At 70.8% G+C, this 55,001-nt stretch carries 66 protein-coding genes, 1 tRNA gene and 1 riboswitch (1 of these 68 cut by a window edge); of the genes, 3 read left to right on the top strand and 64 right to left on the bottom strand.

Annotation, left to right across the window (positions count from 1 at the left end; all coding sequences use genetic code 11):
* Positions 1-2,012, top strand: the 3' portion of a protein-coding gene (locus FB454_RS14680; protein ID WP_145823066.1) for a hypothetical protein. It extends 628 nt beyond the left edge of the window; 2,012 of the gene's 2,640 nt are visible here — the last part of the coding sequence; its start codon lies beyond the left edge, outside the window; the stop codon is at positions 2,010-2,012.
* 44 nt (positions 2,013-2,056) lie between these two features.
* Here the strand turns inward: FB454_RS14680 and thiC are convergent, their stop codons facing one another.
* From thiC to thiE, 7 genes are all read right to left on the bottom strand, one after another.
* The gene (gene thiC, locus FB454_RS14675; protein ID WP_145823081.1) at positions 2,057-3,649 is read right to left on the bottom strand and encodes a phosphomethylpyrimidine synthase ThiC; all 1,593 of its coding nucleotides are present in this window, start codon (positions 3,647-3,649) and stop codon (positions 2,057-2,059) included.
* Between the two features lie 17 nt (positions 3,650-3,666).
* On the bottom strand, positions 3,667-4,455 hold the full coding sequence (gene thiD / locus FB454_RS14670) for a bifunctional hydroxymethylpyrimidine kinase/phosphomethylpyrimidine kinase (RefSeq protein ID WP_013288598.1): 789 nt from the start codon (positions 4,453-4,455) through the stop codon (positions 3,667-3,669).
* The gene (locus tag FB454_RS14665; RefSeq protein WP_145823065.1) at positions 4,452-5,255 is read right to left on the bottom strand and encodes a thiamine phosphate synthase; all 804 of its coding nucleotides are present in this window, start codon (positions 5,253-5,255) and stop codon (positions 4,452-4,454) included. The genes thiD and FB454_RS14665 overlap by 4 nt, the downstream gene beginning before the upstream one ends.
* 38 nt (positions 5,256-5,293) lie before the next feature.
* Positions 5,294-6,067 carry a thiazole synthase gene (locus FB454_RS14660; RefSeq protein WP_091330790.1) on the bottom strand — a complete coding sequence of 258 codons (774 nt, stop codon included), beginning with the start codon at positions 6,065-6,067 and terminating at the stop codon, positions 5,294-5,296.
* 4 nt (positions 6,068-6,071) lie between these two features.
* Positions 6,072-6,272: a sulfur carrier protein ThiS gene (thiS, locus tag FB454_RS14655; protein WP_091330789.1), complete on the bottom strand. Its 201-nt coding sequence runs from the start codon at positions 6,270-6,272 to the stop codon at positions 6,072-6,074.
* A complete protein-coding gene (thiO, locus tag FB454_RS14650) occupies positions 6,263-7,393 on the bottom strand; it encodes a glycine oxidase ThiO (RefSeq protein WP_186461600.1) in 1,131 nt (376 codons plus the stop codon). The genes thiS and thiO overlap by 10 nt, the downstream gene beginning before the upstream one ends.
* Complete coding sequence (thiE, locus tag FB454_RS14645) at positions 7,387-8,013, bottom strand: thiamine phosphate synthase (protein ID WP_030269352.1); 627 nt, start codon at positions 8,011-8,013, stop codon at positions 7,387-7,389. The genes thiO and thiE overlap by 7 nt, the downstream gene beginning before the upstream one ends.
* A riboswitch (TPP riboswitch) is annotated at positions 8,008-8,119 on the bottom strand. (Overlaps the previous gene by 6 nt.)
* A 118-nt stretch (positions 8,120-8,237) precedes the next feature.
* Between thiE and FB454_RS14640 the strand changes: the two genes are divergently transcribed.
* Positions 8,238-9,149, top strand: a complete 912-nt coding sequence (locus FB454_RS14640) for a DUF559 domain-containing protein (protein WP_145823064.1) — start codon at positions 8,238-8,240, stop codon at positions 9,147-9,149.
* 447 nt (positions 9,150-9,596) lie between these two features.
* Here FB454_RS14640 and FB454_RS14635 read toward each other — a convergent pair whose 3' ends face one another.
* The 4 genes from FB454_RS14635 to FB454_RS14620 are packed head-to-tail and all read right to left on the bottom strand — an operon-like array spanning position 9,597 to position 13,710.
* On the bottom strand, positions 9,597-10,559 hold the full coding sequence (locus FB454_RS14635) for an aldo/keto reductase (RefSeq protein ID WP_186461599.1): 963 nt from the start codon (positions 10,557-10,559) through the stop codon (positions 9,597-9,599).
* A gap of 21 nt (positions 10,560-10,580) precedes the next feature.
* Positions 10,581-11,387 carry a nucleotidyltransferase domain-containing protein gene (locus FB454_RS14630; protein WP_145823063.1) on the bottom strand — a complete coding sequence of 269 codons (807 nt, stop codon included), beginning with the start codon at positions 11,385-11,387 and terminating at the stop codon, positions 10,581-10,583.
* Complete coding sequence (locus FB454_RS14625) at positions 11,384-13,063, bottom strand: ATP-binding cassette domain-containing protein (protein WP_145823062.1); 1,680 nt, start codon at positions 13,061-13,063, stop codon at positions 11,384-11,386. Before FB454_RS14625 ends, FB454_RS14630 begins: the two co-directional genes overlap by 4 nt.
* A 41-nt stretch (positions 13,064-13,104) precedes the next feature.
* Positions 13,105-13,710 (bottom strand): methyltransferase, encoded by a 606-nt coding sequence (locus FB454_RS14620; protein WP_145823061.1) that lies wholly within the window; start codon positions 13,708-13,710, stop codon positions 13,105-13,107.
* A gap of 125 nt (positions 13,711-13,835) precedes the next feature.
* Here FB454_RS14620 and FB454_RS14610 point away from each other — a divergent pair, with 125 nt between their 5' ends.
* Positions 13,836-15,041 carry a hypothetical protein gene (locus FB454_RS14610; RefSeq protein ID WP_486485418.1) on the top strand — a complete coding sequence of 402 codons (1,206 nt, stop codon included), beginning with the start codon at positions 13,836-13,838 and terminating at the stop codon, positions 15,039-15,041.
* A gap of 7 nt (positions 15,042-15,048) precedes the next feature.
* Here FB454_RS14610 and truA read toward each other — a convergent pair whose 3' ends face one another.
* The 53 genes from truA to rpmG form a co-directional block, all read right to left on the bottom strand.
* Positions 15,049-15,882, bottom strand: coding sequence for a tRNA pseudouridine(38-40) synthase TruA (gene truA, locus FB454_RS14605; RefSeq protein ID WP_145823059.1), 834 nt, complete (start codon positions 15,880-15,882; stop codon positions 15,049-15,051).
* A gap of 70 nt (positions 15,883-15,952) precedes the next feature.
* Positions 15,953-16,513, bottom strand: a complete 561-nt coding sequence (gene rplQ, locus FB454_RS14600) for a 50S ribosomal protein L17 (RefSeq protein WP_013288611.1) — start codon at positions 16,511-16,513, stop codon at positions 15,953-15,955.
* A 34-nt stretch (positions 16,514-16,547) separates the two neighbouring features.
* Positions 16,548-17,570, bottom strand: coding sequence for a DNA-directed RNA polymerase subunit alpha (locus FB454_RS14595; protein ID WP_007073009.1), 1,023 nt, complete (start codon positions 17,568-17,570; stop codon positions 16,548-16,550).
* 95 nt (positions 17,571-17,665) lie between these two features.
* Positions 17,666-18,292: a 30S ribosomal protein S4 gene (gene rpsD / locus FB454_RS14590; protein ID WP_013288612.1), complete on the bottom strand. Its 627-nt coding sequence runs from the start codon at positions 18,290-18,292 to the stop codon at positions 17,666-17,668.
* A gap of 14 nt (positions 18,293-18,306) precedes the next feature.
* Complete coding sequence (gene rpsK, locus FB454_RS14585; RefSeq protein ID WP_013288613.1) at positions 18,307-18,714, bottom strand: 30S ribosomal protein S11; 408 nt, start codon at positions 18,712-18,714, stop codon at positions 18,307-18,309.
* Positions 18,715-18,732: 18 nt separating this feature from the next.
* Positions 18,733-19,113, bottom strand: coding sequence for a 30S ribosomal protein S13 (rpsM, locus tag FB454_RS14580; RefSeq protein ID WP_013473691.1), 381 nt, complete (start codon positions 19,111-19,113; stop codon positions 18,733-18,735).
* 211 nt (positions 19,114-19,324) lie between these two features.
* Positions 19,325-19,438 (bottom strand): 50S ribosomal protein L36, encoded by a 114-nt coding sequence (gene rpmJ, locus FB454_RS14575; RefSeq protein WP_012184307.1) that lies wholly within the window; start codon positions 19,436-19,438, stop codon positions 19,325-19,327.
* A 92-nt stretch (positions 19,439-19,530) separates the two neighbouring features.
* Positions 19,531-19,752 carry a translation initiation factor IF-1 gene (gene infA, locus FB454_RS14570; protein ID WP_007073013.1) on the bottom strand — a complete coding sequence of 74 codons (222 nt, stop codon included), beginning with the start codon at positions 19,750-19,752 and terminating at the stop codon, positions 19,531-19,533.
* 232 nt (positions 19,753-19,984) lie between these two features.
* Positions 19,985-20,530, bottom strand: a complete 546-nt coding sequence (locus FB454_RS14565) for a DUF1707 SHOCT-like domain-containing protein (protein WP_030269335.1) — start codon at positions 20,528-20,530, stop codon at positions 19,985-19,987.
* 72 nt (positions 20,531-20,602) lie between these two features.
* Positions 20,603-21,454 carry a type I methionyl aminopeptidase gene (map, locus tag FB454_RS14560; RefSeq protein WP_013288617.1) on the bottom strand — a complete coding sequence of 284 codons (852 nt, stop codon included), beginning with the start codon at positions 21,452-21,454 and terminating at the stop codon, positions 20,603-20,605.
* A 97-nt stretch (positions 21,455-21,551) separates the two neighbouring features.
* A complete protein-coding gene (locus FB454_RS14555) occupies positions 21,552-22,205 on the bottom strand; it encodes an adenylate kinase (RefSeq protein WP_013288618.1) in 654 nt (217 codons plus the stop codon).
* The gene (secY, locus tag FB454_RS14550) at positions 22,206-23,534 is read right to left on the bottom strand and encodes a preprotein translocase subunit SecY (RefSeq protein WP_013288619.1); all 1,329 of its coding nucleotides are present in this window, start codon (positions 23,532-23,534) and stop codon (positions 22,206-22,208) included. It abuts the gene before it with no gap.
* 238 nt (positions 23,535-23,772) lie between these two features.
* Positions 23,773-24,216 carry a 50S ribosomal protein L15 gene (gene rplO, locus FB454_RS14545; RefSeq protein ID WP_013288620.1) on the bottom strand — a complete coding sequence of 148 codons (444 nt, stop codon included), beginning with the start codon at positions 24,214-24,216 and terminating at the stop codon, positions 23,773-23,775.
* Positions 24,216-24,398, bottom strand: a complete 183-nt coding sequence (gene rpmD, locus FB454_RS14540) for a 50S ribosomal protein L30 (RefSeq protein WP_013473693.1) — start codon at positions 24,396-24,398, stop codon at positions 24,216-24,218. Before rpmD ends, rplO begins: the two co-directional genes overlap by 1 nt.
* Complete coding sequence (rpsE, locus tag FB454_RS14535) at positions 24,398-25,012, bottom strand: 30S ribosomal protein S5 (RefSeq protein WP_013288621.1); 615 nt, start codon at positions 25,010-25,012, stop codon at positions 24,398-24,400. Before rpsE ends, rpmD begins: the two co-directional genes overlap by 1 nt.
* 33 nt (positions 25,013-25,045) lie before the next feature.
* Positions 25,046-25,435: a 50S ribosomal protein L18 gene (gene rplR / locus FB454_RS14530; protein ID WP_013288622.1), complete on the bottom strand. Its 390-nt coding sequence runs from the start codon at positions 25,433-25,435 to the stop codon at positions 25,046-25,048.
* On the bottom strand, positions 25,432-25,974 hold the full coding sequence (gene rplF, locus FB454_RS14525) for a 50S ribosomal protein L6 (RefSeq protein WP_013288623.1): 543 nt from the start codon (positions 25,972-25,974) through the stop codon (positions 25,432-25,434). The genes rplR and rplF overlap by 4 nt, the downstream gene beginning before the upstream one ends.
* A 16-nt stretch (positions 25,975-25,990) precedes the next feature.
* The gene (gene rpsH / locus FB454_RS14520; RefSeq protein ID WP_013288624.1) at positions 25,991-26,398 is read right to left on the bottom strand and encodes a 30S ribosomal protein S8; all 408 of its coding nucleotides are present in this window, start codon (positions 26,396-26,398) and stop codon (positions 25,991-25,993) included.
* Between the two features lie 98 nt (positions 26,399-26,496).
* Positions 26,497-26,682, bottom strand: coding sequence for a type Z 30S ribosomal protein S14 (locus FB454_RS14515; protein ID WP_007073023.1), 186 nt, complete (start codon positions 26,680-26,682; stop codon positions 26,497-26,499).
* 1 nt (position 26,683) lies between these two features.
* On the bottom strand, positions 26,684-27,253 hold the full coding sequence (gene rplE, locus FB454_RS14510; protein WP_013288625.1) for a 50S ribosomal protein L5: 570 nt from the start codon (positions 27,251-27,253) through the stop codon (positions 26,684-26,686).
* Positions 27,253-27,573, bottom strand: a complete 321-nt coding sequence (gene rplX, locus FB454_RS14505) for a 50S ribosomal protein L24 (RefSeq protein ID WP_013288626.1) — start codon at positions 27,571-27,573, stop codon at positions 27,253-27,255. The genes rplE and rplX overlap by 1 nt, the downstream gene beginning before the upstream one ends.
* A complete protein-coding gene (rplN, locus tag FB454_RS14500) occupies positions 27,570-27,938 on the bottom strand; it encodes a 50S ribosomal protein L14 (protein ID WP_007073026.1) in 369 nt (122 codons plus the stop codon). Before rplN ends, rplX begins: the two co-directional genes overlap by 4 nt.
* A gap of 98 nt (positions 27,939-28,036) precedes the next feature.
* Entirely contained in the window at positions 28,037-28,312 is a 276-nt protein-coding gene (gene rpsQ / locus FB454_RS14495; protein WP_013288627.1) for a 30S ribosomal protein S17, read from the bottom strand.
* The gene (gene rpmC, locus FB454_RS14490; protein WP_013288628.1) at positions 28,309-28,545 is read right to left on the bottom strand and encodes a 50S ribosomal protein L29; all 237 of its coding nucleotides are present in this window, start codon (positions 28,543-28,545) and stop codon (positions 28,309-28,311) included. The genes rpsQ and rpmC overlap by 4 nt, the downstream gene beginning before the upstream one ends.
* On the bottom strand, positions 28,545-28,970 hold the full coding sequence (gene rplP / locus FB454_RS14485) for a 50S ribosomal protein L16 (RefSeq protein WP_007465292.1): 426 nt from the start codon (positions 28,968-28,970) through the stop codon (positions 28,545-28,547). Before rplP ends, rpmC begins: the two co-directional genes overlap by 1 nt.
* A 3-nt stretch (positions 28,971-28,973) precedes the next feature.
* A complete protein-coding gene (gene rpsC, locus FB454_RS14480; RefSeq protein WP_047891645.1) occupies positions 28,974-29,846 on the bottom strand; it encodes a 30S ribosomal protein S3 in 873 nt (290 codons plus the stop codon).
* The gene (rplV, locus tag FB454_RS14475; RefSeq protein ID WP_013288630.1) at positions 29,846-30,295 is read right to left on the bottom strand and encodes a 50S ribosomal protein L22; all 450 of its coding nucleotides are present in this window, start codon (positions 30,293-30,295) and stop codon (positions 29,846-29,848) included. The genes rpsC and rplV overlap by 1 nt, the downstream gene beginning before the upstream one ends.
* Before the next feature lie 40 nt (positions 30,296-30,335).
* Positions 30,336-30,617 (bottom strand): 30S ribosomal protein S19, encoded by a 282-nt coding sequence (rpsS, locus tag FB454_RS14470; protein WP_007073032.1) that lies wholly within the window; start codon positions 30,615-30,617, stop codon positions 30,336-30,338.
* Between the two features lie 12 nt (positions 30,618-30,629).
* On the bottom strand, positions 30,630-31,469 hold the full coding sequence (gene rplB, locus FB454_RS14465) for a 50S ribosomal protein L2 (RefSeq protein ID WP_013288631.1): 840 nt from the start codon (positions 31,467-31,469) through the stop codon (positions 30,630-30,632).
* Between the two features lie 12 nt (positions 31,470-31,481).
* A complete protein-coding gene (gene rplW, locus FB454_RS14460) occupies positions 31,482-31,784 on the bottom strand; it encodes a 50S ribosomal protein L23 (protein WP_013288632.1) in 303 nt (100 codons plus the stop codon).
* Positions 31,781-32,446, bottom strand: coding sequence for a 50S ribosomal protein L4 (gene rplD, locus FB454_RS14455; RefSeq protein WP_013288633.1), 666 nt, complete (start codon positions 32,444-32,446; stop codon positions 31,781-31,783). The genes rplW and rplD overlap by 4 nt, the downstream gene beginning before the upstream one ends.
* Positions 32,443-33,108 (bottom strand): 50S ribosomal protein L3, encoded by a 666-nt coding sequence (rplC, locus tag FB454_RS14450; RefSeq protein ID WP_013288634.1) that lies wholly within the window; start codon positions 33,106-33,108, stop codon positions 32,443-32,445. Before rplC ends, rplD begins: the two co-directional genes overlap by 4 nt.
* Before the next feature lie 11 nt (positions 33,109-33,119).
* A complete protein-coding gene (rpsJ, locus tag FB454_RS14445) occupies positions 33,120-33,428 on the bottom strand; it encodes a 30S ribosomal protein S10 (protein WP_007073037.1) in 309 nt (102 codons plus the stop codon).
* 355 nt (positions 33,429-33,783) lie between these two features.
* Positions 33,784-34,977 carry an elongation factor Tu gene (gene tuf / locus FB454_RS14440; protein WP_013288635.1) on the bottom strand — a complete coding sequence of 398 codons (1,194 nt, stop codon included), beginning with the start codon at positions 34,975-34,977 and terminating at the stop codon, positions 33,784-33,786.
* A 223-nt stretch (positions 34,978-35,200) separates the two neighbouring features.
* On the bottom strand, positions 35,201-37,297 hold the full coding sequence (fusA, locus tag FB454_RS14435; RefSeq protein ID WP_013288636.1) for an elongation factor G: 2,097 nt from the start codon (positions 37,295-37,297) through the stop codon (positions 35,201-35,203).
* 75 nt (positions 37,298-37,372) lie between these two features.
* A complete protein-coding gene (gene rpsG / locus FB454_RS14430; RefSeq protein ID WP_013288637.1) occupies positions 37,373-37,843 on the bottom strand; it encodes a 30S ribosomal protein S7 in 471 nt (156 codons plus the stop codon).
* Between the two features lies 1 nt (position 37,844).
* Positions 37,845-38,219 carry a 30S ribosomal protein S12 gene (gene rpsL, locus FB454_RS14425; RefSeq protein ID WP_007465318.1) on the bottom strand — a complete coding sequence of 125 codons (375 nt, stop codon included), beginning with the start codon at positions 38,217-38,219 and terminating at the stop codon, positions 37,845-37,847.
* A gap of 500 nt (positions 38,220-38,719) precedes the next feature.
* A complete protein-coding gene (locus FB454_RS34870) occupies positions 38,720-39,091 on the bottom strand; it encodes a hypothetical protein (protein ID WP_176739877.1) in 372 nt (123 codons plus the stop codon).
* Positions 39,092-39,441: 350 nt separating this feature from the next.
* Entirely contained in the window at positions 39,442-39,810 is a 369-nt protein-coding gene (locus tag FB454_RS14415) for a hypothetical protein (RefSeq protein WP_041784065.1), read from the bottom strand.
* A 114-nt stretch (positions 39,811-39,924) separates the two neighbouring features.
* Positions 39,925-43,812 carry a DNA-directed RNA polymerase subunit beta' gene (locus tag FB454_RS14410; protein WP_013288640.1) on the bottom strand — a complete coding sequence of 1,296 codons (3,888 nt, stop codon included), beginning with the start codon at positions 43,810-43,812 and terminating at the stop codon, positions 39,925-39,927.
* An 80-nt stretch (positions 43,813-43,892) separates the two neighbouring features.
* On the bottom strand, positions 43,893-47,324 hold the full coding sequence (gene rpoB / locus FB454_RS14405) for a DNA-directed RNA polymerase subunit beta (protein WP_145823058.1): 3,432 nt from the start codon (positions 47,322-47,324) through the stop codon (positions 43,893-43,895).
* 573 nt (positions 47,325-47,897) lie between these two features.
* Positions 47,898-48,284 carry a 50S ribosomal protein L7/L12 gene (gene rplL / locus FB454_RS14400; protein WP_013288642.1) on the bottom strand — a complete coding sequence of 129 codons (387 nt, stop codon included), beginning with the start codon at positions 48,282-48,284 and terminating at the stop codon, positions 47,898-47,900.
* A 54-nt stretch (positions 48,285-48,338) separates the two neighbouring features.
* On the bottom strand, positions 48,339-48,887 hold the full coding sequence (rplJ, locus tag FB454_RS14395; RefSeq protein WP_013288643.1) for a 50S ribosomal protein L10: 549 nt from the start codon (positions 48,885-48,887) through the stop codon (positions 48,339-48,341).
* A 316-nt stretch (positions 48,888-49,203) separates the two neighbouring features.
* Positions 49,204-49,893, bottom strand: coding sequence for a hypothetical protein (locus FB454_RS14390; protein ID WP_145823057.1), 690 nt, complete (start codon positions 49,891-49,893; stop codon positions 49,204-49,206).
* Entirely contained in the window at positions 49,890-50,777 is an 888-nt protein-coding gene (locus tag FB454_RS14385; protein WP_145823056.1) for an ATP-binding cassette domain-containing protein, read from the bottom strand. The genes FB454_RS14390 and FB454_RS14385 overlap by 4 nt, the downstream gene beginning before the upstream one ends.
* An 82-nt stretch (positions 50,778-50,859) precedes the next feature.
* Complete coding sequence (rplA, locus tag FB454_RS14380) at positions 50,860-51,576, bottom strand: 50S ribosomal protein L1 (protein WP_013288646.1); 717 nt, start codon at positions 51,574-51,576, stop codon at positions 50,860-50,862.
* Positions 51,577-51,664: 88 nt separating this feature from the next.
* Positions 51,665-52,096 (bottom strand): 50S ribosomal protein L11, encoded by a 432-nt coding sequence (gene rplK, locus FB454_RS14375; RefSeq protein ID WP_013288647.1) that lies wholly within the window; start codon positions 52,094-52,096, stop codon positions 51,665-51,667.
* A 186-nt stretch (positions 52,097-52,282) separates the two neighbouring features.
* The gene (gene nusG / locus FB454_RS14370) at positions 52,283-53,005 is read right to left on the bottom strand and encodes a transcription termination/antitermination protein NusG (protein ID WP_013288648.1); all 723 of its coding nucleotides are present in this window, start codon (positions 53,003-53,005) and stop codon (positions 52,283-52,285) included.
* A gap of 35 nt (positions 53,006-53,040) precedes the next feature.
* Positions 53,041-53,433 carry a preprotein translocase subunit SecE gene (gene secE / locus FB454_RS14365; protein WP_013288649.1) on the bottom strand — a complete coding sequence of 131 codons (393 nt, stop codon included), beginning with the start codon at positions 53,431-53,433 and terminating at the stop codon, positions 53,041-53,043.
* 213 nt (positions 53,434-53,646) lie between these two features.
* A tRNA-Trp gene (locus FB454_RS14360) sits at positions 53,647-53,719 on the bottom strand.
* A 127-nt stretch (positions 53,720-53,846) separates the two neighbouring features.
* The gene (locus tag FB454_RS14355; RefSeq protein ID WP_030269317.1) at positions 53,847-54,239 is read right to left on the bottom strand and encodes a MaoC family dehydratase; all 393 of its coding nucleotides are present in this window, start codon (positions 54,237-54,239) and stop codon (positions 53,847-53,849) included.
* A 4-nt stretch (positions 54,240-54,243) separates the two neighbouring features.
* Positions 54,244-54,690: an FAS1-like dehydratase domain-containing protein gene (locus tag FB454_RS14350; RefSeq protein WP_145823055.1), complete on the bottom strand. Its 447-nt coding sequence runs from the start codon at positions 54,688-54,690 to the stop codon at positions 54,244-54,246.
* Positions 54,691-54,811: 121 nt separating this feature from the next.
* On the bottom strand, positions 54,812-54,979 hold the full coding sequence (gene rpmG, locus FB454_RS14345) for a 50S ribosomal protein L33 (protein WP_013288652.1): 168 nt from the start codon (positions 54,977-54,979) through the stop codon (positions 54,812-54,814).
* Between the last annotated feature and the right edge of the window lie 22 nt (positions 54,980-55,001).

The raw sequence follows: 55,001 nt of genomic DNA, 5'->3' as shown, positions 1-55,001 counted from the left end.
GCGGGGCGGTCGGCGTGCTCGCCCGCCGGGCCGGATGGCCGCCGCTGGTGGGCGGCGCGGCCGGGGCGGCCGGCCCGGTGCTCGTCGCGTTCGCCTACCTGACCGCCGGTCCCGGCTCGGCGACCGACCGCTACCAGGTCGCGCCCTACTACGGCGCGCTGATCGCCGTGATCGCCGGTGCGCTCGGCTCGACCGCCACCACAGTGCTGCCCCGGCCGGTCACCGCCACCGGTGACCCCGACGCCGTCGAGGCCACCGACATCCTCGCGCCGCTGCCGCACTCGTCCACTCCGGGCGCCCCGGCCGCCCCGCCCGCGCCTCCGGTGACGAGCGGCGCCGCCGCGCCGGCGCACTGGAACTGGCCGGAGCCCGGCGGCTCGGCCACGGCGACGGCTCCGGCCGGTACCGATCTTCCCGCCACCGGCCGGCCGGCCCTCGCGGATCTTCCCGCCGTCGATCAGCCGGCCGTTGCGGAACGGCCGGCGGGTGAGCGCCCGGCCGTCGCCGACACGGGCCACGGCCAGCCCATGCCGGGTCTGCTGCCCCCGGGGCGCCGGACCTCGGCCATCGACGTCCTCGCCGCGGGCCGCCCCGACCCGGTCCCGGTCCCGGGTCCGGGCACGGACATGGGCACCGCCCACGCGGGCGGCACCGGCGAGGCGGTCATCACGGACCGCGCAGGAACCGCCGACCGGGCCGTTGCCGGTTCCGAACCTGCCGAAGCAACGTCCGGGCAGGCGACCGGCGTCCCGGACAGCGAGGCCGCCTCGGGCACCGGCTCGGCAGCCGGCACGGACGATGCCGCACCGGAACCGCCCCAGCAAGCGGCGGCGACCACGCCACGGGTGACCCGGCCGCGCCGTACCCGCGCCAGCCGGTCCAGCGGCACCACCGACGGATCGACGGCACCCGCCGACGCCACAGCACCCCGCCCAGCGGATGCCGCCTCCCCGAGCGCCGGTGCGGGCACCACCTCGGAAGCCACGTCATCGGCCACCGGCGGCACCGCCGAGGGCCACGTCCCCGGCCCGCGTACTGACAGCGGCGCGCTCGCCGGACCGGTCACGGCCGACGCGGACAGCGACACCCCCGCCGCGCCACCGGCCGAGGCCACCGGAGACACCGGCGCCACGGGCCGCTCCACCCGCTCCCGGCGCCCCCGCGCCCCGAAGGCCGGACCGCGTGCCACCGGCCCGGCCTCCCCCGGCTCCGGCCCGGCCGACGTCGCGCCGACGACGCCGATCGAGCAGGCCGACGCCAGGTCGACGATGCCGAGCAGCCCGGCCGACGCCCCGCTGACGACGTCGAGCAGCCCGGCTCCCCGCACCGATGCCCCCACGGCGGATGTCGCACCGACCGGGCGTCCCGGACGCAATTTCTTCTTCGACGACCCGGCGCCGACCCCGTCGTCCCGGCCCAGGTTCCCGATGTTCGAGGACGTCACCGGAGCGCCCGGCGAGGTACGCCCGGCCTGGCCGATCACCCCGGCGGCCCGCCCGCACCGCGCCACCACCGAACCGGACGCACCGGCCCGGGACGACGCGGAGGCGTCCGCCCCGGCCGAGCCGGCGCCGCGCCCCCGCCACCGTGGCCTGCCCGAGCCGGGCGCGAGCACCGGATGGGACGCGCTCGCCACGAACGCCCGCCCGGCGGGGCCGCTCGCCCGGCCGGAGGCGGGGAGACCTGTCGCCCGGCCCGAGGCGGCGACCGCCGCACCGGGCGAGGCGGGTGCCGCGCTGCCCGAGGCCGCCGCCGCGGAGACGGAGGCGGACTCCCGGCGCGGGCGGCACGCCGGACCGGACGACGCCGACGCGTCCGGCGGGAAGCCGAAGACCCGGCGCGGCCTGTTCCGGCGCAACCGGGCCAAGGGCGACCCGGAGCCGGCCGACCGGACGGCCGAGCCAGGTGCCGAGGCCGACGACGAGTACGTGGACTGGGTCGCCGGTCTCGCCTCGGACGACAACGCCGACGACGCCCGCTCGCTGCGTACCGGGCGGCACCACCGCGAGTGAACGGCGGCCCGGGGCGGGCCGGAAGCGACCCGCCCCGGCCTCGCTCACGCCAGCGGCAGGTAGACCCGTGACCCGGAGGCGACGAACTCCTCCGACTTGCCGCGCATGCCCCGCGCCGCGTAGTCCTTCAACTCCTGGGTGATCTTCATGGAGCAGAACTTCGGCCCGCACATCGAGCAGAAGTGCGCGGTCTTCGCCGGCTCGGCGGGCAGAGTCGCGTCGTGGTACGCCCGCGCGGTCTCCGGGTCCAGCGCCAGGTTGAACTGGTCCTCCCAGCGGAACTCGAACCGGGCCTTGGACAGCGCGTCGTCCCACGCCTGCGCGCCGGGGTGCCCCTTGGCCAGGTCGGCCGCGTGCGCGGCGATCTTGTACGCGATCACGCCCGCCTTCACGTCGTCGCGGTCGGGCAGCCCGAGGTGCTCCTTCGGGGTGACGTAGCAGAGCATCGCGGTGCCGAACATGCCGATCATCGCCGCGCCGATCGCGGAGGTGATGTGGTCGTACGCGGGCGCGACGTCGGTGGTCAGCGGGCCGAGCGTGTAGAACGGCGCCTCGTGGCACCACTCCTGCTGGAGGTCCACGTTCTCCTTGATCTTGTGCATCGGCACGTGCCCGGGGCCTTCGATCATCACCTGGACGTCGTACTCCCAGGCGACCTTCGTCAGCTCACCGAGCGTGCGCAGCTCGGCGAACTGCGCCTCGTCGTTGGCGTCCGCGATGGAACCGGGGCGCAGGCCGTCACCGAGGGAGAACGTGACGTCGTACTTCGCGAGCAGCGAACACAGCTCCCGGAAGTTCGTGTAGAGGAAGTTCTCCTCGTGGTGCGCCAGGCACCAGGCCGCCATGATCGAGCCGCCCCGGGACACGATCCCGGTGATCCGGTCCACCGCCAGCGGCACGTACGGCAGCAGTACCCCGGCGTGCACGGTCATGTAGTCGACGCCCTGCTCCGCCTGCTCGATGACGGTCTCGCGGAACACCTCCCAGCTCAGCTTCACCGGGTCGCCGCCGACCTTCTCCAGCGCCTGGTAGATCGGCACCGTGCCGATCGGCACCGGCGCGTTCCGCACGATCGCCTCGCGGGTCTCGTGGATGCGCTTGCCGGTGGACAGGTCCATCACGGTGTCCGCGCCCCACCGGGTGGCCCAGGTCAGCTTCTCCACCTCCTCGGCCACCGACGAGGTGACAGCCGAGGTGCCGATGTTGGCGTTGACCTTCACCAGGAACGCCTTGCCGATGATGGCCGGCTCGCACTCGGGGTGGTTGACGTTGAGCGGCAGCACGGCCCGCCCGGCCGCGATCTCGTCCCGGACGAACTCCGGCGCCACCGACTCCCGGACCGCCACGAACTCCATCTCCGGAGTGACGATCCCGGCCCGGGCGTACGCGAGCTGCGTCGGCCGCTTCCCCTCCACACCCGCCAGCGGCGTGCCGGCGCCGCGTACCGGGGCCACGTCGCCGCGCTCGGCGATCCACGTTCCGCGCAGCGCGGGCAGCCCCACCTCCGGGTCGGAGCCGGGACCGGAGGTGTCGTAGAGCCGTACCGGAGGGTTGTCTCCGGCCAGCGTCACCTCGGTGAACGGCACCCGGACGTCCGGGCGTGACCCTTCCACGTACACCTTGCGACGTGCCTGCATGACAGCCTCCCTGTCGCTCATGCGGACCAGCCGAAGTGGTCCAGCGGGCCGCGTCCCGCGCCCAGCTCCCAGGTCCGCGCGCCGGTCAGCGCGCGGGTGACGTACTCCTTGGCGGCCGCCACCGCGACCGGCACCGCGTCGCCCGCGGCGAGCCGGACCGCGACGGCGGCCGAGAACGAACAGCCGGTGCCGTGGTTGTGCCGGGTGTCCACCCGGGGCGCGCGCAGCAGGCGGGTCGTCCCGCCGCCGGCGAGCACGTCCACCGACTCGCCGTCGGCGTCCACGTCGCCGCCGGTCACCACCACGAACGCCGGGCCGCGCGCCGCCAGCGCCTCCGCCGCCGCGACCATCTCCTCGACGGTGCCCACCGGGCCTCCGGTGAGGGCCGCGGCCTCCGCGCAGTTCGGTGTCGCCACTTCCGCGTACGGCAGCAGCCGCTCGACCGCCTCCACCACGCCGAGCCGGTGCCCGCTCGTGGCGACCAGTACCGGGTCGACGACCAGGTGCGGCAGCCGCCCGGCCCGGGCCGCCTCGGCCACCGCGTCGGCGACCGCGGGGGTGCCGAGCATGCCGGTCTTCACGGCGCGCACGTCGAAGTCGCCGAGGACGCTGTCCATCTGGTCGCGCACTGTCTGCGGCGGCAGGGGCAGGACGGCGTCCACGCCCCGGGTGCTCTGCGCGGTGACGGCGGTGAGCACTGTGGTGCCGTACGCCCCGAGCGCGGCGAACGTCTTGAGGTCGGCCTGGATGCCCGCTCCTGCTCCGGAGTCGGAGCCGGCGATGCTGAGAACTGTTTTCGGCGTCACTGGTTCTCTTCTCCGGTGGTTGCTGTGACGGCTGCGGCCGACAGTGGTTGCGGTCGGGGCTGCAGCCGACCGTGCCCACTCCGGGCGGTCAGGCTTGATCCCTCCGTGGGCACGGTCGGCCGCAGCCCTGTCGCGTGCGGGCCTTGGTCGGATCGCGCGGGGTGGGTGCGCGCCACACGGGTGGCCGCCTCCTCGAAAGCTCTGCCCAGCGTGGTGGCGGTTTCTCGCGGCTCCTGGGCGCGCATGATGGCTCCCAGGACTGCTACTCCTGTTGCGCCTGCCTCTACGCATGCGGTGACCTGGGCTGTGGTTTCGATGCCGCCCAGTGCCAGCACGGGCACCTTGCTTGCCGCGATCAGCTCGCGCAACCCGGTCGGCCGTAACGCCGGGCCGTAGCCGGGTTTGGTTCTTGTCTCGTAGACCGGGGACAGCGTGGCGTAGTGCTCGGTGGTGAGCCGGGCCATCTCGGCGGTGTCGTGACAGGACCGGCCGACCAGTCCGACTGCGGGCGGCGGGTACGGGCCGGCGGCGGGCAGGTGCACCGCGTCCCCGTCGAGCGGATCGGGTCCGGCCACGACGAGCGTGCCGCCTGCCTCGGCGAGGATCGCGCGCAGCTCGACGGCGAGCGCGAGGCGTTCGGCGCGGGGCAGGTCCTTCTCCCGCAGCACCACCCAGCGCACTCCCCCGCCGACGGCCCCCGCGACCACGTCGACGAGAGCCCTCTTGGCGACCCGCCGATCGGTGAGCAGCACGACCCCGGTCGGGCCGGTGTAGATCCTGGTACGCGGCCGCCCCTCCACGGGCGCCTCCGTACCAGGATCCGCAACGCGTAGAGCGGTCACAGGTCGGGCCGTCCCTCGTCGGGGGTGGACGGCAAGGCGTGGAAGCGGCGGGTGATGCGGCCCGCGCCGTACGCCAGGCGGCCGGCCTCGACCGCGTACCGCATGGCCGTGGCCATCGCCACCGGGTCGGCGGCCCGGGTCACGGCACTGGCCAGCAGCACCGCGTCGCAGCCCAGCTCCATCGCCAGGGCCGCGTCGGAGGCGGTGCCGATGCCCGCGTCGAGCACCACCGGCACGTCCACAGCCGCCCGGATCAGCCGGATGTGGTGCGGGTTGCCGATGCCCAGCCCGGAACCGATCGGCGACCCGGCCGGCATCACCGCCGCGCAGCCCACGTCGGCCAGCCGCCGGGCCAGCACGGGATCGTCCGAGGTGTACGGCAGCACTGTGAACCCGTCGGCCACCAGTTCCTCGGCGGCGCGCAGCAGCTCCACCCCGTCGGGCAGGAGCGTGCGCTCGTCGCCGATCACCTCCAGCTTCACCCAGTCCGTGTCGAACGCCTCCCGGGCCAGGTGCGCCGTCTTCACCGCCTCCACGGCGGTGCGGCAGCCGGCCGTGTTCGGCAGCAGCCGTACGCCGCAGCGCTCCACCAGGTCGAGCAGGCCGCCCGACCCGCCGGGCGTGGTGTCCACCCGGCGCAGCGCCAACGTCACCAGCTCGGTGCCGGAGGCGCGGATCGCCTGCTCCAGCACGTGCAGGTTGGCCGCGCCGCCGGTGCCGAGGATGAGCCGGGAGCCGAACGCGACCCCGCCGATCTCCAGTGTGGACATCCGCTCACCCGCCCTGGGTGGCGCTGAGTACCTCGACCCGGTCGCCGTCGCGCAGCACGCTCGCCGACCAGCCGCCGCGTGGCACCACCTCGCCGTTGACCGCTACGGCGAGCCCGCGCTTCCGGTCGGTGACGGTGCGGACCACCTCGGCGACGGTGACGCCCTCGGGCAACGTCCGGCCGGTGCCGTTGACGATCAGTTCCACGTGCGCTCCTTCCCGAAGCGGTCCGGGGTGAAGGGGGCGAGCGCGGGATCCGGCTCGCCGGTGACGATCAGCTCGGTGACCAGGTCGGCGGTGACCGGGGTGAGCACGATGCCGTGCCTGTGGTGCCCGGTCGCCGCGAGCACGCCCGGCTGCCCGGGGAGCGGCCCGATGATCGGCGCGTTGTCGGGCGTACCGGGGCGCAGCCCGGCAACGGCTTCCACCAGCTCGTACTCGACGAGTTCCGGCACCAGCTCCGCGGCGGCGCGCAGCAGTGTCAGCACGCCACCGGCGGTGACCTCGGTGTCCGCGCGTTCCTCCACAGTCGCCCCGACCACGACCTCACCGCTGTCCCGGGGCACCAGGTAGACCGGCTCGCTGTCCGCGTACCCCCGGATCACGTGCCGGAAGCCCGGCGGACCGCCACCCGGCGCGCGCAGCCGCAGCACCTGGCCCTTGACCGGCCGGACCGGCAGGCCGGTCAGGCTCGCCGCGCCGCAGCCGGCCGCGACCACAGTGACCCGGGCGTCCACCTCGGACAGCGCGCCGACGCGGGCCGGGCGCAGCTCCACGCCGACGCGTTCCGCAGCAGTGCGCAACGCGGCGACCAGCCGTCGCGGATCCACTTGGTGGTCGCCGGGGGCCACCGCGCCGCCGCGCACGCGCGGTGCCAGCGCCGGCTCGCGGTCGCGCAGCTCCGAGGGCCGCAGCGGCGTGATCGGCAGTCCCAGACCCCGTTGGTACGACCACAGCCGCCCCGCCTCGGCCAGGTCGTCGGCGGTGAGCCCGACGACGAGCGTGCCCTCGGTGCGGTACCCGAGGTCGACGCCGCTCGCCCCGGCCAGTTCGGCCGCGAAACCGGGCCAGCGGGCGGCGGACCCGACGAGAAGCGCTGTGAGTTCGTGCTCACCGAAGTACGCCTCCGCGACCGGCGACAGCATCCCGGCGGCCACCGACGAGGCGCCCGACCCGGGCCGGTCGTCGTGCACCACCACGCGCAGTCCGCGCTGCGCGCACCGCCACGCGATCGCGAGTCCCACCGGCCCGGCGCCCACCACCGCCACGTCGGTAAGGAAGGGCCCCCTGTTAACGCCTCCGGTAGAGGAAGGGCCCCCTCTTAACACGTCAGCGCCCGCAGCAGCTCGGCGGTGGCGTGCGCCGGATCGGCAGCCAGGCTGAGCGCGCCGACCACCGCCACCCCGTACGCCCCGGCGGCCCGCAGCGCCGGCACGCTCGCGGCCGTCACCCCACCGATCGCGATCACCGGGACGCTGACCGCCTCGGCGACCGCGCGTATCCCCTCGGGGCCGATCGGGTCCGGCAGGCCGGACTTGGTGGTGGTGACGTGGCACGGGCCCACGCCCAGGTAGCTCGCGCCCGCATCCACGGCCGTACGGGCGCTCACCGGCTCCCGGGCGGTCGCGCCGAGCACCGCGTCCGGGCCGAGCACGCAGCGCGCGGCTGCGACCGGCAGATCGTCCGCGCCGACGTGGCCCCCGGCGGCGTCCACCGCGAGCGCCACGTGCAGCCGGTCGTTGACCAGGCACTGTGCCCCGTACGGCCGGCACGCCTCGGTCACCCGGCACGCCAGCTCGTACGCCTCCCGGTCGGTGGCGTCGTCCTCCACGCGCACCTGCACGACGAGTTCGGCGCCCGCCACGGGCAGGGCGGCACGCAGCACGGCGAGCGGGTCACGCCCCGGCCGGGTGTCGGTGATGAGATGCAGTCGTCCCAGGGACAGCACGGCAACGCTCCTCCCTGCGCCGGCATTACCCGGATCAGGTTCGACGGTCGGGGGCTCCCAGCCCCCCTCTCAGCCCGGTCCGCACCGGGCTCCCGTGGGTCACTTGCGGCCTACCGTACGACGCCTCCCGCCCGTACGGAACCCCGGGTGAGGTTTTTCCCAGGAACCGTTCACATGCCGTACCGGGGCAACAGGTGATCGTCTCGTCACGACACGCTGCCGGGATGTCCGTTCCCGCCCGTGTCCCGCGCCGCCTGGCGATCCTGCCGTTCCGGGGCAGCCATGCCGTCTCCGAAGGACTGCTCACCTGGACGATGCTGCGCGGGCCGACCTGGATCCGCCTGCTGCCGGACGTGTACGTGCACCGGGACGGACACCGCGCCGACGACCACCGGATGTGGTGCGAGGCGGTGGCGTTGCGCCTGCCGCCGGGTGCCGCACTGGCGGGACGCAGCGCCGCCTGGCTGTTCGGCACGGACGTGCTCAGCCGCGACGCGCCGGTCACCGTGCTGCTGCCGAGCCCGGCCCGCATGCGTCCTCATCCACGGCTGCTGGTGACCCGGTCGCCCCTGCCCGAGTCGGACCGCACCCGGTTCGCGGGGCTGCCGGTCACGACCCCGCTGCGTACCGCGTTCGACCTGGGCCGGCAGGGCTCACTCGCCGAGGCGCTGGTCGCCGTCGACGCGCTGCTGCGTCGCCGGGTCGTGAAGCTGCCCGTCCTGCGGGCCTACGCCGCCGACCGGCCGGGTTGGCCGGGCGCTCCGCTGCTGCGCGAGGTACTGACGATGGCCGAGCCGTTGAGCGAGTCCCCGATGGAGACGCGGCTGCGGCTGCTCCTCCTCGACGCCGGTCTCGGCCCGCTGACCGCCCAGCACGAGGTGCGCGCCGGCGGACGCTTCGTGGCCCGGGTGGACCTGGCCTGGCCGGCTCTCCGCCTCGCGGTCGAGTACGACGGCGACCACCACCGGGAACGGGCTCACTTCCGGCGGGACGTGGCGCGCCTGAACGCGCTCCGCGCGGCCGGGTGGGTCGTGCTCCGGTTCACCGTCGACGACGTGCTACGCCGGCCCGACGCCACTGTCGCCCTGGTGCGCCAGGCCCTGGCAGAACGTCGCGCCGCCGCGGCAAACCACTGATCCGCACCCGCAGCCCCCCGCACCCCGGCTCGCAGCCCGCAGCCCCACAGCCCCACAGCCCCACAGCCCCACAGCCCCACAGCCCCGAGTCTCGCCCCGCCGCGCCCCCGGCCGCCACCCGCCACCTGGCCGGGCCGGGCCGGGACGCCCAAGACACCACGGGCGTCAGGAGGCCGCCCACAGACACTTATGGCGTTCCACTCGCGACTGAATCTGGCGACGAGTGGAACGCCGTGGGTGTCTGTGGGCCCTCTTGACACCCATACCGTTCCACTCATCGTGAGCGCTGCCCCTGAGTGGAACGCCACGGGTGCCTCCGCGCGCGGGCGGGCGGGCGGGCGGGCCACGGTGGGCGCACGCCGCGCGGGGCAAGCCCCGACGCTCGCACGCCGACGAGCGAGCGCACCCCCGACGCGCGAGCGGGCGCGTATGTACCGGCAGGGACGGTCAGAGGATGGCGTCCAAGGCGGTCAGGTCCTCGTCGGACGGCTGCCACGTCCCGGCTTCGGCATTGGCCTTCACCTGGTCGGGAGTGGTGGCGCCGGCGATCACCGACGTCACGGCGGGACGGGCCGCCAGGCCGCCGATCGCCACCTGGAGCATGCTGATGCCGCGCTCGGCCGCGTACGCCTCGATCGCCTCGATGACGTCCCAGCGCGCGGCGGCCAGCCGCTCGGCGTACCGGCCGCCACCGGCCAGGCGGCTGCCCGCCGGGGGCGCCTCGCCGCGCTTGTACTTGCCGGTGAGCAGCCCGTTGGCGAGCGGGAAGAACGGCAGCATGCCGAGGCCGAACCGCTCGCAGGCGGGGATCACCTCGTCCTCCACCCCGCGCTCCACCAGCGAGTAGTGGTTCTGCGCGGAGATGAACCGGGTACGCCCCTGCGACGACGCGGTCCAGTCGGCGTCGGCGATCTGCCAGCCGGCGAAGTTGGAGTTGCCCAGGTAGCGCACCTTGCCGGCGGTCACCAGGTCGTCCAGCGCGGCGAGCGTCTCGTCGATCGGGGTGCCCGGGTCGGGCTCGTGCATCTGGTACAGGTCGATGTGGTCGGTGCCGAGCCGGCGCAGCGACGCCTCGACCGCGCGGGCGATGTAGCGGCGGCCGCCCCGGGCGCCGTGGTCCGGCCCGTTCGCGCCGTGCATGTCCATGCCGAACTTGGTGGCCACCACCACGTCGTCGCGGCGGCCCTTGAGCGCCTGGCCGAGCAGTTCCTCGGAGGCGCCCTGCGGCTCGCCGTAGATGTCGGCGGTGTCGAAGAAGTTGATCCCGGCGTCGAGCGCGGCGTCCACCACCGCCCGGGTGCCGTCGCTGTCGAGTTTGCGGCCGAAGTTGTTGCAGCCGATACCGACCACTGACACCACGAGCCCGGAGTCGCCCAGCCGGCGATAGGTCATCTCACTCACGAGATCCACCCTATGCCCGCTGCCCGGGTGTCATCCGGGCAGCGGCAGCACCTGGTCGGCCAGCATCCGGGCGGCACCGATCGTCGCCGCCAGTTCCTCAGGGGTACGCCCCACCGCGCCCAGCAGTGCCTGCGCCCGCTCGGCGAAGTCCGGCGGCGCACCGGGCAGGCGCCCGGCGGACGCGATCATGCCCTTCTCGTTGACGAGCCACCGTCCGGCCCGGCCGTGCAGCGCGTGGACCAGCACGCCGACCACCCGGAACAGGCAGCCGGCCACGTAGCCGGCGTCGCCCCCTGCCGCGCCCTTCGCCGCGCCGTCGAGCAGCAGCCCGGTCTCCCAGCCGCCGGCGACCAGCGCGGCGCCGAGCGCGGGCGGGTAGTCGACGGTCTCGACTCGCAGCGCGGTCAGTTCGCCGGTCGGGTCGCCGAGCACCCGCCCGAGCGCCACCTCCCCGGCGTACGCGTGCGAGTAGAAGCCGAGCGGATGCCCGGCCTGCGCCTCGACCGTGTAGCGGCCGGCCCGGCAGTCCGCCCAGACCCGGTGCACCCGGTCCAGGTCGCGATAGATCCAGTCCACCGCGACCCCGCCGACGCGCAGCCAGCCGCCCCCGTCGACCCACGGTCCCCAGCCGCCCGGTGCGGTGAGGTCCACCGGCCCGTCGGCGATGGAGGCGGCCACCGCGCGCAGCCCGGCCAGGTCGGGCGTACCCCGGTAGTAGAGGCCCAGGTCCCAGTCGGAGTCGGGCCGGTGGTCGCCGCGGGCGCGGCTGCCGCCGAGCGCCACCGCGAGCACCCCGTCGACCGCGCACAGCCGGTCGACCACGTCCTGGTCGATCACCCCACGTCCCAGACCGGCTCGGGCGTCTCCACCACGTCGCCGTCGCCGCGGAACAGCACGAACCGGTCGAAGGTACGGGTGAACCACCTGTCGTGGGTGACAGCGACCACAGTCCCCTCGAACGCGGTCAGTCCGGCCTCCAGCGCCTCGGCCGAGGCCAGGTCGAGGTTGTCGGTGGGCTCGTCGAGCAGCAGCAGCGTGGCCCCGGACAGCTCCAGCAGCAGCACCAGGAACCGGGCCTGCTGCCCGCCGGAGAGCGTGCCGAACCGCTGGTCGCCCTGGCCGGCGAGCTCGTACCGGGACAGCGCCGCCATGGCCGCGTGCCGGTCCATGCCGGCGCGGTGGTCGTCGCCGCGCCACAGCACCTCGACGAGCGTCTTCGCCATCAATTCCGGCCGGTCGTGGGTCTGCGAGAAGTGCCCGGGCCGCACCCGCGCGCCGAGCCGCACCACGCCGCCGTGGGCGACGGGTGCGAGCGCGCCGGCGCCGTCGACGGGGGTGTTGCCCGGCTCGGGGTCGGTGCCGCCGCGGGCCAGCAGGCGCAGGAAGTGCGACTTGCCGGTGCCGTTCGCGCCGAGCACCGCGACCCGGTCGCCGTACCAGAGTTCCAGGTCGAACGGGTACGTCAGGCCGTCCAGCTCCAACTGCTCGGCGATCACCGCGCGCTTGCCGGTCCGCCCGCCGGTCAGGCGCATCCGGATGTCCTGGTCCTTCGGGGGTACGGGCGGCGGCCCGGCCTCCTCGAACTTGCGCAACCGGGTCTGCGCGGCCTGGTAGCGGGACGCCATCCCGTCGTTGTACGCGGCCTTCTGCTTGTACATCAGCATCAGCTCGCGCAGCTTCTGGTGTTCCTCGTCCCAGCGCTTGCGCAGCTCGTCGAGGCGGGCGTGCCGGGCCACCCGCGCGGAGTGCCAGCTCGCGAAGCCGCCCGGGTGCACCCAGGCGCTGCCGCCCTCCACCGCGACGACCCGGTCGGCGGTCTGCGCCAGCAGTTCCCGGTCGTGCGAGACGTAGAGCACGGATTTGCCCGACTCGCGCAGCCGCGCCTCCAGCCAGCGTTTGCCGGGTACGTCGAGGAAGTTGTCCGGCTCGTCGAGCAGCAGCACCTCGTCGGGGCCGCGCAGCAGCAGTTCCAGCGCGAAGCGTTTCTGCTGGCCGCCGGAGAGCGTGCGGACCGGCCGGTCCCGGGCGCTGTCCCAGGACAGGTCCAGCACGATGGTGGCGACGGTGTCGAAGAGGACCTCCGCGTCGTACCCGCCGGTCTCGCCCCAGGCGGCGAGCGCCTCGGCGTACGCGAGCTGGGTCTTGGCGGCGGCGGAGCTGTACTTGCCGCGGACCTCGGCCGCCCGCATGGCCGCCTCGGTCTCGGCGAGCCGCCGCCCGGCGTCGCGCAGCGCCGGCGGCGCCAGCGACAAGGCGAGGTCGGCGAGCGTGGACTCGTCGCCGATCATGCCGATGAACTGCCGCATCACGCCCAGCCCACCGGAGCGGGCGATCGCGCCGGTCTTCACCGGCAGGTCACCGGCGACCATCCGCAGCAGCGTGGTCTTGCCGGCGCCGTTCGGGCCGACCAGCGCCACCTTGGCACCCTCACCGACCCGGAACGACACGTCGCTGAACAGCTCACGCCCGTCCGGGAGGATGTGCCCCGCTCCTGCCACGTCCACGTATCCCACGCGGGCATCCTGCCCGAGCCGGGTCGGTGGACGACACCGGATTACCGGGTGACCCGCAGCACCCGGTAGCCCTTCTGGCTGGCGTGCCGCTCGACGGGCCAGCCCTGCTCGACCAGCCAGCGGTGCAGCGAGTCGCCGCCGAGGTGCCGGGCGACGACCAGCCAGGCCACGCCGTCCGGGGCGAGGCGGGGCAGCCAGCGCAGCAGCAGGCCGTGCAGTTCCGGTTTGCCGATGTGGATCGGCGGGTTGGACCAGATCTGGGCGAACGTGACGTCGTCCGGCAGTTCGTCGGGCGCGACGGCGCGTACCCGGTCGGCGGCGCCGACCCTTGCCGCGTTGTCGGTGGTCAGGGCGCGGGCGCGCTCGTTGACGTCCACGGCCCAGACGGTGGCGTTCGGCGCGACAGTGGCGAGGACGCAGGTGATCGGGCCGAAGCCGCAGCCGATGTCGAGCAGCGCGCCGGTGACGTCGGCGGCCGGCAGGTCGGCCTTGCGCAGCAGGACGGCGGTGCCCGGGTCGAGCCGGGCGGCGGAGAAGACGCCGCCGGCCGAGGCGAGCGTGTAGTCGCGCCCGGCGACTGTGAACTCGACCTCGCGGGGGCGGGCCGGGGTCGAGGGCTCAGCTGTGAAGTAGTGGTCGCCGGTCACGCCCGCATTCTCGCACCGGGCCGCAGGGGTTCCGGCGACGGTGTCACGGGCGGGGTCGCACGCCACTCCGCCAGAATTTCCCGATATTACCCCTGAAAGGGACAATCAGTCCTACTCTATGCCACATGGTGTACCGGTACGAGTCCGATGAGGACGCCTTCCTGGAGTACCCGAAGCCCGGGTCGGCCCCGAACGGGCCCGCAGCCACGCCTCCGCCCGCGGGTCCGTCACGCTCCCGCTTCCCCACGCCGTCGCTGCCCCCGCCGCCGCGCCCGCAACCGGCGCTGCCGGCGGCCGGCGCGGCCGAGCAGGCCGACCCCGACGGGCAGGCGGTGGCGGACGACGCCCGCGCACCCGTTCCGGCACCACCGGCCCCGGCGCCGACACCCGGACGGCCCGCGCCACCACGGGAACCCTCCCCGGTGCCGCAGCCCGCGCCGCCCATGCCCGCACCCGTACCGGCGGCGGTGAACCGGCCGACAGTGCCGATCCCGGCCAGCCCCACCGCCCGCGCCGCCGACGTCTCCGAGCTGCCCCGGACCCGGCGCGCCGAGCGCCGCGGCGGCGGCCGGTTCTGGCAGACGCTCGTCGGCGGTGCCGCCGTCCTGCTGCTGCTCTCGCTCACCGGGCTGGCAGTCGCGGCCCTGCTCGACGAACGCACCGCCACGCCCCCGGCCGGCCGGCCGACCCCGCAGCCGACCGAGTCCAGCACCCCGTCCGGTGCCACCGACCTGGACTCCCGGGACACCGACCAGGCGTCGCTCACCGCCAAGGAGGTCTTCCCGACGAAGGATCTGGTGGTCACCGACGGGAAGCCCGCGTACCGGGTGCTGAAGACCCAGGCCAGCACGAAGTGCCAGGTCGCGGCCACCGGCGAGATCGCCGACCTGCTGGTCCGGCTCGGCTGCAACCAGGTCGTGCGGGGCACGCTCCGCTCCGCCGACGGCGACCACCTGATCACCGCCGGTCTGTTCAACCTCACCGACGTGGCCACCGCCCAGCGCGTACGCGACCGCATCCGGCCGCTGCTCGACGCGCGCCAGGGACGGTTCCGCGGCATGGCGGCCGGCGACGACACCGAGGCGGTGGAACGGGCCGCGGCCCGGGTCGCCTGGCAGGTACGCGGACACTACGTCGCCTACTGCCTGGTCACCCGCGCCGACGGGGAACGTATTGGGAGCGACGACGCGACCGCCCGCGAGATCATGTACGACATGGTCGAGCTGCACCTCAACCGGGGTGTGCTGGACCGTCGCGCGGCGGCCGGAACGGCCGGGCAGCCCGACGCCGAATCGGCCGGGGACAGCGCCGGTCAGCTGGGCACGGACTGAGCCGCGCTCAGCCCTCGGCCACCGGCACCCGCAACCGGCGGGTCTCCTCGGCGCGGCGGGCGTACTCGGCCGGGTCGGCCGGGTAGCCCACAGCGACCAGGGCGAGCCCGTGCGCCGGCGCCACTGTCACCTCGCTGGAGCGCTCACGCCGGGTCAGCAGACCGGCCGGCCACTGCACCGGCCGCCGCCCGTCACCGGCCACCAGCATCGCCCCGACCAGGCTGCGCACCATGTTCTGGCAGAACGCGTCGGCCTGCACGGTGGCGACCAGGATCCCGTCCGGGTCGCGCCGCCAGTCCAGCCGGGTCACCTCGCGCAGCGTGGTGGCGTTCTCCTTGCGCCGGCAGTACGCGGCGAAGTCGTGCTCGCCCACCAGCCCGGCGGCGGCGGCGTTCAGGGCCGCCAGGTCCAGCGGCTTCGGCCAGGCCAGGGTGTCCCCGCGGCGCAGCGGCTCGGCGCCCCACGGGGCGTCGGTGACCCGGTACTCGTAGCGCCGGAACGTGGCCGAGAACCGGGCGTCGAAGTCGGCGGGCACCTCGGTCATCGCGCGTACCCGGGCGTCAGGCGGCAGGAGCCGGGCCAGCCGGCGCAGCAGCCGCCCCTCGTGCTCCCGCCACACGGGAGTCGGCAGGTCGAGGTGGCAGACCTGCCCGGTGGCGTGCACCCCGGCGTCGGTACGCCCGGCCACCGTCAGGCCGGTGACCGTGCCCGCGCCGAGCACCAGGTCCAGCGTCTGCATGAGCACACCCGCGACGGTGCGCCGGGTCGGCTGGGGCGCCCAGCCGGAGAAGTCGGTGCCGTCGTACGAGACGTCCAGCCGCAGCCGGGTCCGCTCGTCCACCTCGTACCTCCTGTCGACGGCGACGGGCCCGGCACCCCCGAGGGGATGCCGGGCCCGGTCGAGCCTGATGTCAGGCCTTGTCGTTCTCGGTGGCCTCGTCGCTGTCCTCACGGGCGGCGGCGGTGTCACCCGACGCGGAGACCGGCGCCTCGGCGTCCTGGTCACCGGCGCTGGAGCGCGGGGTCTCCTCGGCCGGGGCCAGGGCCTCGACCTTGTCCTGCTGGGCGGCCTTGCGGGCGGCGGTCTTCTTGTTCGCCTTCGGCTCGGCGACCTGAAGCTCCTCCACCAGCTCGATGATCGCCATCGGAGCGGCGTCACCCTTGCGCGGACCGGTCTTCACGATCCGGGTGTAGCCACCGTTGCGGTTGGCGTACCGGGGCGCGATCTGGTCGAACAGGGCGTAGACCACGTCCTTGTCCTTGACGACGCCCAGCACGCGGCGGCGCGAGGCGAGGTCGCCGCGCTTGGCCTTGGTGATGAGCTGCTCGGCCAGCGGACGCAGCCGCCGGGCCTTCGTCTCGGTGGTCTGGATCTTGCCGTGCTGGAACAGCGCGGTGGCCAGGTTGGCCAGCATCAGCCGCTCGTGCGCGGGGCTGCCGCCGAGGCGGGGGCCCTTGGTGGGCGTGGGCATGCTTGGTGCTCCTCAGGTGTGGCGGCAGCGCGGACTAGAGCTGCTCGGTCTCGCGGTAGTCGTCGGTGTCGTAGTCCGCCTCGCCGAAGGCGTCCACGACGTGCGCCGGGTCGAAGTTCGGAGCCGAGTCCTTCAGCCCCAGGCCCATCCCGGCGAGCTTCATCTTGACCTCGTCGATCGACTTCTGACCGAAGTTGCGGATGTCGAGGAGGTCGGCCTCGGTACGCCCGATGAGCTCACCAACGGAGTTGATGCCCTCGCGCTTGAGGCAGTTGTAGGAGCGGACGGTGAGGTCCAGCTCCTCGATCGGCAGGGCCAGGTCCGCCGCCAGCTGGGCGTCCTGCGGGGACGGCCCGATGTCGATGCCCTCGGCGGTCTCGTCCAGCTCCCGGGCCAGCCCGAACAGCTCCACCAGCGTCGAACCGGCCGAGGCCAGCGCGGTACGCGGGCCCATCGACGGCTTGGTCTCGACGTCGATGATGAGCCGGTCGAAGTCGGTCCGCTGCTCGACACGGGTCGCCTCGACCCGGTACGTCACCTTGAGCACCGGCGAGTAGATCGAGTCGACCGGGATCCGGCCGATCTCGGCGCCCGCCTGCTTGTTCTGCGCCGCGGTGACGTAGCCGCGACCCCGCTCGACGGTCAGCTCCATGTCGAGCCGGCCCTTGCCGTTGAGGGTGGCGAGCTTCAGGTCCGGGTTGTGCACCGAGACACCGGCCGGGGGCTGGATGTCACCGGCGGTCACGTCGCCCGGGCCCTGCTTGCGCAGGTACATGCTGACCGGCTCGTCGTGCTCGGAGCTGACGCACAGCTCCTTGATGTTCATGACGAGCTCGACCACGTCCTCCTTGACGCCGGGGATCGTGGTGAACTCGTGCAGCACACCGTCGATCTTGATCGAGGTGACCGCCGCACCCGGGATCGAGGACAGCAGCGTACGCCGCAGCGAGTTGCCCAGCGTGTAGCCGAAGCCGGGCTCCAGCGGCTCGATGGTGAACCGGGAGCGGGTCTCGTTGATCGACTCTTCGGAGAGAGACGGTCGCTGGCTGATGAGCATCTTTTCTCTTCTCTTCCGGGGCGCCCGCTATTTGACGCCCACGACACAACTGTTCCGGTGGCCCGCCCCGGAGGACGGGCCACCGCAACGAGCCCTTACTTGGAGTAGAGCTCGACGATCAGCTGCTCCTGGACCTGGGTGTCGATCACCTGGCGGGCCGGGAGCGAGTGCACGAGGATCTTCATCTGGCTCGGGATCGCCTCCAGCCACGCCGGAACGGTCCGCGAGCCGGCCTCACCCTGCGCCACGAGGAACGGGGTAAGCTCCTTGCTCTTGGCACGCACCTCGATGATGTCGTGCTCCTTGACGCGGTACGACGGGATGTCGACCTTCTTGCCGTTCACCGTGAAGTGGCCGTGCTTGACCAGCTGACGGGCCATGTCCCGGGACTTGGCGTAGCCGGCCCGGTAGACCACGTTGTCCAGCCGCGACTCAAGGATCTGCAGCAGGACCTCGCCGGTCTTGGCCTCCTTGCTCACGGCCTCTTCGTAGTAGCCGCGGAACTGCTTCTCCAGCACGCCGTAGACACGACGGGCCTTCTGCTTCTCACGGAGCTGGAGCAGGTACTCCGTCTCCTTCGTGCGGCCGCGGCCGTGCTGCCCGGGCGGGAACGGCCGGGACTCGAACGGGCACTTCGGACCATCGCACTTGCTGCCCTTGAGGAACAGCTTCATCTTCTCCCGCCGGCAACGGCGGCAGTCAGCACCGGTGTAACGAGCCATCTCTCTCTAACCTCTCAGACCCGGCGACGCTTCGGCGGACGGCACCCGTTGTGCGGCTGCGGCGTGACGTCGGAGATCTGCCCGACCTCGAGGCCGACTGCCTGCAGCGAACGGATGGCGGTCTCCCGGCCGGAGCCGGGGCCCTTGACGAACACGTCGACCTTGCGCATGCCGTGCTCCATCGCGCGACGCGCGGCGGCCTCGGCGGCGAGCTGCGCGGCGAACGGAGTCGACTTGCGGGAGCCCTTGAAGCCCACCTGGCCGGAGGAGGCCCAGGAGATGACCGCACCGGTCGGGTCCGTGATGGACACGATGGTGTTGTTGAAGGTGCTCTTGATGTGCGCCTGCCCGTGGGCGACGTTCTTGCGTTCCTTGCGCCGGACCTTCTTGACGGCGGCTCCGGCACGAGCCTTCGGTGGCATAAGTCTGTGCGCTCCTAGTTACTTCTTGCCGGGCTTCTTCTTGCCGGCCACGGTCCGCTTCGGGCCCTTCCGGGTCCGCGCGTTGGTCCTGGTGCGCTGGCCACGCACGGGCAGACCGCGGCGGTGCCGGATACCGGCGTAGCAGCCGATCTCGACCTTGCGGCGGATGTCAGCGGCGACCTCGCGGCGCAGGTCGCCTTCAACCTTGTAGTTGCCCTCGATGTGGTTCCGGAGCTCGACGAGCTCCTCGTCCGTGAGGTCCCGAACGCGCTTGTCCGGCGAGATGCCGGTCGCGGCGAGCGTCTCCAGGGCGCGGGTGCGACCGACCCCGAAGATGTAGGTGAGCGCGATCTCCATCCGCTTCTCGCGGGGGAGATCCACGCCGACTAGACGTGCCATGTGCGGGCGTACTCCTCGTGATGTTGTGGCGGAGGTGTGGACCCGTCCCACCCCGCTACCGGCCGTCCCTGTCCTTCCGGCGTCAAGAACGCCGGCGACCGGGATCGGTCGCTGCCCGAGCGGGCCCCGGCCTCCGACCGGGGGTCAACCACGAGGGGGTACGCGCTGCGCACCCGACCGCGGCTGAGACGAGCTGGTGATGTGTGGGGCGTCAGCCCTGGCGCTGCTTGTGGCGCGGGTCGGTGCAGATGACCATGACCCGGCCGTGCCGGCGGATCACCCGGCACTTGTTGCAGATCCTCTTGACGCTCGGCTTGACCTTCACGGTTGCCTTACTTCCCATCTGGCCCGGACCCACGACACAGCGCGACCCGGACGTCGAAGACGGACACGGAAACGTCCCGGCCGCCGTCAGGCTTACTTGTAGCGGTAGACGATGCGCCCGCGGGTCAGGTCGTACGGCGAGAGTTCGACGACGACCCGGTCCTCCGGCAGGATGCGGATGTAGTGCTGCCGCATCTTGCCGCTGATGTGAGCCAGCACCTTGTGACCGTTCGCGAGCTCCACCCGGAACATGGCGTTCGGCAGGGGCTCGATGACCCGACCCTCGATCTCGATGGCTCCGTCTTTTTTCGGCATGTCCTCCGCTGTCCTGACGTCGGTTACTCCGGACGGCCCACAACGTCTTACACGGGTGAACTGACCAAGATCAGGAAACCCGCGCCAGCCGCGGCTCCGACTCCCACCGAAGCGCAGGGTGGGCATGGCGGAGTGGACGCTGTGCGCCGATCAGAAAGTGTACGCCGACCCGTACGTGCTCGCCAAACCGACCGGCGCGACAGTCACCCGGACGGCTCGGATATGACGCAGGTCACGTCTCCGGAAGCTCGCGCTTCGCCCGCCGGCGGGCTTCCCGCTCGACCTGCTTGCGCCGCCGGCGTTCGGCGTCCTTCTCCGGCGCTCCGGTGGCCAGCCCCTGCGCGGTCTGGTAGAGCAACACGGCGCCCCACGGGCCGAGCACCCAGAGCGGCCAGTAGTCGTCGAACTCGAACTCGCCCTCAGCCAGCTGGGAGACGAACCAGATCGCGGTGAGGATCAGGGCCACCTTGAGCCACGGCCCCCAGACCCCCAGCAGCCAGGCGCTGCGCGCCCCGCTCACGGCCTCCGTGCCCGGGACCGCGACCCCGCCCTCCCCGGCCGCACGAGGCGCCGGCAGGGGGCGCCCGGCCGGGCCGGCGCCGGGCAGGTCGGTCAGCAGCTCGTCCAGCTCGCCGTAGGTCTTCGACCCGTACGCCCGGCGCAGCCGGTCGTCGTACTCGTGCAGGTCGAGCCGGCCCTCGTTCAACGCCGCCCGGAGTCGCTCCGCGGTGGCCTCACGGTCCGCGTCGGCCGCCCGCATGCGGTTGCGCTCCTCCATGGGAGCAAGCATGTCACCCGATCGCCAGCCCGGCACGACGTGGCCGGTCATCCGGCGCGGCCGGGGCCCCGATCAGGCCGGGGAGTCCACCGACGTCTGCCGCTTGGTCACCAGGTCGCCCAGGCGGGCCCGTCCGCCGTCCTCGGCGGTCAGCACCCACACGCCGTCGTCCAGCAGCGCCATCGAGTGCTCGACGTGCACCGCCATCGACCCGTCCCGGGTCACCACGGTCCAGCCGTCGGACAGCTCGACGGTACGCGGCGAGCCCATCGTGATCATCGGCTCGATCGCGAGCGCCAGGCCCGGCACCAGGCGCGGCCCCTTACCGGGACGCCCGTGGTTGAGCACGTGCGGGTCCTGGTGCATCTCGGTGCCGATGCCGTGGCCGCCGTAGCCGTCGACGATGCCGTACCGGCCGCCCTTGCGGACCGCCGTCTCGACCGCGTGGGAGATGTCGGTGAGCCGGCCCTTGCCGGAGGCCGCACCGCGCGCCGCGGCGGCGATCCCGGCCCACATGGCGTCCTCGGCCACCGCCGTCATCCTCAGCAGCGCCGGGTCGACCTCGCCGACCGGCACCGTGACCGCCGCGTCGCCGTGCCAGCCGTCCAGCACCGCGCCACAGTCGATCGAGATCAGGTCGCCCTCGCGCAGCACCTGCTCGGCCGACGGGATGGCGTGCACCACCTGCCGGTTGACCGAGGAGCAGATCGACGCCGGGAAGCCGTGGTAGCCCTTGAACGACGGCACGGCGCCCGCCTCGCGGATGGTCGACTCGGCGATCGCGTCCAGGTCGGCCGTCGACACGCCCGGCGCCACCGCCTCCCGCATCCGGCGCAGGGCACGGGCGACGACCAGACCGGCGGCCCGCATCAGCTCGATCTGCTCGGGGGTCTTCAGCTGGATGTCCAGCTGGGGACGGCGCATGGTGGTGGTTACCTTTCGTCACGCGTACGCGGAGCAGCGGGGCACGTCGCACGTACCCCGCTGTTCGCACTCTATCCGCCGGGTGGCGGGTGGGACCTCAGCCGCCGTACGAGCGCAGCGCGTCGATGGCGCGGACGGTGACGTCCTCCACCGGGCCGGTCGCGTCGATGCCGACCAGCTTGCCCTGGGCGCCGTAGTAGTCCACGAGCGGCGCGGTCTTCTCGGCGTACTCCCGCAGCCGGGCGGCGATGGTCTCCGGCTTGTCGTCGTCGCGCTGGAACAGCTCGGCGCCGCAGCGGTCGCAGACGCCCTCCCGGCTCGGCGAGTCGAATTCGACGTGCCAGATCTTGCCGCAGCCGCGGCAGGTGCGCCGGCCGGACAGCCGCCGGATCACCTCGTCGTCGTCGACGACCAGCTCCAGCACCAGGTCCAGCGCGGTGCCGAGGTCGGCGAGGAGCTTGTCCAGCGCGGCGGCCTGCGGAGTGGTCCGCGGGAAGCCGTCGAGCAGGAAGCCCTCGCTCGCGTCCGGCTCGGCGAGCCGGTCCCGCACCATGTTGATGGTGACCTCGTCCGGAACCAGCTTGCCGGCGTCCATGTACCGCTTGGCCTCGACGCCCAGCGGCGTGCCCTGGGAGACGTTCGCCCGGAAGATGTCACCGGTCGAGATCTTCGGCACCGAGAGGTGCGCGGCGACGAACTCCGCCTGTGTGCCCTTGCCCGCGCCCGGCGGGCCAACCAGAACGAGTCTCATCTACCGCAGGAACCCTTCGTAGTTCCGCTGCATGAGTTGGCTCTCGATCTGCTTCACGGTCTCCAGACCGACGCCGACCATGATGAGCACAGCGGTGCCGCCGAACGGGAAGTTCTGGAACTGCTGGTTGTCGAGCCAGATGAAGAAGAAGTTCGGCAGGATCGCGACGATGCCCAGGTAGAGCGCGCCCGGCAGGGTGATCCGGCTGAGGATGAAGTCGAGGTACTCGGCGGTCGGCTTGCCGGGGCGGATGCCCGGCACGAAGCCGCCGTACTTCTTCATGTTGTCCGCGACCTCGGTCGGGTTGAACGTGATCGACACGTAGAAGTACGTGAAGAAGATGATCAGCAGGAAGTAGATCGCGATGTGCTCCGGCGCGCTCGCCTTCACGATGTGGTTCTGGATCCACGCCTGGACCTTGCCCGGGTCGTTCTGATCGAAGAACTGGAGCGCGAGCTGCGGCAGGTAGAGCAGCGACGAGGCGAAGATGACCGGGATGACGCCCGCCTGGTTCACCTTCAGCGGGATGTAGGTCGACGTGCCGCCGTACATCCGCCGGCCGATCATGCGCTTGGCGTACTGCACCGGGATGCGGCGCTGCGCCTGCTCGATGAACGTGACAGCGGTGATGACCACCAGCACCAGGGCGATGACGAGGAGGAACATCCCCCAGCCCTTGGTGGTCTTGATCTTCCAGCCCTCGCTGGGGAGGCGGGCCGCGATCGAGGTGAAGATCAGCACGGACATGCCGTTGCCGACGCCCCGGTCGGTGATCAGCTCACCGAGCCACATCACCACGCCGGTGCCGGCGGTCATGGTCATGACCAGGATGCTCAGGGTCAGCCAGTTCGGGATGCCGGTGCCCTCGGGCACGATCGGGAACTGGTCGCACTGGTTGTTGAACAGCTGCCCGGAGCGGGCCAGCGCCACGAACGCCGAGGCCTGGAGGACACCCAGGCCCAGCGTCAGGTAGCGGGTGTACTGCGTGATCTTGGCCTGCCCGGCCTGGCCCTCCTTGCGGAGCTGCTCCAGACGCGGGATCACCACCGTCAGCAGCTGAAGGATGATCGACGCGGTGATGTAGGGCATGATGCCCAACGCGAAGACCGAGAGCTGGAGCAGCGCGCCACCGGAGAAGAGATCCAGCAGGTTCAGCACACCCGTGCTGCCACCCTGGATCGTGTCGAGGCACTTCTGCACGTTGCCGTACGAGACGCCCGGGCTGGGCAGCGTGGCGCCCAGCCGGTAGACCGCGATGATGCCTACTGTGAACAGCAGCTTCTTGCGCAGGTCAGGCGTACGGAACGCACTGAGAAAGGCGGACAGCAACTTCTTCCTCCTGCGCGACGCGGGCCGCCGGTGACGAGTCCCTGGCGGGGCGGGGTGTGGTGCCGGACGGAGTGTCCGGAATCCATGGCTGGGAACGGACTCTAACAGCCCGGTCCCGGTCCGGGCAGATGCGCCCGGCTACATAAACCGAATCCGATGTTACCCGGCGCACACGTGGCCGGTAGACCATGGCGCCCGCCCAGTCGCGAACAACTGAGCGGGCGCCATGAACATCGTCTTACAGCTCGGTGACCGAGCCACCGGCGGCGGTGATCTTCTCCTTGGCCGACGCGCTGAACGCGTGCGCCGACACCTGGAGGGACACGCCGCCGAGGTCGCCGGTGCCGAGCACCTTGACCGGGTGACCCTTGCGGACCGCGCCGGCCTCGACCAGCTCGACCGGGCCGACCTGGCCGCCGTTCGGGAACAGCTCGGCCAGCCGGTCCAGGTTGACCACCTGGAACACGACCTTGAACTTGTTCTTGAAGCCCTTCATCTTCGGCAGGCGCATGTGGATGGGCATCTGCCCACCCTCGAACGCCGCCGAGATGTTCTTGCGGGCCTTGGAACCCTTGGTACCGCGACCGGCCGTCTTGCCCTTCGAGCCCTCACCGCGACCCACACGGGTCTTGTCGGTCTTGGCGCCGGGAGCCGGACGCAGGTGGTGCACCTTGATCGTCATTACTCGACCTCCTCGACCTTCACGAGGTGGTTGACCGTGAAGATCATGCCGCGGATCTCCGGCCGGTCCTCCTTGACCACCACGTCGTTGATCCGCTTGAGACCGAGGGAACGCAGCGAGTCACGCTGGTTCTTCTTGGTCCCGATCTCGGACCGGACCTGGGTGACCTTCAGGCGTGCCATCAGGACGCCACCCCCGCCCGCGACGCCAGCATGGCGGCCGGCGCGACGTCCTCGACCGGCAGACCACGACGGGCCGCGACCTGCTCCGGGGACTCGAGCCCCTTCAGGGCCGCCACCGTGGCGTGCACGATGTTGATCGGGTTGGACGAGCCGAGGCTCTTGGAGAGCACGTCGTGGATGCCCGCGCACTCCAGCACGGCACGCACCGGGCCACCGGCGATGACGCCCGTACCGGCGGAGGCCGGCTTGAGCAGCACCACACCGGCGGCGTCCTCGCCCGTGACCGGGTGCGGGATCGACTGACCGATCCGCGGCACCTTGAAGAAGTGCTTCTTGGCCTCCTCGACACCCTTGGCGATCGCCGCGGGCACCTCCTTGGCCTTTCCGTAGCCCACACCGACGGTGCCGTCGCCGTCGCCCACGATCACCAGGGCGGTGAAGCTGAAGCGACGACCACCCTTCACGACCTTGGCGACGCGGTTGATCGCGACGACCCGCTCGAGGTGCGGGGTCTTCTCGACGGGCGCGTTTCCGCGGCCGCCCTCACGGCGGTTGTCGCGGCGACCACCCTCGTTGCCACCGGACCCGCCGCCACGGCGCTGTTGACCTGGCATCAGCAGCCTTCCTTCTCTCTCGTGACGGGGTTTCTAGAACTCGAGCCCGGCTTCGCGGGCGGCGTCGGCAAGCGCGGCGACACGCCCCGCGTACCGGTTGCCACCGCGGTCGAAGACGACCTTCGAGACGCCGGCGGCCTTGGCGCGCTCGGCGAGCAGGGCGCCGACCTTGCCGGCCAGGGCGCTCTTGTCGCCCTCGGCGCCGCGCAGCGAGGCGTCCATGGTCGAGGCCGACGCCAGGGTGTGACCCTTGGTGTCGTCCACGACCTGGGCCACCACGTGGCGCAGGGAGCGGGTGACGACCAGGCGGGGACGCTCGGCGGTGCCGCTGACGTTCTTGCGGACCCGGAAGTGCCGACGCGCACGCCCGACGGCACGCTTGGCGGCGACGCCGCGGCGGCGCTTGAGCAGCGTGGCGCTCACTTCTTACCTGCCTTTCCAGCCTTGCGGCGGATGACCTCGCCCTGGTACTTCACGCCCTTGCCCTTGTAGGGCTCCGGCGGACGGATCTTCCGGATGTTGGCGGCGACCTCGCCGACCTGCTGCTTGTCGATGCCGGCCACGTGGAACAGCGTCGGCTTCTCGACCGTGAAGGTGATGCCCTCCGGCGCCGGAACCAGGACCGGGTGCGAGAACCCGAGCGCGAACTCCAGGTCCTTGCCCTTGGCGGTCACGCGGTAACCGGTACCGGCGATCTCCAGGCTCTTGCGGTAGCCCTCGGTGACACCGACGATCATGTTGGCCACCAGCGTACGGCTCAGGCCGTGCAGCTCCTTGGCCTTGCGCTCGTCGTTGGGCCGGTTGACGTGCAGCTCGCCGTCCTCGCCCCGCTCCGCCGTGATCGGCTCGGCCAGCACGTGGCTCAGCTCGCCCTTGGGGCCCTTGACCTTGACGGTCCGGCCGTCGATCGTGATGTCGACGCCGGCAGGCACCGGGATCGACTTACGTCCAATACGCGACATTTCTACCTGTCTCCCGTTACCAGACGAAGGCGAGGACTTCCCCGCCAACGCTCCGCTTGCGGGCCTGCCGGTCGGTGAGCAGCCCCTGGGACGTCGAAATGATCGCCACGCCCAGCCCGCCGAGCACCCGCGGGAGCCCGTCCGACTTGGCGTACACCCGGAGACCGGGCTTGGACACGCGCTTGATGCCGGCCAGGCTCCGCTCGCGGTTCTGGCCGTACTTCAGCTCGACGACCAGTCGCTTGCCGACGGCGCCCTCCTCGGGCTCCTCGACCGACCAGGTGGCGATGTAACCCTCGGCCTTGAGGACCTCGGCGATGTTCGCCTTGATCTTCGAGTAGGGCATCGTCACCCGGTCGTGGTACGCCTGGTTGGCGTTACGCAGACGCGTGAGCATGTCTGCGATCGGGTCGGTCATCGTCATGAAAACTCGTCAACCTTTCTCGCCGGGGTTCCCCGGGCCAGGCCCGGGGCCTACGGCGAAGAGACAGTTCAGCTGACGCGCCGGAGCGCGCCGGGCTATTACCAGGAAGCCTTGGACACGCCGGGCAGCTCACCGCGGTGGGCCATCTCCCGGATGCACACCCGGCAGAGACCGAACTTGCGGTAGACCGCCTTCGGACGCCCGCACCGCTGGCAGCGGGTGTACGCGCGAACCGAGAACTTCGGCTTCGCGGCCGCCTTGAGGATCAGCGCCTTCTTGGCCATCTCAGTTCTCCTTGAACGGGAAGCCCAGGAGCTTGAGCAGCGCCCGGCCCTCGTCGTCGGTCGTGGCGGTCGTGACCACCGTGATGTCCATGCCCCGCTGGCGATCGATCTTGTCCTGGTCGATCTCGTGGAACACCGACTGCTCGGTCAGGCCGAACGTGTAGTTGCCGTGCCCGTCGAGCTTGCGCCCGTCCAGGCCGCGGAAGTCACGGATACGCGGCAGCGCGATGGAGAGCAGCCGGTCCAGGAACTCCCACATCCGGTCGCCGCGCAGGGTGACCTTCGCGCCGATCGGCATGCCCTCGCGGAGCTTGAACTGCGCGATGGACTTGGTGGCCCGCCGGACCTGCGGCTTCTGGCCGGTGATGGTGGCCAGGTCGCGGACGGCCCCGTCGATCAGCTTGGCGTCGCGAGCAGCCTCGCCGACACCCATGTTGACGACGATCTTGACCAGCCGCGGAACCTGCATCGGGTTGGCGAACTCGAACTGCTTCTGCAGCTCGCCCACGATCTCGTTGCGGTACCGCTCCTTGAGGCGCGGCAGGGTCTTGGTTTCGGTAGCCGTGGTCATCAGAGGTCCTTACCGGTGCTACGCGCGATGCGGACCTTCTGGCCGTTGTCGTCGATCCGGTAGCCGACGCGGGTCGGCTTGCCGTCGGAGTCCAGGACCATCACGTTCGAGACGTGGATCGGGGCCTCCTGGGTGACGATGCCACCGGTCTTGGCGCCACGCTGGGTGGTGCTGATGCGGGTGTGCTTCTTGACCCGGTTCACGCCCTCGACCAGGACCTTGTCCTGCCGCGGGTAGGCCGCGATGACCTTGCCCTTGGCACCCTTGTCCTTGCCGGCGATGACGACGACCGTGTCGCCCTTCTTGACCTTCACGGTCACAACACCTCCGGCGCGAGAGAGATGATCTTCATGAACCGCTTGTCCCGCAGCTCCCGGCCCACCGGGCCGAAGATGCGGGTACCGCGCGGGTCCCCACCGTCCTTGATGATGACGGCGGCGTTCTCGTCGAAGCGGATGTACGACCCGTCCGGCCGCCGCTTCTCCTTGGCGGTCCGAACGACGACGGCCTTGACGACGTCGCCCTTCTTCACACCGGCACCGGGGATCGCGTCCTTGACGGTCGCCACGATGACGTCGCCGATGCTCGCGTAGCGCCGACCGGAGCCGCCGAGCACCCGGATGCACAGGATCTCCCGGGCACCCGTGTTGTCGGCGACGCGCAGTCGCGACTCCTGCTGAATCACGTCTATCTCCTATGTCTGCCGGTTCTCCGGCCGCTCGGGGCGGCCGGAGCCTGGCGGAACCTGCGCCCGACCGAGACCCGGCCGAGCTCGAGCCTTCGCTACTTGGCCTTCTCGAGGATCTCCACGAGCCGCCAGCGCTTGGTGGCGGACAGCGGCCGGGTCTCCATGATCAGGACCCGGTCGCCGATGCCGGCCGAGTTCTGCTCGTCGTGCACCTTCAGCTTGCTCGTACGGCGCATGATCTTGCCGTACAGCGCGTGCTTGACGCGGTCCTCGACCTCGACCACGACGGTCTTGTCCATCTTGTCGCTGACCACGAGGCCCTCGCGGACCTTGCGGCGGGACCGCGCGGGGGCGGTGGTGTTCTCACTCATGATGCAGTCACCTCAGTCGGCGCGGCCGAGAGACCCAGCTCACGCTCACGCATGATCGTGTAGATCCGGGCGATCTCCCGACGGATGACCTGCAGCCGCCGGTTGTTGTCCAGCTGCCCGGTTGCGGCCTGCACGCGGAGGTTGAACAGCTCCGCCTTCGCCTCGCGCAACTTCGTGACCAGCTCCTCCTCGGAGAGCTCACGCAGCTCGGAGGGCTTGACGCCCGCTGCCATCAGGATTCACCCACTTCGCGCGTAACAATGCGGCACTTCATCGGGAGCTTGTGGATCGCGCGACGCATCGCCTCTCGCGCGATCTGCTCGTTGGGGAAGGACATCTCGAAGAGAACCCGCCCCGGCTTCACGTTGGCGACCCACCACTCGGGCGAACCCTTACCGGAACCCATCCGGGTCTCGGCCGGCTTCTTGGTGAGGGCCTGGTCCGGGAAGATCGTGATCCAGACCTTGCCGCCACGCTTGATGTGGCGGGTCATCGCGATACGCGCCGACTCGATCTGGCGGTTGGTCACGTACGCCGGCTCGAGAGCCTGGATCCCGAACTCGCCGAACACCACCCGGTTACCACCCTTGGACGCGCCACTGCGGTCCGGGTGGTGCGGCTTGCGGAAGCCCTTCGGGGGCTTGCGCGGCATCAGCATCTGTCAGCCCTCCTGCTGCGTTTCTGCCGGCTGGGTCGCGGCTGCGGCGACAGCGCTGCTGTCGACCGGCTCACCGGCCGGCGTCTCCGCCTGCTGCGCGATGGTGGTCGCGGCAGCCCGGCCGGCCTCGGTGCCACCGGCGGTCGTACCGGACGAGCCCGAGCGGCCACGGCGCGGCCGGTCCGGCCGGTCGCCACGGTCGCGGCGCGGGCCGCGCGACGGGGCGGCCTCGGCCGGGGCCTCGCGGCCCGGGACGGCGTCGCCCTTGTAGATCCAGACCTTCACGCCGATCCGGCCGAAGGTGGTACGGGCCTCGAAGAAGCCGTACTCGATGTTGGCCCGCAGCGTGTGCAGCGGAACCCGGCCCTCGCGGTAGAACTCGGTCCGGCTCATCTCGGCGCCGCCCAGACGGCCCGAGACCTGAACCCGGATGCCCTTGCAGGCGGGGTTCTTCATCGCGGACTGCATCGCCTTGCGCATGGCCCGACGGAAGCTGACCCGGCTGGACAGCTGCTCGGCGACGCCCTGGGCGACCAGCTGCGCGTCCGACTCGGGGTTCTTCACCTCGATGATGTTCAGCTGGACCTGCTTGCCGGTGAGCTTCTCCAGCTCGCCGCGGATCCGGTCGGCCTCCGCACCCTTACGGCCGATGACGATGCCCGGCCGGGCGGTGTGGATGTCGACGCGGACCCGGTCACGGGTGCGCTCGATGTCGACCTTGGAGATGCCGGCGCGCTCGAGGCCCTTGGACATCATCCGGCGGATCTTGACATCCTCGCCGATGTAGTCCTTGTAGAGCTTGTCCGCGAACCAGCGGGACTTCCAGTCGGTCGAGATGCCGAGCCGGAACCCGGTCGGGTGAACCTTCTGACCCATTACTCGGCACCCTCCGTCGTGCTCTGCTCCTCAGCGGCCGGCTTGGCCGGAGCGGCCTTCTTCGCCGACTTCTTCGGCGTGGCCGCCGCAACCGCCTCGACCGCCACGGTGATGTGGCAGGTGCGCTTGCGGATCCGGTACGCCCGGCCCTGCGCCCGCGGCCGGAACCGCTTCATGGTCGGGCCCTCGTCGACGAACGCCTCACTGACGAGCAGCGCGTCGGGGTCCAGCCGCTCGTTGTTCTCCGCGTTGGCGATCGCGCTCGCGAGCACCTTGTACACCTGCTCGCTCGCAGCCTGCGGCGCGAACTGCAGCACCGTGAGCGCCTCCTTCGCGGGCAGGCCGCGGACGAGGTTGACCACCCGGCGCGCCTTCATCGGCGAGATGCGCACGTGCCGCGCAACCGCCCGCGCGCCCGGAAGCACCGGAGCGTCGCCCTTTCCTGGCATCGCTGTAACCCCTTGTTCCTCTATCCGTATGCCCGCGGCGTCAGCGCCGGCGGCTCTTCCGGTCGTCCTTCTCGTGACCCTTGAACGTGCGGGTCAGCGCGAACTCGCCGAGCTTGTGCCCGACCATGGCCTCGGTCACGAAGACCGGGACGTGCTTGCGTCCGTCGTGCACGGCGATCGTGTGACCCAGCATCTCCGGGATGATCGTCGAGCGCCGCGACCAGGTCTTGATCACGTTCTTCGAGCCCTTGTCGTTCTGCGTCTCCACCTTCTTGAGCAGGTGGTCGTCGACGAACGGGCCCTTCTTCAGGCTGCGAGGCATGTCTTATCTCCCTCAGCCGCGCTTACGCGTGGCGTAGCGGCGGCGGACGATCAGCCGGTCGCTCGGCTGGCCCTTACGACGGGTGCGGCCCTCGGGCTTACCCTGCGGGTTGACCGGGTGGCGACCACCGGAGGTCTTACCCTCACCACCACCGTGCGGGTGGTCGACCGGGTTCATCGCGACACCACGGACGGTCGGGCGCTTGCCCTTCCACCGCATACGGCCGGCCTTACCCCAGTTGATGTTCGACTGGTCGGCGTTGCCGATCTCGCCGATGCTGGCGCGGCAGCGCACGTCCACACGCCGGATCTCACCGGACGGCATACGCAGGGTCGCGTACGCGCCCTCACGGCCGAGCAGCTGGATGCCGACGCCGGCCGAGCGGGCCAGCTTGGCGCCGCCGCCCGGACGCAGCTCCACGTTGTGGATGGTGGTACCGACCGGGATGTTGCGCAGCGGCAGGTTGTTGCCCGGCTTGATGTCGGCGCCCGGACCGGACTCGACACGGTCGCCCTGCTTCAGGTCCTTCGGCGCGATGATGTAACGCTTCTCGCCGTCGGCGTAGTGCAGCAGCGCGATGCGCGCGGTGCGGTTCGGGTCGTACTCGATGTGAGCGACCTTCGCCGGCACGCCGTCCTTGTCGACCCGCTTGAAGTCGATCAGACGGTACTGGCGCTTGTGGCCGCCACCGTGGTGCCGCGTGGTGATCCGGCCGTGGGCGTTGCGTCCGCCCTTCTTCGGCAGCGGAGCCAGCAGCGACTTCTCGGGCGTCGACCGGGTGATCTCGGCGAAGTCGGCAACGCTCGAGCCACGCCGGCCCGGCGTCGTCGGCTTGTACTTACGGATAGCCATTGTCTACACCCCTCAGCTGACCGGGCCGCCGAAGGCCTCGATACGGTCACCGTCAGCCAGCTTCACCATCGCGCGCTTGGTGTCCTTGCGCTTGCCGAACCCGGTACGGGTCCGCTTGCGCTTGCCCTCGCGGTTGAGCGTGTTGACCGTCAGGACGCGGACGTTGAAGATCTGCTGGATAGCGATCTTGATCTCGGTCTTGTTGGCGTCCGGGTGCACCAGGAAGGTGTACCAGTTGCGGTTCAGCTCGCTGTAGCTCTTCTCCGAGACGACCGGCGCGACGATGACGTCACGCGGATCGGCGATCGTGCTCACTTGCCATCCTCCTCGGTGGTCTCGGCGGGAACGCCCAGGAACTCGTCCAGGGCCTCCTTGGTGAAGACCACGTCGTCGGCCACCAGCACGTCGTAGGTGTTGAGCTGGCCGGCCTCGATCAGGTGCACCCGGCTGTCCCGCGCGTTGCGCAGGTTCCGCAGCGACACCCAGTTCAGCTCGTCGGTGCTGCTCAGCACGACCAGGACCCGACGGGCCTGGGTCAGCTTGGTCAGCGTGGCCAGGGCCGCCTTGGTGGACGGCTTCTCGCCGGAGACGAACGCCTCGACGACGTGCACCTGGCCGGCGCGGGCCCGGTCGGAGAGGGCGCCACGCAGGGCGGCGGCCTTCATCTTCTTCGGGGTGCGCTGGCTGTAGTCGCGCGGCACCGGGCCGTGGACCACGCCACCGCCGGCGAACTGCGGCGCGCGGGTCGAGCCCTGGCGGGCACGACCGGTGCCCTTCTGCTTGTACGGCTTCTTGCCTCCACCGGAGACCTCGCCGCGGGTCTTCGTCTTGTGCGTACCCTGGCGGGCCGCCGCAAGCTGGGCCACCACGACCTGGTGCATCAGGGCGATGTTGGCCTGCGCGTCGAAGATGTCGGCCGGCAGCTCGACGGAGCCGCTCTTGGCGCCTTCGACGTTGATGACGTCAACGGTGGTCACTTGGCCGCACCGCCCTTCTTCACCTTCGCCTTGGCCGCGGTGCGGACCAGGACCAGCGCGCCCTTCGGGCCGGGGATGGCACCGCGGACGAGCAGGAGGTTGTTCTCGGTGTCGACCGCCTGGACGGTCAGGTTCTGGACGGTGTAGCGCACGCCACCCATCCGGCCCGCCATCCGGGTGCCCTTGAAGACGCGACCCGGGGTCGCGCAGGCGCCGATCGAGCCGGGCGAGCGGTGCTTGCGCTCGACACCGTGGCTGGCACGCAGACCGTGGAAGCCGTGCCGCTTCATCGGGCCGGCGTAGCCCTTGCCCTTGGTCTTGCCGGTCACGTCGATCACGACGCCGGCCGGGAACTCCTCGACCGTGACCTCCTGGCCCGGCGCGTAGTCCGCGGCGTCGGAGGTGCGCAGCTCGACGATGTGCCGGCGCGGCGCGACGTCCGCCTTGGCGTAGTGCCCGGCGATCGGCTTCTTGACCTTGCGCGGGTCGATGACCCCGTACGCCAGCTGGACCGCGGAGTAGCCGTCCTTGTCGGCGCTACGAACCTGGCTCACGACGCACGGGCCGGCCTGAACCACGGTCACGGGCACAACCTTGTTGTTGTCCCAGACCTGGGTCATGCCGAGCTTGGCGCCCAGGATCCCCTTGACTTGCCTGTCCATTTGTCCGGTCCCTACAGCTTGATCTCGATGTCGACGCCAGCCGGCAGGTCGAGGCGCATGAGCGAGTCGACCGTCTTCGGGGTCGGGTCGATGATGTCGATCAGACGCTTGTGCGTACGCATCTCGAAGTGCTCGCGCGAGTCCTTGTACTTGTGCGGCGAGCGGATGACGCAGAAACGGTTGATCTCCGTGGGCAGCGGCACCGGGCCAGCGACCTGCGCCCCGGTACGCGTCACCGTCTCGACGATCTTCCGAGCCGAGGAGTCGACGACCTCGTGGTCATAGGCCTTGAGCCGGATGCGGATCTTCTGTCCCGCCATGGTGGCTTCTGTTCCTTCTCTCGATGCCGCTGTGTTGCGGGCGCCTGTACCGGCTGGCACAGGCCCACTTCCGCCGACCCCCGCGGTCGGGCGTGTCGCGCCCGTGGGCCAGGCTCCGCCCCGGGACTCCGGAGCGATTCTCTGACCACGCGGTGGGTCATGGCGCCGATCGCGGTGACCGCGACCTGGACGCCGCGCGAGGGTGGTTGACCGCCGATGGCGGCCAACCACCCTACGCGAGACAGTCTGACTCCCGGAGGTCCAGCGTCAACCGGACGCAGGTGACCGACTGTCGTTACGCAACCTGACTAGTATGCCGCACGACCGGCGGCAACGCTAATCGGGGTTACCCAGCTCACTTAATGATCTTGGTGACGCGACCCGCGCCGACCGTACGACCACCCTCGCGGATCGCGAACTTCAGGTTCTCCTCCATGGCGATGGGCTGGATCAGCTTCACCGTCATCGAGGTGTTGTCGCCCGGCATGACCATCTCGGTGCCCTCGGGCAGCGTGACGACGCCGGTGACGTCCGTGGTCCGGAAGTAGAACTGCGGGCGGTAGTTCTGGAAGAACGGGGTGTGCCGGCCGCCCTCCTCCTTGGAGAGGATGTAGACCGTCGCCTCGAACTCCGTGTGCGGGGTCGTGGTGCCCGGCTTGATGACGACCATGCCGCGCTCGACGTCCTCGCGCTTGATGCCGCGCAGCAGCAGACCGACGTTCTCACCCGCACGGGCCTCGTCGAGCAGCTTGCGGAACATCTCGATGCCGGTGCAGGTGGTCTTCATCGACTTCTCACGGATGCCGACGATCTCCACCTCCTCGTTCGGCTTGAGGATGCCGCGCTCGGCGCGACCGGTGACCACGGTGCCGCGACCGGTGATGGTGAAGACGTCCTCGATGGGCATGAGGAACGGCTTCTCGGTCTCGCGCTCCGGCTGCGGGATCGCGGTGTCCACGGCGTTCATCAGGTCCAGGAGCTTCCCGGTCCACTCCGGGTCGCCCTCGAGGGCCTTCAGCGCCGAGACCCGGACGACCGGCAGGTCGTCACCCGGGTACTCCTGCGAGGAGAGCAGCTCACGGACCTCGAGCTCGACGAGCTCCAGGAGCTCCTCGTCGTCGACCATGTCGCTCTTGTTGAGCGCCACGACGATGTACGGCACACCGACCTGACGGGCCAGCAGCACGTGCTCGCGGGTCTGCGGCATCGGGCCGTCGGTCGCCGCCACCACCAGGATCGCGCCGTCCATCTGCGCGGCACCGGTGATCATGTTCTTGATGTAGTCGGCGTGACCGGGGCAGTCGACGTGCGCGTAGTGACGCGCCTCGGTCTGGTACTCGACGTGCGCGATGGAGATCGTGATGCCGCGGGCCTTCTCCTCCGGCGCCTTGTCGATCTCGTCGAACGGCGTGTACGGGTTCAGGTCCGGGTACTGGTCGTGCAGGACCTTGGTGATGGCCGCCGTCAGCGTCGTCTTACCGTGGTCGATGTGACCAATGGTGCCGATGTTGACGTGCGGCTTAGTCCGCTCGAACTTCGCCTTCGCCACTGGTGTCCTCCTGTGGACTTTCTTGGTTCGTTCGCCCCGGCGCGCCGTTCGGCGCTTAGGACTCTGTCGACAGCCTTTCCGGCCGGAAGGCCGGAGAGCTTTTGTGGGTTCTGCGGCGATGAAGCCTACAGGCCCGGTCTCACGCAATCCGATCGAGGTGGCCGCGGGCGGGAGAACCCTCCCGCGACCGCCCTCGTGTCATCGGGTCAGCCGAGGGTGAGCGTCACTCACCCGTCGCCTTGGCGATGATCTCCTTGGCCACCGAGTTCGGAACCTCGGCGTAGGAGTCGAACTGCATGCTGTAGCTAGCCCGGCCCTGGGTCTTCGACCGCAGGTCGCCGACGTAGCCGAACATCTCCGACAGCGGCACCAGAGCCCGGACGACGCGAGCGCCGCTGCGCTCCTCCATCGCCTGGATGATGCCACGCCGGGAGTTGAGGTCGCCGATGACGTCACCCATGTTCTCCTCAGGAGTGGTGACCTCAACGGCCATCATCGGCTCGAGGAGAGCGGGGTCGGCCTTGCGGGCCGCCTCCTTCATCGCCATCGAGCCGGCGATCTTGAACGCCATCTCCGACGAGTCGACCTCGTGGTACTGGCCGTCCACCAGGGTGAGCTTGACACCCACCAGGGGGAAGCCGGCGAGGATGCCGTACTGCATGGCGTCCTGCGCGCCCGCGTCCACCGAGGGGATGAACTCCCGGGGGATGCGGCCACCGGTCACCGCGTTGGCGAACTCGTACGTCGGGGCGTCGTTGCCCAGCGGCAGCGGCTCCACGCTGATGATCACGCGGGCGTACTGGCCGGAACCACCGGTCTGCTTCTTGTGGGTGTACTCGACCTTCTCCACCTTGCGGCGGATGGTCTCGCGGTACGCCACCTGCGGCTTACCGATGTTCGCCTCGACGTTGAACTCGCGGCGCATCCGGTCGACCAGGATGTCCAGGTGCAGCTCGCCCATGCCGGAGATGACCGTCTGACCGGTCTGGTCGTCCAGCTTGACGCGGAAGGTCGGGTCCTCCTCGGCCAGCCGCTGGATGGCGGTGCTGAGCTTCTCCTGGTCGGCCTTGGTCTTCGGCTCGATGGCCACCTCGATGACCGGCTCCGGGAAGGTCATCGACTCCAGGATGACTGGGTTCGCCGGGTCGCACAGGGTGTCACCGGTGGTGGTCTGCTTCAGACCCTGCACCGCGATGATGTCGCCGGCCTGGGCGGAGCTGCGCTCCTCCCGCTTGTTGGCGTGCATCTGGTAGATCTTGCCGATCCGCTCCTTGCGGTCCTTGGTGGAGTTGATCACCTGAGAACCGGACTCGAGCGTGCCGGAGTAGATCCGGACGTACGTCAGCTTGCCGAGGTGCTTGTCGGTCTGGATCTTGAAGGCCAGCCCGGAGAACGGCTCGGAGACCGAGGGCTTCCGCTGCAGCGGGGTCTCGCCGTCGGTGGCCGTACCCTCGATCGCCGGGATGTCCAGCGGCGAGGGCAGGTACGCGACGACCGCGTCCAGCATCGGCTGGATGCCCTTGTTCTTGAAGGCGGTACCGGTGAGGACCGGGTTGGCCTTGCCGGCGATGGTGGACCGGCGGATGGCGGCCTTGATCTCGTCGACCGAGATCTCCTCGCCCTCGAGGTACTTCTCCATCACCGAGTCGTCGACGTCGGCGAGGGTCTCCATCAGCTTCTCGCGCCACTCGGCAGCCGAGTCGGCGAGGTCGGCCGGGATCTCCTCGACCGCGTAGTCCTCACCCTTCTGGGTCTCGCCGCGCCAGGTCAGCGCACGCATCTCGACCAGGTCGACCACGCCGATGAAGTCGGACTCGGCGCCGATCGGGATCTGGAGGACCAGCGGGGTGGCGTTGAGCCGGTCGATCATCATCTGCACGCAGCGGAAGAAGTCGGCGCCGGTCCGGTCGAGCTTGTTGACGAAGCACATCCGGGGGACGTTGTACTTGTCCGCCTGCCGCCAGACGTTCTCCGTCTGGGGCTCCACGCCGGCCACGCCGTCGTAGACCGCGACCGCACCGTCCAGAACACGCAGCGACCGCTCGACCTCGACCGTGAAGTCGACGTGGCCGGGCGTGTCGATGATCTGGATCGTGTGGCCCTTCCACTCGCACTTGGTGGCGGCGGAAGTGATGGTGATACCGCGCTCCTGCTCCTGCTCCATCCAGTCCATGACGGCGGCGCCCTCGTGGACCTCACCGATCTTGTACGTGATGCCGGTGTAGAACAGGATTCGCTCGGTGGTAGTGGTCTTACCGGCATCGATGTGGGCCATGATGCCGATGTTGCGTACGTTGGCGAGCGCGTCTGCGGCGGCCACTTCAATCCCTACTTATCGTCGTCTCGACACAACTGGTGGCGGTTCCGGCGCCGGTGGGCGCCGGAACCTCAGGTGTTACCAGCGGTAGTGCGCGAAGGCCTTGTTCGACTCGGCCATCTTGTGCGTGTCCTCACGCCGCTTGACGGCGGCGCCGAGGCCGTTGCTCGCGTCCAGCAGCTCGTTCATCAGCCGCTCGACCATGGTCTTCTCGCGCCGCGCCCGGGAGTAGGTCACCAGCCAGCGCAGACCGAGCGTGGTCGCGCGGGACGGCCGGACCTCGACCGGAACCTGGTAGGTGGCGCCACCGACACGGCGGCTGCGCACCTCGAGGGTCGGCTTGACGTTGTCCATCGCGCGCTTGAGCGTGACGACGGGGTCGGTGCCGGACTTCTCGCGGCAGCCCTCCAGGGCGGCGTACACGATGCGTTCGGCGAGCTGACGCTTGCCGCGCAGCAGGATCTTGTTCACCAGCTGGGTGACCAGGGGCGAGTTGTACACCGGGTCAGCGACCAGCGGCTTCCGCGGAGCGGGTCCCTTACGCGGCATGTCAGCTCTTCTCCTTCTTCGCGCCGTAGCGGCTGCGAGCCTGCTTGCGGTTGCGGACACCCTGGGTGTCCAGCGAACCGCGCACGATCTTGTACCGCACGCCCGGGAGGTCCTTCACACGACCGCCGCGCACGAGCACGATCGAGTGCTCCTGGAGGTTGTGGCCGACGCCCGGGATGTAGGCGGTCACCTCGATCTGGCTGCTGAGCTTGACACGAGCGACCTTGCGCAGCGCCGAGTTCGGCTTCTTCGGGGTGGTGGTGTACACACGGGTGCACACGCCGCGCCGCTGGGGAGACCCCTTGAGCGCCGGGGTCTTGGTCTTGGTCGTCTTGGCCTGACGGCCCTTTCGGACCAACTGCTGAATGGTGGGCACCGGGTTTCTCCGCTCCCTTCGGCCGCTGCGAGGCGACCGCGCCGTCTGCTCCAGCCGTCCGGATGGGCGGCTCTCCTACATTTCAACCAGGGCCGCCTGACGGCTCCCCAGCACCCGCGGTCGGGCGTGTCGCCCGAGTCACGGTTCCGGTGCCGGCCGCTCACGCGTCGTACCGGATCTTCTGGTCTTGGTGGTGCGACCGCGCGATCACCGGCTGACCGGTTCCAGCGCACGCACGCATTGCCCGGGCGGGCCCGGGCACAAGGGGAAAGAGTACCTACCACAGCCGCGCCGGTCAAAACGGATGGGTCGGGAAGGACCGCTGTGCGGTCCGCCGCCCGGTCTCCGGGTCGCCGATGCGCCGGTGATGGGCACCTACAGTGACAAGTGTACCGGCTCGTCCGCCGCGCGACCCGGCGGCCCCGACACCGCCCGGCCTTCGGACACCCGGACATTCCGCTCAACCCAGGTCACCGGCCGCAGGCGTCGCAGACGCGGCGTCACGTGATCTGCACCACCAGGGCCAGCGCGAGCCCGATCAGGCCGAACAGCACCCCCGCCGCCCCGCAGGAGATCCCCGCCACGGCCAGGCCGGCGCCGGTGAAGCGCACCGACGGCGGCGGCGCCGGCCGCCGGATCTGCCGCCGGGCGAGCAGCCCGGCCACCACCGCGCCGACGCCGATCAGCCCGCCGAGCACTGTGAACGCGCCGGCCGCCCAGGCGCCGCCGACGTCGCGGCCGGCCAGACCGAAGCACAACACCAGCAGCGACACCCCGATCGCGGCGATGCCTGCGACGAGCGACCCGATCGCCAGGCCGGAGGTGACGGGCGGCACGTCGAGGTGGACCACGCCGAACGGCGTACCCGGCACCGCGTCGACCCGCTTCGGCGGCCGCGGCGTCTCGGCTGGCGGCGGCGGAAGCGCCGGCCCGCCGTGCGGACCCCAGCCGCCGTGGCCGGGCACGCTCGCCGGCGCCGGCCACCCGCCGCCGTGCGCCGGCGGACTCCCCGGGTACGCCCCGTACGGCCCCGGCTGGTGCGCCGGCGCGGACGCGGAACCCGGCGGGTACGGCCCGGGGCGCGGCTGGTCGCCTCCCGGCGGAGCCGGTTCCGTCACGGGGTCCTCCTGTCCACACGCGCCCGCCGCGCGGCGGACACCGGCCAGGCTACCGCCGCCGATCATTGCGGGGTGGGCGGGCGCGGGCCCGCTCCCCCACCGGGTCAGTCGAAGTTCGGCGCGAAGTCGTGGCCGAACGAGGCGTCCGCGGCGCGGACCACGCCGATCACCACCGCCGCGACCACCGCGGCGGCGGTCAGCACCAGACCGGTCCGCGCCATCTGCTCGCCGCGCCGCAGCCAGTCCGCGCCGGTGAGATAACCACCCGAGGCGTACGCTTCCCGGCGCGCCTGCCGGGCGAGCACGAGCGCGATCGTGGCCGGCACCGCGCCGCCGAGGAACAGACCGGTGAGCACGCCGATCAGCCCGAGCGCGAAGACGGCGCGGGCCTTGGTGGAGCGGACCGGCTCCGGGTCGTACGGATGGCGGTACGCCTGCGGCACGACGGGCGCCTGCCCGGGCACGGTCGTCATGCCTCCATCATGCCCCGACCCGGCCGTCCGTCCCGGCGGAAGGCAGCCGGTCCCGGCACTCCGGACGCGACGAGGCCCCCGGCGGATGCCGGGGGCCTCGTCGCGTCCTACTGCTTAGCGGTACGACCCGAAGTCGAAGTCGTCCAGCGGAACCGCCTGGCCGCTGGCCGGCCCGAAGCCGTAGTCGGTCTCCGGGTAGCCGGTCATCGAGTAGACCTTGGCCTTCGCCTCCTCGGTCGGCTCGACCCGGACGTTGCGGTACTTGCTGATGCCCGTACCGGCCGGGATGAGCTTACCGATGATCACGTTCTCCTTGAGGCCGATCAGCGAGTCGCTGCGGGCGTGGATCGCCGCGTCCGTCAGCACCCGGGTGGTCTCCTGGAAGGAGGCCGCCGACAGCCAGGAGTCAGTGGCCAGCGAGGCCTTGGTGATACCCATCAGCACCGGGCGACCGGCGGCGGGCTCGCCACCCTCGCCGACGAGCCGGCGGTTCTCCGACTCGAACAGCGCCCGGTCGACCAGCACGCCCGGCAGGAACTCGGTCGAGCCGGAGTCGATCACAGTCACCCGCTTGAGCATCTGGCGGATGATGATCTCGATGTGCTTGTCGTGGATGAGCACACCCTGCGAGCGGTAGACCTCCTGGACCTCCTGGGTCAGGTGGACCTGGACCGCGCGCGGGCCGAGGATGCGCAGCAGCTCGTGCGGGTCGATGGTGCCCTCGGTGAGCTTCTCGCCGACCTCGACGTGGTCGCCGTCGTGCGCCCGGAGCCGGACCCGCTTCGAGATCTTGTCGTACACGATCTCGTCGCTGCCGTCGTCCGGGATGACCACGATCTTGCGGGACCGCTCGCCGTCCTCGATCCGGATGCGACCCGGGGTGTCGGCGATGGGCGCCTTACCCTTCGGCACCCGGGCCTCGAAGATCTCCTGGACACGGGGCAGACCCTGGGTGATGTCCTCACCCGCGACACCACCGGTGTGGAAGGTACGCATCGTCAGCTGCGTACCCGGCTCACCGATCGACTGGGCGGCGATGATGCCGACCGCCTCGCCGACGTCCACGGTCTTGCCGGTCGGCAGCGAGCGGCCGTAGCACGCACCGCAGACGCCCAGCTTCGACTCGCAGGTGAGCACGCTGCGCACCCGCACCGTCTCGGTCCCGGCGGCGACGATCGCGTCCACCAGGATCGAGTTGATGTCCTGGCCGCGGTGGGCCACCACGGTGCCGTCCGGCCCCTTGATGTCGTCGGCGAGCGTCCGGGCGTGCACGCTGGTCTCGGCGTGCTCGTGCACGACCAGCTTGCCGTCGATGCGCTCACCGACCTGCATCGGGATGGCGCGGTCGGTGCCGCAGTCCTCCTCGCGGATGATGACGTCCTGCGAGACGTCCACCAGACGCCGGGTCAGGTAACCCGAGTCGGCGGTACGCAGGGCGGTGTCCGCGAGACCCTTGCGGGCACCGTGCGTGGAGATGAAGTACTCCAGCACGGACAGACCCTCCCGGTAGCTGGCCTTGATCGGCCGCGGGATGATCTCGCCCTTCGGGTTGGCCACCAGACCACGGATCGCCGCGATCTGCCGGAGCTGGAGCAGGTTACCGCGGGCACCCGAGTTGATCATCTTCCACAGCGGGTTCTCCTGCGGCAGCGCGGTGTCCATCTCCTTGGCGACCTCGTTGGTCGCCTTGGTCCAGATCTCGATGAGCTCGCCGCGGCGCTCCTCGGCGGTCATCAGACCACGCTGGTACTGCTTGTCGATCCGGTCGGCTTCCTTCTCGTACCGCTCCAGGATCTCCCGCTTGCGCGGCGGAGCGATGACGTCCTCCATGCCGATGGTGACGCCGGACCAGGTGGCCCAGTGGAAACCGGCCTCCTTGAGCCCGTCCAGGGTGGCCGCCAGGGCCACCTTCGGGAAGCGCTCGGCGAGGTCGTTGACGATCGCGGAGAGCTGGCCCTTGCGGATCTCGTAGTTCACGAAGCGGTAGCCCGGGGGCAGCGTCTCGTTGAACAGGACCCGGCCCAGCGTGGTCTCCACGGTCACCGGCTCGCCCTCGGTCCAGCCCTCGGGGGCGGTCCACGGCTCGGCGCCGGCGCCGTTGTCCACACCGACCACGTCGCGCAGCCGGATCCGGACCGGCGTCTGCAGGTGCAGCTCGCCGTTGTCGTACGCCATCCGCGCCTCGGCGTCCGAGCTGAACGCCCGGCCCTCGCCCTTGCCACCCGGGGTGAGGTGGGTGAGGTGGTACAGACCGATGACCATGTCCTGGGTCGGCATGGTGACCGGCTTGCCGTCGGCCGGCTTGAGGATGTTGTTCGACGACAGCATCAGGATCCGCGCCTCGGCCTGGGCCTCGGCGGACAGCGGCACGTGGACCGCCATCTGGTCACCGTCGAAGTCGGCGTTGAACGCGGTGCAGACCAGCGGGTGGATCTGGATGGCCTTGCCCTCGACCAGCTGCGGCTCGAAGGCCTGGATGCCCAGACGGTGCAGGGTCGGCGCGCGGTTCAGCAGAACCGGGTGCTCGCCGATGACCTCTTCCAGCACGTCCCACACGACCGGCCGCTGCCGCTCGACCATCCGCTTGGCGGACTTGATGTTCTGCGCGTGGTTGAGGTCGACCAGCCGCTTCATCACGAACGGCTTGAACAGCTCCAGCGCCATCTGCTTGGGCAGGCCGCACTGGTGCAGCTTGAGCTTCGGGCCGACCACGATGACCGAACGGCCGGAGTAGTCGACGCGCTTGCCCAGCAGGTTCTGGCGGAACCGGCCCTGCTTGCCCTTGAGCATGTCGGACAGCGACTTCAGCGGCCGGTTACCCGGGCCGGTGACCGGACGGCCACGGCGGCCGTTGTCGAACAGCGCGTCGACGGCCTCCTGGAGCATCCGCTTCTCGTTGTTGACGATGATCTCGGGCGCGCCGAGGTCGATCAGCCGCTTGAGGCGGTTGTTCCGGTTGATCACACGCCGGTACAGGTCGTTCAGGTCGGAGGTCGCGAAGCGGCCACCGTCGAGCTGCACCATCGGGCGCAGGTCCGGCGGGATGACCGGGACGCAGTCCAGCACCATGCCGAGCGGCGAGTTGCGGGTGTTCTGGAAGGCCGCGACGACCTTGAGCCGCTTGAGCGCACGGATCTTCCGCTGGCCCTTGCCGGAGCGGATGGTCTCGCGCAGGTTCTCCGCCTCGGCCTCCAGGTCCATGTTCTGGACCAGGGCCTTGATCGCCTCGGCGCCCATGCTGCCGGTGAAGTACTCACCGAAGCGGTCGCGCAGCTCGCGGTAGAGCAGCTCGTCGGTGACCAGCTGCTTCGGCTCCAGCTTGCGGAAGGTGTCGAGGACCTCGTCGAGGCGGTCGATCTCGCGCTGGGCCCGGTCGCGGATCTGGCGCATCTCGCGCTCTCCGCCCTCCTTGACCTTGCGCCGGACGTCCGCCTTCGCGCCCTCGGCCTCCAGCTCGGCCAGGTCGGCCTCCAGCTTGGCGGCCCGCTTCTCGATCTCCGAGTCGCGGCTGTTCTCGGCCTGCCGCTTCTCGGCCAGGATCTCGTTCTCGATGGTCGAGAGGTCGCGGTGACGCGCTTCGGCGTCCACGCTCGTCACGACGTACGAGGCGAAGTAGATGATCTTCTCGAGGTCCTTCGGGGCGAGGTCCAGCAGGTAGCCCAGCCGGCTCGGCACGCCCTTGAAGTACCAGATGTGGGTCACCGGAGCGGCCAGCTCGATGTGACCCATCCGCTCCCGGCGAACCTTGGAGCGGGTCACCTCGACGCCGCAGCGCTCGCAGATGATGCCCTTGAAACGGACCCGCTTGTACTTACCGCAGTAGCACTCCCAGTCCCGCTGCGGACCGAAGATCTTCTCGCAGAAGAGCCCGTCCTTCTCCGGCTTGAGGGTGCGGTAGTTGATGGTCTCGGGCTTCTTGACCTCGCCGTGGGACCACTGACGGATGTCGTCAGCGGTGGCGAGGCCGATGCGCAGCTCGTCGAAGAAGTTGACGTCGAGCACTATGTCCCCTATGTCGTCGTCTGTACTGCTAGCTAACGAGTGGGATCCGGGGCAGGGTGACCCTGCCCCGGATCACCACCTCAGACCTCTTCGACCGAGCTCGGCTCGCGCCGGGACAGGTCGATGCCCAGCTCCTCCGCCGCCCGGAACACCTCGTCGTCGGTCTCGCGCATCTCCAGGGCCACACCGTCGCTGGAGAGCACCTCGACGTTGAGGCACAGCGACTGCAGCTCCTTGAGCAGCACCTTGAACGACTCCGGGATGCCCGGCTCGGGGATGTTCTCGCCCTTGACGATCGCCTCGTAGACCTTGACCCGGCCCAGGACGTCGTCGGACTTGATGGTCAGCAGCTCCTGCAGGGCGTAGGCGGCGCCGTACGCCTGCATGGCCCAGCACTCCATCTCACCGAAGCGCTGGCCACCGAACTGCGCCTTACCACCCAGCGGCTGCTGCGTGATCATCGAGTACGGGCCGGTCGACCGGGCGTGGATCTTGTCGTCGACCAGGTGGTTGAGCTTCAGGATGTAGACGTAGCCGACCGCGATCGGGTCGGGCAGCGGCTCGCCGGAACGACCGTCGAACAGCTGCGCCTTGCCGCTGCCCCCGATGAGCTGGTTGCCGTCCCGGTTGGGCAGGGTCGACGCCAGCAGACCGGAGATCTCCTCCTCGCGGGCACCGTCGAAGACCGGCGTGGCCACGTTGGTGTCCGGCTCGGACTCGTGCGCGTTGATCGAGCGGAGCTGGCGCTTCCACTCGGCGTCGTCGCCGTCCACGCTCCAGCCGGTCTTGGCAACCCACCCGAGGTGGGTCTCCAGGACCTGGCCGATGTTCATCCGGGACGGCACACCGAGCGGGTTCAGCACGATGTCGACCGGGGTGCCGTCCTCCAGGAACGGCATGTCCTCGATCGGCAGGATCTTGGAGATGACGCCCTTGTTGCCGTGGCGGCCCGCGAGCTTGTCACCGTCCTGGATCTTGCGCTTCTGGGCCACGTAGACCCGGACCAGCTCGTTCACGCCCGGGGGCAGCTCGTCGCCGTCCTCGCGGGAGAAGGTACGCACACCGATGACCGTGCCGGTCTCGCCGTGCGGCACCTTCAGCGAGGTGTCCCGGACCTCGCGCGCCTTCTCGCCGAAGATCGCGCGGAGCAGCCGCTCCTCGGGGGTCAGCTCGGTCTCACCCTTCGGGGTGACCTTGCCGACCAGGATGTCGCCGGGGACGACCTCGGCGCCGATCCGGATGATGCCGCGCTCGTCGAGGTCGGCGAGCATCTCCTCGCTGACGTTCGGGATGTCGCGGGTGATCTCCTCCGGGCCGAGCTTGGTGTCCCGGGCGTCGACCTCGTGCTCCTCGATGTGGATCGAGGTGAGCACGTCCTGCTGCACGAGGCGCTGCGACAGGATGATCGCGTCCTCGTAGTTGTGGCCCTCCCAGCACATGAACGCCACCAGCAGGTTACGTCCGAGCGCCATCTCGCCCTCGTCGGTGCACGGACCGTCGGCGATGACCTGACCGGCCTCGACGCGGTCGCCCTCGAAGACGACCGGCTTCTGGTTGACGCAGGAGCCGGCGTTGGAGCGGCGGAACTTGTGCAGCAGGTACGTACGGCGGTGGCCGTCGTCCTGGTGGACGGTGATGTAGTCCGCGCACAGGTCCTCGACCACACCGCCGACCTCGGCGACGACGACGTCACCGGCGTCGACCGCGGCGCGGTACTCCATGCCCGTACCGACCAGCGGAGCCTCGGCCTTGACCAGCGGCACCGCCTGACGCTGCATGTTCGCACCCATGAGCGCGCGGTTGGCGTCGTCGTGCTCCAGGAACGGGATCATCGCGGTGGCGACCGAGGTCATCTGCCGCGGCGACACGTCCATGTAGTCCACGGCGCCCGGCGCGACGTCCTCGGTCTCGCCGCCCTTACGGCGGACCAGGACGCGGTCCTCGGCGAAGGTGCCGTCCGACTTCAGCGGGGCGTTTGCCTGCGCCTTGACGAACCGGTCCTCCTCGTCCGCGGTCAGGTAGTCGATCTGGTCGGTGACCCGGCCGTCGATGACCTTCCGGTACGGCGTCTCGATGAAGCCGAACGGGTTGACCCGGGCGAACGTGGACAGGGCGCCGATCAGGCCGATGTTCGGGCCTTCCGGCGTCTCGATCGGGCACATCCGGCCGTAGTGGGACGGGTGCACGTCCCGGACCTCGAAGCCGGCCCGCTCGCGGGACAGACCACCCGGGCCGAGCGCGCTCAGCCGGCGCCGGTGGGTCAGGCCCGCCAGCGGGTTGGTCTGGTCCATGAACTGGGACAGCTGCGACGTACCGAAGAACTCCTTGATCGCCGCCACCACCGGGCGGATGTTGATCAGGGTCTGCGGCGTGATCGCCTCGACGTCCTGGGTGGTCATCCGCTCGCGGACGACCCGCTCCATCCGGGAGAGACCCACCCGGACCTGGTTCTGGATCAGCTCGCCCACGGTACGCAGGCGACGGTTGCCGAAGTGGTCGATGTCGTCGGCCTCGTAGCCCTCCTCACCGGCGTGCAGCCGGCAGAGGTATTCCGCGGTGGCGACGATGTCGTCCTCGGTGAGCGTGCCGGTGGTGATCGGCACGTCCAGCTCGAGCTTCTTGTTGAACTTGTAGCGCCCGACCTTGGCGACGTCGTACCGCTTCGGGTTGAAGAAGAGGTTGTCGAGCAGGGTCTGGGCGTTCTCACGGGTCGGCGGCTCGCCAGGGCGGAGCTTCCGGTAGATGTCGAGCAGGGCCTCGTCCTGGCCGGCGATGTGGTCCTTCTCGAGCGTGGTCATCATGAGCTCGGACCAGCCGAACTTCTCACGGATGCGCTCGGCGGACCACCCGATGGCCTTGAGCAGGACGGTGACGGCCTGGCGGCGCTTGCGGTCGATGCGAACGCCGACCGTGTCGCGCTTGTCGATGTCGAACTCCAGCCAGGCACCCCGGCTCGGGATGACCTTGACGCTGGAGAGGTCGCGGTCGGAGGTCTTGTCCGGCTGCTTGTCGAAGTACACGCCCGGCGAGCGGACGAGCTGGCTGACCACGACGCGCTCGGTGCCGTTGATGATGAAGGTGCCCTTCGGCGTCATCATCGGGAAGTCACCCATGAACACCGTCTGGCTCTTGATCTCGCCAGTGGTGTTGTTGGTGAACTCCGCGGTCACGAACAGCGGCGCGCAGTAGGTCAGGTCCTTCTCCTTGCACTCCTCGATCGAGGCCTTGACCTCGTCGAAGCGCGGAGCCGAGAAGGAGAGCGACATGGTGCCGGAGAAGTCCTCAATGGGACTGATCTCGTCGAGGATCTCCGCGAGACCCGAGCGTGCGTGCGGGTCGTCCGCCGACCGGCCCTGCCAAGCCTCGTTGCCGACGAGCCAGTCGAAGGACTCGTTCTGGATGGCGAGGAGGTTGGGGACCTCGAGGTGTTCGGTGATCCGACCGAAAGAAACTCGGCGGGGCGCGAATGCGCTCGACGTACGACTGGTCTTCGCAGGGCGGGAAGCTGCCAAGATGCGTCCTTCCGAGGACCGGTGCTGCAGAACGGCTGGTACGCGTGCACTCCAATGACCCCACCAGAAATATCCACAATCGGACATTTCCGAGCAGGGGTCAAGTCGGAAGGCAGCGCAAACTAGCAGTGTAGCCGAGAGGCTAACCGCTGTCCAGCCCACCCCGCAGGTCGTCGCGGAACAAGCCCTGGGACCTCGGAAACCGGGTCGACCGGGCCGCTCGGAACGCGACGCTCCTGCCGGTCCGCTCGGGAGCCGCGGCGGCGGTGCTGCCGTTGCCTTACCCGAGAGGCGGCCGTTGCAAGCGCGGAAGGTCTTGCTGATGTTCAGCGTGCCTGGCAGGCCCGTGCCGCGTCAAGGGCCGGTTACTGCTCGGGGTGTCTTTCCCACCGACGGGCTACCGACAGACGTCGCTGACCGGCCGATGAGAGGACGCTGTACGCCCTGCTCACGCCGTTCGTCGGCGGGCGGCACCAACACGGCGGGCGGTGACCCGGTCTCCCGGATCACCGCCCGCCGCGACGCGATGTGCCCCGGCTCACGTGAGCCGGACGCGCGTCAGGTGGAGCAAGGTCACTTGAGGGTGACCTTGGCGCCCTCGCCCTCGAGCTTGGCCTTGGCCTTCTCGGCGGTCTCCTTGTTGGCCTTCTCCAGGACGGCCTTCGGAGCGGCCTCGACCAGGTCCTTGGCCTCCTTGAGGCCCAGGCCGGTCAGCTCGCGCACGACCTTGATGACCTGGATCTTCTTGCCACCGTCGGCGTCGAGGATGACGTCGAACTCGTCCTTCTCCGGCTCGGCCTCGGCGGCCGGGGCACCCGGACCGGCCGGGCCGGCGACGGCGACCGGAGCGGCGGCGGTGACCTCGAAGGTCTCCTCGAACTGCTTCACGAACTCGGAGAGCTCGATCAGCGTCATCTCCTTGAACGCGTCGAGCAGCTCGTCGGTGCTGAGCTTCGCCATGTCTGGCGTCCTTTCTCGCAATGAAAACTAAGAACGTGGTGCGCCGGGAGGGCCTCAGGCCGCCTCGGCGCCCTCCTGCTCGCGCTTCTTGTCCGCCAGGGCGGCCGCCGCGCGGGCGGCCTTGGAGAGCGGAGCCTGGAACAGGGCCGCGGCCTTGCTCAGGTTGCCCTTCATGGCGCCGGCCAGCTTGGCCAGCAGCACCTCGCGGGACTCCAGGTCGGCGAGCTTCGTGACCTCGGCCGCGGAAATGGCCTTGCCCTCGAAGACACCGCCCTTGATGACGAGCTTCGGGTTGGCCTTCGCGAAGTCGCGAAGCCCCTTCGCCGCCTCGACGACGTCGCCCGAAACGAAAGTCAGCGCGGTAGGACCGGAGAACAGCTCGTCGAGCCCGGAGATGCCCGCATCGGCCGCGGCACGCTTGGCAAGCGTGTTCTTCGCGACCGTGTAGCTGGTCTCCTTGCCGAGCGAGCGCCGCAGCTGGGTGAGCTGCGAAACCGTGAGCCCGCGGTACTCGGTCAGCACGGTCGCTCCCGCGTTGCGGAAGCTCTCGGTCAGCTCGGCGACGGCCGTGGCCTTGTCGGCCCGGATCGGCTTGTCCGCCATGTCCCTCCTCTCTCGTTGCTCGGAGCTGGTACGCCGGCGGCGAGCCGAGGCTCGACGACGGCGGCGGAGGCATCACGACAACGAAAAAGCCCCGGCGCAGGGCGCACGGGGCGAGGGCCGGGGACACGGGCACAGTCGGCGGACCGTGCGTGAAACCGAGTTTCGCTTACCGCCCTGCGCGGGTCGCCCGTCGTCGCGGGACCTTCGACCGTGCCGGAGCACGGTGACCAGCGGTCTTTGGGTGGAACTACCGCACCAGGTTACGCGACGTGCGCCGCAGCACCAAATCGCCGGAGGTGCTCCCGGTCACCAGGGCTCAGGCCCGGGTGCGCCGCGCCCAGGCGTAGCCGGTCAGCGCCACCGCCGTCCAGGCCAGGGCCCAGCCGGTGAGCAGCAGACCGGCCCCGGCCGCGACCGGCCCGGTGACCGCCCGCGCGGTCGCCATGACCGGCGGGGCCAGCCACGGCGCGACCGAGCCGGAGAGCCCGAGCACCACGACCCCGACCGCGCCGGTGACCAGCACGGCGACCCCGTAGCCGGCGCTGCGGGTCACGGCCCGGCTCGCCAGCGCGCCGAGCGCCACCGCCGCCGGCAGGGCGAGCAGGTGCGCCCAGAGCCCCAGGGCCACCCCGACGAGCACCGGCCGCTCCGCCGGCCCGACGGCAGCGGTGACCCCGCCGAGCGGCCACGGCAGCGCCAGCGCGACGAGCACCACGGCGAGCCCGGCCACCAGTGCCGCCAGCAGCCCGGCCGCCCGTTCCCGGGCCGGCCCGGCCACCACCCGGGCCATCCGGCGCTGCACGTCGGGTTCCACGTCCAGCAGGATCTTGGTCTGCCAGGCCAGCACCGGGAACAGCACCACGGCGGAGACGCCATAGGCCTCCGCCGGCCGGGCCCGGCCACCGCCGTAGAGGACGCCGAGGACGAGCAGGCCGGCCAGCACCGGCGCCAACGCCCGTCCGGTACGCAGGAAGCCGGCCAGCCGCAGCCGGACCAGCGCGATCACCGGGCCACCTCCGGCGCCGGCCCGGGCCGGGCGGAGTCCCCGGCCTCGGCACCGGCCTGGTCCGGGGAACCAGCGGCGGACGCGCCGCCCGACCCGCCGGTGCCCGACGGCCCGGCGGAGGCCGGCACCGGGTGCGTGGCCGGGGGCGGGACGGCGTGTTCGCGTACCCGAAGGATCTGATGGCCGTCGGCGCGCAGGCGGGCGACGGCGGCGGCCAGCCCGGCGGCCGGGACCGCCAGCTCGACCACGGCGACGGCCGCGCCGCCCGACGACGCCTCCTCGGTCACCGTGCCGTCGGTGACCGACAGGTGCCGGGCTCCGGGGAGCCGGACCGTCTCGCCGCGGTGGTCGCTGACCAGCACCGTGCCGCCGTCGGCCAGCACCTCGCCGATGATCTCGGGGACCGACTCGCGGGCGGTGGCGTCCAGCCCCTCCCAGGGCTCGTCGAGCACCAGCAGGCCGGGCGGGCGCAGCAGTGCCTGCGCCAGGCCGACCTTCTGCGCGGTGCCCTTGGACAGCCGCGGCAGGCGCACGTCGTGGAAGCGGGTCAGGCCCAGTCGCTCCACCCAGTGGCGCACCGCCCGGTCGGCGGCGGGACCGGGCAGGCCGGCGACGCGGCCCATGGCGGACAGGTAGGCCCCGACTGTGAACGGCTGGTCGGCGGGGAAGCGCTCCGGCACCCAGCCGACGACCGGCGGCCGGTCGGCGACCCGGCCCCGGCTCGGGCGCAGCACCCCGGCGGCGAGCTGGAGCAGAGTGGACTTGCCGGCGCCGTTGCGGCCGAGCACGACCGCTGCCTCACCCAGGCCGATCGCGACGTCGACCTGCCGCAGCACCCACGGGCCGTGCCTGTGGTAGCGGAGCCAGACGCCGTCGAGCCGCATGCGCCCGAGAGTGCCACACCGGACAGACGAACGGGGCCCCGCCACGACGTGATGGCGGGGCCCCGTCCGGGAGTACGCGTGCTCAGCCCTCGGCCGAGCCCTCCTGGAAGTTCTTCACGACCTTCGGGTCGACCGGTACGCCCGGGCCCATCGTGGTGGTGAGGGTGACCTTCTTGAGGTACGTGCCCTTGGCCGCGGACGGCTTGGCCCGCAGCACCTCGTCCAGCACCGCGGCGTAGTTGTCCACCAGCTGGTTCTCCGAGAAGGAGGCCTTGCCGATGATCAGGTGCAGGTTGGAGTGCTTGTCCACCCGGAAGGTGATCTTACCGCCCTTGATGTCCGAGACGGCCTTGGTGACGTCCATGGTCACGGTGCCGGTCTTCGGGTTCGGCATCAGACCGCGCGGGCCCAGGATCCGCGCGATCCGGCCGATCTTGGCCATCTGGTCGGGCGTGGCGATCGCCGCGTCGAAGTCCAGCCAACCGCCCTGGATACGGGCGACCAGCTCGTCGGTGCCCACCTCGTCCGCACCCGCGGCGACGGCCTCCTCGGCCTTCGCGCCGGCGGCGAAGACGATCACGCGGGCGGTCTTACCGGTGCCGTGCGGCAGGTTGACCGTGCCGCGGACCATCTGGTCCGCCTTGCGGGGGTCGACGCCGAGGCGCATCGCGACCTCGACCGTGGCGTCGAACTTGACGTTGGTGGTCTCCTTGGCCAGCTTGACGGCCTCGACCGGGGTGTAGAGCTTCGACCGGTCGATGACATCGGCGGCCTTGCGGTAGCTCTTGCTGCGCTGCATTTCTGGTGACTCCTGTGGTCTCTGGCGGGCGCGCGGCGTACGCGGCCCTCCCACGAACAGAAAGATCGGGTGGAGCGGTGGAGCGAGATCAGTCGGCGACGGTCAGGCCCATCGACCGGGCGGTGCCGGCGATGATCTTCTCGGCCTGGTCGATGTCGTTGGCGTTGAGGTCCGCCATCTTCTTCTCGGCGATCTCGCGCAGCTGGGCGCGGGTGACCGAGCCGACCTTCTCCTTGTGCGGGACGCCCGAGCCCTTCTGCACGCCGGCGGCCTTGATCAGCAGCCGGGCGGCGGGCGGGGTCTTCAGCACGAAGGTGAACGTGCGGTCCTCGTAGACGCTGATCTCGGCGGGGACGATGTCGCCCCGCTGGGACTCGGTCTGCGCGTTGTAGGACTTGCAGAACTCCATGATGTTCACGCCGTGCTGGCCGAGCGCGGGGCCGACCGGCGGCGCCGGGGTGGCCTGGCCCGCCGGCAGCTGAAGCGTGAACGTCTTGACGAGCTTCTTCTTCGGAGGCATGTCTCTTCCTGGGGCTTGGAACTGGGATTCTCGCCGGTCCGCGGGCGCGCACGGTCAGCACGGTGCGGACAGCCGACGTTCTAGGGTAGCGCAGCCGTCGGCCACCCCCCGCGCCGAGGTCGGCGGATGGCGAAACGGCGCACCGGCGGCCACCGGGAAGGGGCGGGCCGCCGGTGCCGACGTACGTCAGATCTTGGCGACCTGGTTGAAGTTCAGCTCGACCGGCGTCTCCCGGCCGAAGATCGACACCAGCACCTTGAGCTTCTGCTGGTCGGCGTTGATCTCGCTGATCGTCGCCGGCAGCGACGCGAACGCGCCGTCAGTGACGGTGACCGAGTCGCCGACCTCGAAGTCGAGGACCTTGATCTCGGGCTTGGCCTTCTTCTGCTCGGTCTCGACCGCCGGGGCCAGCCACTTGAGCACCTCGTCGAGGCTCAGCGGCGCCGGCCGGTCGGCCCGGTCGGTCGCGCCGACGAAGCCGGTGACCCCCGGGGTGTTCCGGACGCAGGAGTAGGACTCGGCGGTCAGTTCCATCCGGACCAGGATGTAGCCCGGGAAGACCTTCGCCTGGACCTGCGACCGCTTGCCGTTCTTGACCTCGACCTCTTCCCGGGTCGGCACCTCGACCTGGTAGATGAAGTCCTCCATGTCGAGGGAGGTGATCCGGGTCTCGAGGTTGGTCTTGACCTTGTTCTCGTAGCCGGCGTACGAGTGCACCACGTACCAGTCGCCGGGCGCGTAACGCAGCTTCTGGCGCAGCTCGGCGACCGGGTCGAAGTCCTCGTCCGGGGCCGGCTCGGTGGTCGGGAACTCCGGCTCGCTGGCGGCCTCGACCGACTCGTTGTTGGCCGCCGTCGCCACCGTGGACTGCTCGTCCGGGGTTCCGGCGGTCTCGTCGTACTCAGGCACGCTCGCTCACTTCCGTCAGTATCGCTGTCCGCAGGTCAGCTGGACTCGCCGAAGACCCACAGCACCGCCTTGGCGAAGCCGTAGTCCAGGCCGGCCACGATCGCCAGCATCACCGCGACGAAGGTGACCACCACGGCCGTGTAGGTCAGCAGCTCCTTGCGGGTCGGCCAGATGACCTTACGCAGCTCTGCCACGACCTCGCGGAAGAACCGCGCGATGCGGGCGAACAGCCCGATCCGCTCGGTGTCCTTGCGGGTCTTCCGGCCCTCGGCCGGCTCGGCCTGCGCCCGCTTGCGGGTCGCGGTGCCACCCCGGGCGACCGGCTCGTCCGCGTCGGTGGCGTCGTCGTCGGCCACGTCGTCGACGGTCGCGTCGTCGTTCAGACGCTCGTCGCCGTCGTCCTCGCCGCGGCGCTTGCTCTCGGCCACTTCGCCCTCCGTGCGGGTATGGGGTCGCACGCCGGGCGGCGTGCGCGGCGTGTTGGTCACGCCGGCCGGACCAACCGTCCCGCGACGGGCCGCGGCCGGCGGACCGGCCGGGAGGGCCCGAACGCCTCGGAACCACCCCACCGATGCCACCACCACGGGCCGGACGCCGCCGGTGAGGGCGGCGCGACCCACGGAACGGTCAGGCCTGAGGCGCAGGGGTGACAGGACTTGAACCTGCAGCCTGCGGTTTTGGAGACCGCTGCTCTGCCAATTGAGCTACACCCCTGTGCGGCAACTCACCTCCACCCGGACACGCTGTGCCGAGCGGGGGTCACTTGCCCCACGGCGGACCAGTGTACGGGTAGTCGTGCGACTTTCCCAACCGGTCTGCCTCTCGCGCGTCGGGCGAACCCTCAGCGCGTCGTGCGGATCAGTGCCCGAGCCTGCGACAGCACCTTCTCGCCCTGGCAGGTGGCGGTGATGTCGAGCCTGGTCAGGCCCTCTTCGGTGACCTCCTTGACCACCGCTGACACCTCGATCTCGGTGCCCTCGTCGGTGTCCGGGACGACCACCGGGCGGGTGAACCGGACGCCGAAGTCGACCACCGCGTCCGGCGCGCCGGCCCAGCCGGCCACCGCCCGGCCGACCAGCGCCATGGTGAACATGCCGTGGGCGATGACGCCCGGCAGCCCGACGCCGGTGGCGGTGCGGTCGCTCCAGTGGATCGGGTTGAAGTCGCCCGAGGCGCCCGCGTAGCGGACCAGGTCCGCGCGGGTCACCCGGTACGTCTGGGTGGGCAGCTCCATGTCCTCAGGCCTCCCCGCGTACGACGATCTTGGACCACACGGCGACCACCGGCTCACCGTCCACCGTGCTCACGTCCGTGCGGGTGGTCAGGAAGCCGTGCCCGCCCCGGGTGGTGACCTCCTCGATGGTGTTCACGCACACCAGCTCGTCCCCGGCCACCACCGGCCGGGTGTACGCGAACCGCTGGTCGCCGTGCACCACACGGCTGTAGTCGACGCCGAGCGCCGGGTCCTCGACGATCTGCCGGCTGGCCGACATGGTGACGACCACGGGGAACGTCGGCGGCGCCACCACGTCGGGGTGGCCGAGCTCCCGGGCCGCCTCCGGGTCGTGGTGGACCGGGTCGGTGGCGCCGACGGCGGTGGCGAACTCGCGGATCTTTTCTCGGCCCACCTGGTAGGGGGCGGTCGGCGGGTACGTCCGGCCGACGAAGGACGGGTCCAGGGACATGCCGCCGAACCTACACGGAAAACACGAACGCCGATCCGCCCGGTCGGGCGGCCCGGAGGCCACCCGTCAGGTGGATCGGCGTTCGAGAAGCTGCTGCGGTGCCGGCTTGTGCCGGCCGCGGTCAGCGGGTCTCGCGGTGGACGGTGTGCTTGCCGTCCCGGGGGCAGAACTTCTTCAGCTCGATGCGGTCCGGGTCGTTACGGCGGTTCTTGCGCGTGATGTAGTTGCGCTCCTTGCACTCCACACACGCCAAAGTGATCTTCGGCCGGACATCGGTCGCCTTCGCCACGGCGGAGTGCCTTCCTCGCTCA

It is taken from the genome of Micromonospora sp. CNZ297 (assembly GCF_007827625.1).
This window is presented reverse-complemented; position numbering and strand designations above follow the sequence as displayed.

What these genes read in the sequence shown, in the direction of transcription:
- rpsM (WP_013473691.1), bottom strand. Translation starts at nt 19,113, where the DNA reads ATGGCACGTCTAGTCGGCGTGGATCTCCCCCGCGAGAAGCGGATGGAG.
- infA (WP_007073013.1), bottom strand. Translation starts at nt 19,752, where the DNA reads ATGCCGAAAAAAGACGGAGCCATCGAGATCGAGGGTCGGGTCATCGAG.
- rpmC (WP_013288628.1), bottom strand. Translation starts at nt 28,545, where the DNA reads ATGGCAGCGGGCGTCAAGCCCTCCGAGCTGCGTGAGCTCTCCGAGGAG.
- rpsE (WP_013288621.1), bottom strand. Translation starts at nt 25,012, where the DNA reads ATGCCAGGTCAACAGCGCCGTGGCGGCGGGTCCGGTGGCAACGAGGGT.
- FB454_RS14385 (WP_145823056.1), bottom strand. Translation starts at nt 50,777, where the DNA reads ATGCGGCTCGACGGCGTCTGGCTCCGCTACCACAGGCACGGCCCGTGG.
- rpsS (WP_007073032.1), bottom strand. Translation starts at nt 30,617, where the DNA reads ATGCCTCGCAGCCTGAAGAAGGGCCCGTTCGTCGACGACCACCTGCTC.
- FB454_RS14415 (WP_041784065.1), bottom strand. Translation starts at nt 39,810, where the DNA reads ATGACGACCGTGCCCGGGCAGGCGCCCGTCGTGCCGCAGGCGTACCGC.
- rplJ (WP_013288643.1), bottom strand. Translation starts at nt 48,887, where the DNA reads ATGGCGGACAAGCCGATCCGGGCCGACAAGGCCACGGCCGTCGCCGAG.
- rpmD (WP_013473693.1), bottom strand. Translation starts at nt 24,398, where the DNA reads ATGGCACGCCTGAAGGTCACCCAGGTCCGGTCCGAGATCGGGACCAAG.
- rpsQ (WP_013288627.1), bottom strand. Translation starts at nt 28,312, where the DNA reads ATGAGTGAGAACACCACCGCCCCCGCGCGGTCCCGCCGCAAGGTCCGC.
- FB454_RS14660 (WP_091330790.1), bottom strand. Translation starts at nt 6,067, where the DNA reads ATGTCCACACTGGAGATCGGCGGGGTCGCGTTCGGCTCCCGGCTCATC.
- rplV (WP_013288630.1), bottom strand. Translation starts at nt 30,295, where the DNA reads ATGCCAGGAAAGGGCGACGCTCCGGTGCTTCCGGGCGCGCGGGCGGTT.
- rplO (WP_013288620.1), bottom strand. Translation starts at nt 24,216, where the DNA reads ATGACGATCAAGGTGCACCACCTGCGTCCGGCTCCCGGCGCCAAGACC.
- FB454_RS14610 (WP_486485418.1), top strand. Translation starts at nt 13,836, where the DNA reads ATGGTGTACCGGTACGAGTCCGATGAGGACGCCTTCCTGGAGTACCCG.
- FB454_RS14355 (WP_030269317.1), bottom strand. Translation starts at nt 54,239, where the DNA reads ATGGAGCTGCCCACCCAGACGTACCGGGTGACCCGCGCGGACCTGGTC.
- thiC (WP_145823081.1), bottom strand. Translation starts at nt 3,649, where the DNA reads ATGCAGGCACGTCGCAAGGTGTACGTGGAAGGGTCACGCCCGGACGTC.
- rplQ (WP_013288611.1), bottom strand. Translation starts at nt 16,513, where the DNA reads ATGCCCACGCCCACCAAGGGCCCCCGCCTCGGCGGCAGCCCCGCGCAC.
- rpsG (WP_013288637.1), bottom strand. Translation starts at nt 37,843, where the DNA reads ATGCCGCGTAAGGGACCCGCTCCGCGGAAGCCGCTGGTCGCTGACCCG.
- map (WP_013288617.1), bottom strand. Translation starts at nt 21,454, where the DNA reads ATGCGCCGTCCCCAGCTGGACATCCAGCTGAAGACCCCCGAGCAGATC.
- rplK (WP_013288647.1), bottom strand. Translation starts at nt 52,096, where the DNA reads ATGCCTCCGAAGAAGAAGCTCGTCAAGACGTTCACGCTTCAGCTGCCG.
- rplL (WP_013288642.1), bottom strand. Translation starts at nt 48,284, where the DNA reads ATGGCGAAGCTCAGCACCGACGAGCTGCTCGACGCGTTCAAGGAGATG.
- rplP (WP_007465292.1), bottom strand. Translation starts at nt 28,970, where the DNA reads ATGCTGATGCCGCGCAAGCCCCCGAAGGGCTTCCGCAAGCCGCACCAC.
- FB454_RS14640 (WP_145823064.1), top strand. Translation starts at nt 8,238, where the DNA reads ATGTCCGTTCCCGCCCGTGTCCCGCGCCGCCTGGCGATCCTGCCGTTC.
- rplF (WP_013288623.1), bottom strand. Translation starts at nt 25,974, where the DNA reads ATGTCGCGTATTGGACGTAAGTCGATCCCGGTGCCTGCCGGCGTCGAC.
- rplE (WP_013288625.1), bottom strand. Translation starts at nt 27,253, where the DNA reads ATGACCACGGCTACCGAAACCAAGACCCTGCCGCGCCTCAAGGAGCGG.
- rpsC (WP_047891645.1), bottom strand. Translation starts at nt 29,846, where the DNA reads ATGGGTCAGAAGGTTCACCCGACCGGGTTCCGGCTCGGCATCTCGACC.
- FB454_RS14515 (WP_007073023.1), bottom strand. Translation starts at nt 26,682, where the DNA reads ATGGCCAAGAAGGCGCTGATCCTCAAGGCGGCCGCGAAGCCGAAGTTC.
- rplA (WP_013288646.1), bottom strand. Translation starts at nt 51,576, where the DNA reads ATGCAGCGCAGCAAGAGCTACCGCAAGGCCGCCGATGTCATCGACCGG.
- rpsJ (WP_007073037.1), bottom strand. Translation starts at nt 33,428, where the DNA reads ATGGCGGGACAGAAGATCCGCATCCGGCTCAAGGCCTATGACCACGAG.
- rpsD (WP_013288612.1), bottom strand. Translation starts at nt 18,292, where the DNA reads ATGGCTCGTTACACCGGTGCTGACTGCCGCCGTTGCCGGCGGGAGAAG.
- FB454_RS14350 (WP_145823055.1), bottom strand. Translation starts at nt 54,690, where the DNA reads ATGTCCCTGGACCCGTCCTTCGTCGGCCGGACGTACCCGCCGACCGCC.
- rplC (WP_013288634.1), bottom strand. Translation starts at nt 33,108, where the DNA reads ATGGACAGGCAAGTCAAGGGGATCCTGGGCGCCAAGCTCGGCATGACC.
- rplB (WP_013288631.1), bottom strand. Translation starts at nt 31,469, where the DNA reads ATGGCTATCCGTAAGTACAAGCCGACGACGCCGGGCCGGCGTGGCTCG.
- FB454_RS14555 (WP_013288618.1), bottom strand. Translation starts at nt 22,205, where the DNA reads ATGAGACTCGTTCTGGTTGGCCCGCCGGGCGCGGGCAAGGGCACACAG.
- rpsK (WP_013288613.1), bottom strand. Translation starts at nt 18,714, where the DNA reads ATGCCACCGAAGGCTCGTGCCGGAGCCGCCGTCAAGAAGGTCCGGCGC.
- rpsH (WP_013288624.1), bottom strand. Translation starts at nt 26,398, where the DNA reads ATGACGATGACCGACCCGATCGCAGACATGCTCACGCGTCTGCGTAAC.
- FB454_RS14565 (WP_030269335.1), bottom strand. Translation starts at nt 20,530, where the DNA reads ATGGAGGAGCGCAACCGCATGCGGGCGGCCGACGCGGACCGTGAGGCC.
- FB454_RS14595 (WP_007073009.1), bottom strand. Translation starts at nt 17,570, where the DNA reads ATGCTCATCAGCCAGCGACCGTCTCTCTCCGAAGAGTCGATCAACGAG.